Below are 54,513 nucleotides of genomic sequence, written 5' to 3'. Positions count from 1 at the left end.
GGCGAGATCTCGACGATCCGGTCCAGCCCGCTCAGGTCGAGCACGATGCTGCCCGCCCCGGCGACCGCACCGCCGGAGAGCCCGCTGCCCGCGCCGCGGACGACGACCGGGGTGCCGGTGGCGTTCGCGTGCGCCAGCACCGCGGCGACCTCGTCCACCGATCCGGCGACGACGACGGCATCCGGGTCCGAGCCGGGATCGAAACCGGACCGGTCGAGCCGGGCCGCGGCGCGGGCGGCCGGATCGGTGGTCCAACCGGGCAGTGCGGCGGGCGCGGTGAGGGTGCCGGTCACGAGGGCTCCGGCCCGGTGGCGGCCGGGCGGTCCGGGTCGTTCGACCAGGCCGACCAGGAGCCCGGGTAGAGCGCCGCGGACACGCCGATCGCGGCCAGCGCGGCGACCTGGTGTGCGGCGGTCACCCCGGAGCCGCAGTACACCCCGACCTCCTTGCCGTCCACGCCGAGCGCCGCGAACCGCTCCCGCAGCTCGGGCAGCGGCCGGAACCGGCCGTCCGGGCCGAGGTTGTCCCCGGTCGGTGCGCTGATCGCGCCCGGGATGTGCCCGGCCCGGGGATCGACGGGTTCGGCCTCGCCGCGGTAGCGCTCCCCGGCGCGGGCGTCGAGCAGCACCCCGGACCCGGCGAGCGTCGCCGCGCCGTCGGCGTCGAGTGCCGGCAGCCGGCCGCCGTCGAGCACCACGTCACCCGGTTCCGGTTCCGGCACCTCGCCCGACCGCACGTCGAACCCGGCCTCCTGCCAGGCCGCCGTCGAGCAGCCGGACGTCGTCGTGTCCGCCCCAGCGCAGCAGCCACCAGGCGCGCCCCGCGGCGAGACCGCCGGACGCGTCGTGGACCACCACCGGCCGGTCCGCGCGCACCCCCCAGCGCCGGGCCGCGGCCTGCAGATCGGCCGGATCGGGCAGTGGATGCCTGCCGTCGAGCGGGTCGCCGGTGTGCCCGGCCAGCTCGGACTCGAGATCGACGTAGACGGCGCCGGGCAGGTGCGCGGCCCGGTGCTGCTCCCGGCCGTGCGGGTCGCCGAGCGCCCACCGGACGTCGAGCAGCACCGGCGGTGTCGGCCCGGCCAGCTCGGCGGCGAGCGCCGCGGGATCGACCAGTACGCCGGTGTCGGGCAGCGTGGCCGTCAGGTCCGCCTCGTCGAGCCCGCCGGCCGGGACGCCGGCGGCGACGGCGCGGCGCACCCGGTCACGGATCGCGGCGTTCCGCGGCGCCGTCGTGCCGTGCAGCGCGGCGAGCAGCACGATCTCGCCGTTCAGGAAGTCGGTCTCCGGCGGCACCCCGCGGCGCAGGCTCTGCCAGGTGGACCGTCTCGACGGCGGCCGGCCCGGCAGCGGCCGGGTGACCAGCGACGAGCGGTCCAGTGTGGATTCCGCCGCGAGGTCCGCGGCGTCCACCCCGGCCGTCCGGTAGACCGCGACGGCCTCCGCACGCAACGCCGCGGCGGCCCGGTCGCGCGCCCGGCCCGGCGGGTACAGCGCGTCGAGGGCGTTGCCGATGATCATCAGCAGCTTGCCCGCCTTCCAGCGGGCCACGTCGTCGACGACCTGGGTGGGATGGCGGGCGGCGGTGAGGTCGGCGGCGATCTCGGTGAGCCGGGCGTCCGCGACACCGCCCGGGTGACGCCCGATCCAGACCAGCCCGGCCGACGGCGCGCCGGGCGACTCGACCTCGCCGGGGGTCAGGTAGCCCGCCGGGGAGGCGATCACGGCGCCGTACACCGTCGTGAACCGGCGCAGCGCGGCCCGTTCGGTGTCCAGACCGTTCTGCAGGGTCACCACCGGGAGCACCTCGGCCGCGGTCCGGCCCTCCGGGTCCGGTACCGGGCGGGTTGCCCAGTCGGCGAGCGCGGCGTCCGCGTCCTGGGTCTTGGTCGCCAGGACCAGGATGTCGTCGGTACGCAGCGACACCTCGGATGCGGCGGCGACCGGCAGCGCGATCCGGTGCTCCGCCTCCGGTCGCAGGTACCGCAGACCTCCGGCCAGCGCCGCGAGCTGGGCGCCGCGGGCGACCAGGACCACCTCGCGCCCGGCGCGGTGCAGCTCGGCAGCGACGGTCGCTCCGATCGCGCCCGCCCCGATCACGACGTAGCGGGTCACAGCGCGCCGCCGCGCAGCTCGGTGTGCGTGACGGGGCCCGCGCCGCCGCGCAGCCGCTCCAGGAACAGCACCACCGTCGCCGCCGCGGTGCGGTGGGTCTGGTCGTTGAGCGCGTCGTGCACGCCGCCGGTGATGCTCACCAGCTCGGCCTGGTGCAGCGCGGCGTACCAGCCCCGGACGCCGGCGGGCGGGCTGAGCGCGTCGGCTGCTCCGTGCAGGCCCAGTACCGGAACTCCGACGGCACCGGGCCGGGCACGGTCCGCCCAGCCCGCAGGCACCGGTCGCGCGAGCGAGCCGCGGCGAACGGCTCCGTCACCGTCGAGCCGGGCACGGTGGGTCGGGCACGACGTGCGCAGCGCGAGTTCGCCGTCCCAGTCCGGCGGCCCGGTCACGACGCCCGCGCCGGGCAGCCCGGCCAGGACGAGACCGTCGATCCCGGTGCCGTCCTCCGCCGCGAGGCCGGCCGCCCACAGCGCGCCGGTGTCCGAGCCGACCAGCACCCGCGGCGCCGGTCCGGCCTCCCCCGGCTCGTCGGACGGCGTGCGGTCGAGCAGGTCGCGGACCTGCGCGCAGGTCCGCTCCTCGTCGACGGCCGGGTCGGACACCGCCCACACCCGGTAGCCGTCGGCGGCGATCCGGCGGCCGAACCGTTCGTAGACCGCGGCGTGCTCGCCGCGGCCGGGCACCACGACGACGGTGCCGCGCGGCCGGATGCCCTCGGGCTCCGACCAGGACGCGACCACCGGGACCGCTCCGACAGCAGTCATGACAGACCTCACCTCGTGCTCCGTGTTTCGGGGAGTGCCCGGGCGGCGGGAGCCGGGGCACGGCAACGGGCCGGCGGCGGGGCGCGGGACCCGGGACTCGCTAGCGGTGACGCGGACAGCGCGCGGAGCACACGGTGCCGTGGTCGATCACCCGGCGCCGGGTCAGCTCACCCGCGACGGCCCCGGTTCGGGTCGGGAGCGTCGTACGGGCCACGGGGACCAGGAGACCCTGTGCGGGGCCGTCCCGTCCAACGACGAATGTTCATCACAATTGATCACGATTCGCAATCGGTGCTGGTAGCGTCCGGCCGTGCCCGCCGTCCTCGACATCACCGCGCTCCGCAGCATTGTCGCCGTCGCCGACCAGGGCGGCTTCCACCGGGCCGCCGAGTCGCTGATGCTGTCGCAGTCCGCGGTCAGCCAGCACGTACGCAGGCTGGAGAAGGCGGTCGGGCGGCCACTCGTCCGCAAGGACGGCCGGGCCAGCCGGTTCACCCCCGAGGGCGAGGCGCTGATCGGGGAAGCGCGCCGCATCCTCGCCGCGCACGACGACGCACTGCGCAGGCTCGGCGTCGGCGACCCGCGCGAGTCGCTGGTGCTGGGATCCACCGAGCACGCCGCCGACGAGCTGCTCCCCCGGGTCATGGCCCGGCTGCAGGAGGTCTTCCCCGGCGTCGCGGTCCGGTTCCGGCTCGACCGCTCTAGCCGCCTCAACGACGCCGTCGACCGGGGCACCCTCGATCTCGCCATGTACATCGGCGACCCCGCCGACGCGCCCGCCGGGCTCAGCGTGCACGCCGGGGCCATCCCGCTGACCTGGTACGCGGCGCCCGGCTGGCGCCGTCCGGTGGACGCGCCGATCCCACTGGTGGTGATCGACAGCCCGTGCACCATCCGGCGGCGCGCGCTGCGCATCCTGTCCGACAACGGGTTGCCCGCCACCGTCGTCGGGGAGGCTGCGTACCTGGCCGGGGTGCTCAACGCCGCCCGCGGCGGCCTGGGCGTCGCGCTCGTCGCCGGGCTCGGCGCAGCCCCCGAGGGGCTGGAGGTGTGCAGCGACCTGCCGCCGGTGCCGCCCGAGCGGCTGCACCTGCGGGTGCGCGCCGGATCGGACCAGCGGCTACTGGAGACGGCGGTCGGCGCACTGTCCCAGGTGCTGGTCGGCGAGGGAGCGGAACCACCCGGTGCGGGCTGACGGCCCCGGCGCACACGTCACAGCCGGACCCGGCGCACACGTCACAGCCGGACCCGGCGCGCACGTCACGGCCGGACCCGGTGGCACCGGGCGGCCCGGTCCAGCAGCCGCCGGTCCACCGGCCGGGCCAGCAGCTCCCGTGCCCCAGCGATGCCGACCCACCGGATCTGGTCGATCTCCCGCCCGGCCACGAACGGATCGTGGGCGGTGACCAGCATGAGCCAGTAGTGGGCGATCTTGGGCCGGTCGGCCTCGTCGTCGTAGCGCAGCGGCCCGAGGTAGTCGCGGAGCACGCAGCGCAGGCCGGTCTCCTCCCAGACCTCCCGTAACGCGGTGCCGCCGACGGTCTCTCCCGGATCCTGCTTGCCCTTCGGGAACGACCAGTCGTCGTAGCGGGGACGGTGCACCAGGACCACCTCGGGCCCGGTGGGTCCGCCGCCGCGCAGTACGACGCCGCCGGCGGCGATCACGGGAACGGGCATGACGTGAACTCCTTCGTGCGGCCCGCCCGTAGCGATCAGGGAGCGAGGATCCCCCGCTTCCCGTCGTGCTTCACCAGCTCGAAGCGGGTGACGGTGTCCGCGATGTCGACGACCTCCGGATGGGTGTTGCGGCCGGTCAGGACCGCGCTGACGCCGGGGGCCCGGTCGGACACGGCGCGCGCCACCTCGGCGGCGTCCAGCCACCCGTTGTCGATCGCATGGGTGATCTCGTCCAGCACGACCAGGGCGGGACCCCGGCCGGCAAGCGCCGCGACGGCCGCGGCCCATGCCCGCGCGCAGAGCTGTTCGGGATCGTGCGCCCAGGTGAGCCCGCGGGTGAGCACCGGCCAGCCGACACCCAGCCGATCGGCCATCGCGATCTCGGCCGCGTTCCAGCCGCCACCCTTGAGGAACTGCACGACGGTGGCGGGCCATCCGGCACCGCGCGCCCGGACCGCGTAACCCACGGCTGCGGCCGTCTTGCCCCAGCCCTCGCCGGTGAACAGCAGGACGAGATCATCGCGGGGCCGACGTGCGGGCCCCGGGCCCGGCTCCATCCGCGACCCCCTCCGTGTCGGGTGCGCTCGGGTGCGCACCGAAGACGACGACGCCGTCCCGGTCGACGTCCAGGTGCACGGTGTCGCCGACGGCGAGCCTAACCGGATGCTCGACGGTGACGGTGCCCGCGGCACCGATCCCCACCCGGGTGGAGTGACCGCGCCCGGTGAACACGCTGGACAGCACCCGCCCCGGCAGGTGGCCGGCGGGATCGATCCGGACCGCGGCCGGGTGCACCAGCGCGACGGACTCCCCGGCACCGTCACCGGGGCCGCCGTCGCGGCCGGTGATCCGGGCGCCACCGGTGCCGGGCAGGGTCCCGTCCACCACGCCCCGGCCGGCCGGGGCCACGCCGTCGACGACGAGCCGGGCGGTGTGCCCGGTCAGCGAGGCGACCCACGGCGTCCGCGGCCGTTCGAACACCTGCTGCGGTGTCCCGGACTGGACCGGCCGGCCGCGGTGGAGCACCAGGATCCGGTCGGCGACGGCGAGCGCCTCGACGATGTCGTGGGTGACGTAGAGCGCGGTGGTGCCGAGCTGGGTGAGCAACCCGGCCAGTTCGTCGCGGGTGTGCGCCCGCAGCTGGACGTCCAGGTTGGACAGCGGTTCGTCGAACAGCAGCAGCCGGGGCCGGGTGGCCAGCGCGCGGGCGATCGCCACCCGTTGGCGCTGCCCGCCGGAGATCTCCGCCGGGCGGCGCCCGCCGAGACCCTCCAGCCCGAGGAAGTCGATCAGCTCGTCCACCCGGGCCCGTCGCGCCGCCGCCGTCGTGCGGTGCCGCCCGTGCCGCAGCCCGTAGCCGATGTTGTCCCGCACGCTCAGGTGCGGCCACAACGCGTAGTCCTGGAAGACCATGTTCATCCCGCGCCGCTCGGGCGGGACCACCCGGCCCGGGGAGGACAGCACCTCGTCGCCGACGACGACCTCGCCGCGGTCGGGCGCCTCCAGTCCCGCGACCAGGCGCAGCAGTGTCGACTTGCCGCAACCCGACGGACCGAGGACCGCGAGCGTCGAACCGGCGGGCACCGCCACGTCGACCTCACCGACACCACCGCCACCGGGGTAGCTGCGGCCCAGACCGCGTAGCTGGACCGGTTCGCCACTCATCGGGTCTCCTCTCGGGCGGCGGCCTCCAGCCGCCGTCCCTGCCGGGCGGCGAGTGCCGCCAGGATCAGCACCAGCGCGGCGGACAACACCGCACCGGCCGTGGCGTAGCCGTAGCGGCCACGGTCGAACTCGGTCAGCACCACGACCGGCAGGGTCGGGAAACCGGGCGGGGCGAGCATCGTCGTGGTGGCGAGGTCGAACACCCCCATCGCGAGGACTGCGACGAACGCCGACACCACCGCCGAGCCCGCGAGCGGGACCAGCACCGTCCGGATCCGGGCGGCGAACCCGGCCCCGCTCAGCGCGGCGGCGGCGAGGAACCCGCCGGGTAGCCGGGCCAGCGCCCCGACCTGCAACCGGACCGACACCGGGAGCGCGGACGCCACCCCGGCCAGCACCAGCAGCACCGGGCTGCCGTAGAGCGCGAGCCCGGCCGAGGCCAGCACCGGCTGGTTCCAGACGAAGATGAAGCCGACGGCCAGCACGATCCCCGGCACCGCCAGCGACACCGTGCCCGCCAGGTCGACGAGCACCCGCGCCCGGAAGCCGGTCGAGGTCAGCACGACCGCGCACAGGAAGCCGAGCACCGTGGTGAGCACGGCGGCCGCGATGGCGACCAGGACCGAGTTGCGGGCGCCGATCAGCAGCTCACCCTCGGCGAACGCCGCGTGATAGTGCCCGAACGTCAGGTTCGACCAGGTGAGTCCGCCGGACACGTTGTGCGACAGGGAGACCAGCAACGACGATCCGAGCGGGACGACCAGTGTCAGGCCCACCACGGCGGCGGTCAGCACCGTCCACCGGGCCGGTCGGCGGGCCGGCGGGGGGTCGATGCGCGACGCCGTGCCGGTCAGCGCCCCGCGGGCCCCGCGCCGGACCGCCCACAGGTAGAGCAGCATGGCGGCGATCAGGATCACCACCAGGTAGAACGACAGCACACCGGCCGAGTCGAACCGGACCGGGCTCTGCCGGACCGACGCGTAGATCGCATACGGCAGCGTCGGGAAGGGATAGGCGGTGGACAGCGCCGCCGGGAGCCCGAAGTCGCCGAGCACGTCGACGAACACCAGCACCGCCCCGGACAGCACCGCGGGCCACAGCAGGGGCAGCCGGACGGTGCGCAACACGGTCCACGGCCCGGCGCCGGACAGCGCCGCGGCGTGCCGGTGCGACCGGTCGTCCCACCGCAGCGCCGCCGACACCGCCAGGTAGGCCAGCGGGTACTGGGTGAGACTCATGATCACGACCAGACCGCCGGGCGAGAGCACCAGCGCGGTCACCCAGTCCTGCCCGAACCCGGATGCGATCCCGCTCGGTGACGCCAGCAACACCCAGCCCTGCGCCAGCACGAACGACGGGCTGACCAGCAGGATCCAGGCGGTCGCGTCGAGCAGCCGGGCCCCCGGGAAGCTCACACCGGTCCGCAGCAGGGCCAGCCCGGTGCCCAACGCACCACCGAGCACCATCGCGCCCCCGGCGAGGACCAGCGAGTTGACCAGGCCCGTCCGCCACAGCGGCCGGTCACCGATCCCGGCGAGCAGCTCCGGCCGCCACACCGACCCACGGACCAGACCGAGGCCCGGCGCGACCCCCTGGAGCAGGACGAACAACAGCGGAAGCCCGACCAGCACCACGAGGACCGCCACCATCGCCCAGCCCAGCACGTCCTCCGCGGCCGGTGACGGCCGCCGGACCCGGCGTCCGGGAACCGTCACCGGGGCGGTCACCGGGCCAGCTCGTCGGCGAACCAGTCCTTGATGTCCGCCTCGTTGTCGGCGGCGAACCGGGCGTCGGTGATCAGCAGCGGGGTCTCGGCGGGCCGCTCGGGCGGCAGCGAGGACGTGTCGGTGCCCTCGACCAGCGGCGTGACCACGCCGTCGTCGCCACCCTCGGCCATCAGGTAGGTCATGGTCTCCGGGGTGAGGAGCCAGTCGAGGAACTTCTGCGACGCGCACGGCCGCGGGGTGTCCGCGCTGATCGCGGCCGCCCGCACGACACCGAGGGCGCCCTCCTCGGGCCAGACGATGTCGACCGGGTCGCCGGCCTGCATCAGCTGGTAGACGTGCTGCTCCTGCAGCGCCGCGACCGGCACCTCACCGGTGACCAGCGCCTGGCCGAGCGGCCCGTTCTTCGGGTACACCCGCATTCCCGAGTCGATCAGCTCGGAGAACCAGGCCTGGGCCGCCTCGGTCCCCATGTCCTGGAAGAACCAGGAGACGACCGGATAGGCCGGTGCCGCGACGGCCGGATCGGCGAATCCCACCGGCCCGGACAGCTCGCTCCAGCTCTGCGGGGCGTCCTCGGCCGGCACCAGGTCGGTGTTGTAGGCGATCAGACCGGCGGCGTGCTCGCTCACCGGCAGCCACGCGTTGTCCTCCGGGGCCATCTGGTCCGCCTCGGCGGTCAGGTTCGCCCGGGACTCCGACGTCCAGCCGGTGAGCAGCATGTCCTGGTCGGCGAGGGACTGCAGGCTGCCGTGGCCGTCCAGGAGGACGACGTCCCACTGGGGGTTGTTGGCCTCGGCGGCGATCCTGGCCAGGATCTCCCCGCCGCCGAGGTCGGCGATCTCGGTGGGGATGCCGGTGTCGGCGGTGAACCGCTCGCTCAGCGTCGCTCCCCACGGGTTGAGGTAGATCCGCAGCGGCCCGTCCTCGGCCGTGCAGGACGCGGCGAGCGTCTCGGATGGGTCGGCGGCGTCGCGGGCGGCGGCGGGCTGCCCGCCACACGCGGTCAGGGTGGCGACGACCGTGGCCAGCACGGTCGCGGTCGCCGCTCGGGTGGCGGATCTCAACGCGTCCTCCTCGTCGGTTCACCCGGGTGGGTCCCGGTACGACGACGACGCTAGGCAGGCGGCACGGGCGGCCCACGACGTCGTGACGGCGACGAGCGGAGGGTCCGGTGAAGCCTGTTGTTCACCTGCGCCGGCGACGGAGTGATCGTTCACCTTCCCGATGTCGTGATGTCACCTGCGGCGCTTCCCATCGCCATCCGCGTCGGGCAGGGCGTTCCGGTCGATCGCGGTGTGCTCACGCCGACCGGCACGTACTGCGAGGACGCCTGGCTGACCACCGCCACCCTGCTGCGCGAGACCCGCACCCTGCGCCACCTGGTCGCGTTCCGGCCCGGTGTGCTCTCGCCGACGCTGGCCGCCCAGATGGCGTCGACCTACCAGCGGCTCTCCGGCGGCCGGCTGATGCTCAACATCGTGACCGGCGGGGACGAGAACGAGCAGCGGCGGTTCGGCGACTGGGCGGCGCACGACGAGCGCTACGCCCGCACCGACGAGTTCCTCACCGTGCTGCGTGCGGCGTGGGGCTCCGAGCCCGCCGACTTCACCGGTGAGCACTACCGGATCGAGGGCGCGACGACGTTCGTGCCGCCCGACCCGGCCCCGCCGATCTACTTCGGAGGATCGGCGGACGCGGCACTACCGGTCACGGCCCGGCACGCCGATGTCTACCTGACCTGGGGCGAGCCGCCCGAGGCGGTGGCGGAGAAGATCGGCAGGGTGCGCACGCTCGCCGACGATCTCGCCGAACCTGTGGGCCGGCATCGGCCTGGTCCGCGGTGGTGCCGCCACCGCGCTGGTCGGCAGCCACACCGAGGTCGCCGACCGGATCGCCGAGTACCACGACCTCGGCATCGAGGAGTTCGTGCTGTCCGGGTACCCGCACCTGGAGGAGGCCTACCGGGTCGGCGAGGGAGTGCTCCCGGAGCTGCGCCGCCGCGGGCTGCTCGCGCCCGCGGTCCGGTCGTGACCGCCCGGCCGGTGCCCGACCTGCCCCTGTCGACGACGTCGTCGCCGGTCGACGGGCCACGGCGCGACCTCGGGTGGCCGGCCCGCGCGGCGCAGGTGACCTTCGTCGCCCGGACCGGGAGCCGCCGGGTCCCCGCTGTAGGTTGGGCGGCCGTGCCGACCGCCCCGCCGGCGCGGACCGCTCCCCCGGGTGCGACCGCAACGGTGGCCCGGTCCCCTCGGTGACGTCCCCGGAGCACCCGCTTCCGCTGCCGTCCCGGATCCGTACCGGCCGCGCCGGTACCCGGCCGCGACCCGGCCCCGGCACCCGACCCCGACGCACCGCCGCGCCGTTCCCGCCGACGTGATCCGTCCGCGGAACGGTGCCGAAAGGAACCCACGATGCGCCTGTTGCGCGTCCTGTCACTGCTGATCCCGGCCGCCGTCCTCGCCGCCGGGTGCGCGGCACCCGGCTCCGCCCCGTCCGGTGAGGGCGACGGGGACACCCGGACCGTCCGGATCGGTGTCGCCGACGGCGCCGAGCCCTACTGGAACGTGTTCACCGAGAAGGCGGCCGCCGAGGGCATCACCGTCGAGCTGGTGAACTTCACCGACTACAACCAGCCGAACCCGGCGCTGTCCCAGGGCCAGCTGGACCTCAACCAGTTCCAGCACCTCCAGTACCTCGCGAACTACAACGTGCAGAACGACGACACGCTCGTCCCGATCGGGGCGACCGCCGTCTACCCGCTGCCGCTGTACTCGACCCGGCACTCCGACCTCGCGCAGATCCCCGACGGCGGCCAGATCGTCATCCCGAACGACGCCGTCAACCAGGCCCGCGCGCTGAACGTGCTGCAGTCCGCCGGACTGCTCACCCTGACCGACGGCGGCACCACGACCTCCACCCCGGCCGACGTCGACCAGGCCGCCTCGAAGGTCACCGTCACACCGGTGGACGCAGCCCAGACCGCGGCGAACCTGCCGAGCGCGGACGGCGCGATCGTCAACAACAACTACGCGACCGCGGCGAACCTGACCGCCGACCAGGTGCTCTACCAGGAGGACCCGGACTCCGAGGCGGCGAAGCCCTACATCAACCTGTTCGTCGCCCGCGCCGACCGGGCCGACGACCCGGACCTCGCCACCCTGGTGCGGATCTACCACGACCAGGAGGTGCTCGACGCGGCCCGCGAGGACCTCGGTGAGGACGGCGTGTTCCGGGACAACACCCCCGAGGACCTGCAGCAGACCCTGGCCGGCATCGAGCAGCAGCTGCGGGCCGGCTGATGGATGCCCCGGTGATCTCGTTCGCGGGCGCCACCCGCACGTTCCCGGCCCGCCGCGGCCCCGGGGTCACCGCCGTGGACGACGTCGATCTCGACATCGCCGAGGGCGGGATCACCGGGGTGATCGGCTGGTCGGGGGCGGGCAAGTCGACGCTCGTCCGGATGATCAACGCGCTCGAGCTGCCGACCTCCGGAACGGTGACGGTGCGCGGCCGGGTCACCTCGGAGCTGTCGGAGAAGGGACTGCGGGAGCTGCGCGGAGAGGTCGGGATGATCTTCCAGCAGTTCGCGCTGCTGAACTCGCGCACCGTGGCCGGCAACGTCGGCTACCCGCTGAAGGTCGCGGGCTGGTCCCGGGAGGCGCGCCGGGAACGCGTCGCGGAGCTGCTCGCGTTCGTCGGTCTGGCCGATCTCGGCGGCCGCTACCCGGTCCGGCTCTCCGGCGGGCAGAAGCAGCGCGTCGGCATCGCCCGTGCGCTCGCCACCTCACCCGGGATCCTGCTCGCCGACGAGGCCACCAGCGCGCTCGACCCGGAGACGACCCGCGAGGTGCTCGCCCTGCTGCGCCGGGTCAACCGGGAGCTCGGCACCACCGTCGTCGTGATCACGCACGAGATGGAGGTGGTCGCCGCGATCTGCGACCGGGTCGTCGTGATGGAGGCCGGGAAGGTCATCGAGCACGGACCGGTGTACGACGTGTTCTCCGCGCCGGCACAGCCCGCGACGGCGCGGTTCGTGCACGGCGTCCTGCAGGACGTGCCGTCGGCCGAGACCGTCGGCAGGTTGCGGGCCCGCTTCCCGGGCCGCCTGGTGACGGTCGCGGTCGGCGGCCCGGGCGGTGGCGAGCACGCCCAGGAGGTCCTGGCCCGGGTGACCGCCGACCACGGGGTGCGCAGCACCGTCGTGCACGGCGGGATCCGGGAACTCTCCGAACGCCCCATCGGCAGCCTGACCCTGGAGCTGACCGGCGCCGACGACGCGGTCCGGGCCGTCGTCGACGAGCTGTCCCGGCACACCCGGGTCACGGAGGTGGCGGGATGAGCGACTGGGAGACGTTGCAGCCGGTGCTCTGGCTGTCCCTGCTGCAGACCGTCTACATGGTGTTCTGGACGATGCTGATCGCGGGCGCGCTGGGCCTGCTGCTCGGCGTCGCGCTGCACACCACCCGGGCCGGCGGGCTGTACGCGAACCGGGCCGTGTTCGGCGTGCTGAACGTGCTGGTGAACCTGGTCCGGCCGATACCGTTCATCATCTTCATCACCGCCGTCGGGCCGTTGACGCTGCTCGTGATGGGCACGACGATCGGCACCCGGTCGGTGCTCTTCCCGATGATCGCGATGGCGACCTTCTTCATCGGCCGGATCGTCGAGCAGAACCTCGTCTCGGTGGACCCGGCCGTGATCGAGGCGGCCCGGGCGATGGGCGCGAGCCGTTTCCGGATCGTGTGGAGCGTGCTGGTGCCCGAGGCGCTCGCCCCGCTGGTGCTCGGTTACACCTTCACCTTCATCGCCGTCGTCGACATGTCGGCGATGGCGGGCTACGTCGGCGGCGGCGGCCTGGGCGACTTCGCGATCGCGTACGGGTACCAGCAGTTCAACTGGCCGGTGACGCTGCTGACGGTCGCCGTCATCGTGGTCATCGTGCAGCTGGCGCAGCTGCTCGGGAACACCGTCGCGCGCCGGGTGTTGCACCGGTAGTAGCGCACCGGGCGTCGGGACATCCCAGGAGGCCAGCTCATGCCGGGCAAGCAGATCCATCTCGCCGCGCACTTCCCCGGCGTCAACAACACGACGGTGTGGAGCGACCCGGCGTCGGGCAGCCACATCGAGTTCGGGTCCTTCGCGCACTTCGCCCGGACCGCGGAGCGCGCGAAGTTCGACTTCCTGTTCCTCGCCGAGGGCCTGCGGCTGCGCGAGCACCGGGGCGAGATCTACGACCTCGACGTGATGGGCCGCCCGGACACCTTCACCGTGCTGCACGCACTGGCCGCCGTCACCGACCGGCTGGGGCTGGCCGGCACGATCAACTCCACGTTCACCGAGCCCTACGAGGTCGCCCGCCAGTTCGCCTCGCTGGACCACCTCTCCGGCGGCCGCGCGGCGTGGAACGTCGTCACCTCGTGGGACGCCTTCACCGGCGAGAACTTCCGGCGCGGCGGGTTCCTGCCCAAGGACAAGCGCTACTCCCGGGCGAAGGAGCAGCTCGCCGCCACCTCCGCGATCTGGGACTCGCGGAGCGGCCCGGACGATCGTTCCACGTTCTCCTACACCTCCGACCAGTTCGACATCCACGGCCGGTTCGCGCTGCCCCGCAGCCCGCAGGGGCGCCCGGTGATCCTGCAGGCCGGTGACTCCGAGGAGGGTCGGGAGTTCGCCGCCGCGTCCGCCGACGCGATCTTCTCCCGACACTCGGAACCGGTCGCGGGGCGGGCGTTCCTGGCCGACGTGAAGGGCAGGCTGGCCCGCTACGGCCGCGGGTGGGACGACCTGAAGATCATGCCGGCAGCGACGTTCGTGCTCGCCGACACCGACGCCGAGGCGGCCGAGCGCGCCGAGATGATCCGCCACCAGCAGGTCAGCCCGCAGACCGCGATCGTGTTCGCCGAGCAGCTGTGGAACACCGACCTGTCCGGCCGCGACCCCGACGGCCCGCTCCCCGAGTTCGACCCGGTCGAGGGCGAACTGGTCTCACAGGGACGCGCCAGCGTGCGCCAGTACCGCGACCCCAAGGCCGTCGCCGACGAGTGGCGGGCGATCGCCGCGGAGAAGCAGCTCTCGCTGCGCGAAACCGTGATCGAGGTGGCCGGGCGGCACACCTTCGTCGGCAGCCCGGCGACCGTCGCCGCCGCGATCGACGACGCCGTGCAGACCGACGCCGCCGACGGCTACGTGCTCGTCCCGCACGTCACCCCCGGCGGGCTCGACGAGTTCGCCGACCGCGTGGTGCCGCTGCTGCAGGAGCGAGGCTCGTTCCGCACCGAGTACACCGGCGCCACCCTGCGCGAGCACCTCGGCCTGCCGGAGATCGCGACGACCACCGACCCGACGGCGGCCGCGACCGCGGCACCCGACGCCCGCCGGTAACGCCCGGGGCGCTCAGAAGCGGCGGTCGTCGCCGTCGTGGCGGTGCTCGCCGCTCTCGCCCTGCACGCTCTGCGGCTTCGTCCGGGCAGCGATCATCGCCATCGCGAACGGGATGCCCAGCAGCAGGCCGAACGACAGGATCCCGGCGAGCCAGTCGGTCGGCACCAGGACCAGCACGATCACGGTGATCGCGACGGCCTGCAGGACGCGGTCGAGGGAGAACTGCTCATCGCGTGCCAGCGACGACATCTCCGAGTCCAGATCGGGGTCGGAGCGGCGCAGCTCGCTCTCCAGGTCGGCCAGGCAGCGCTGCTCGTCACGGTTGAGCGGCGACGCGGCGGGGCGCGGCTCGGGATCCGGTGCCGCACCGGCGGGGTCCGACGGCGGCGGTGGCGGCAGGGGTGGCGGTGTCGCTGGCATGGTTCCTCCTCGGTGCCGAGCTGCCGACGATCCGAGCTTTCCCGGTGGACCCCGTTCATCCTAGCGAAACGGACAAAGTTCCGCCCTCCCGTGCGCCGCGCCCGTTCGGCCGGACGGCAGGATCGGCGGCCATGGAGCGGCTGCACGACCTCGTACACCGGCACGACCCGGACGGAGTGCTCGACCTGTTGGACGGCCGGCCCGCGCACGAGGTGGCCGACGGGCTCGCCCGGCTGGATCCGGTGGACGCCGGATGGGCGTTCCGCCTGCTGGACAAGGACCGTGCGCTCGAGGTGTTCGAGGAGCTCGAACCGGTCGACCAGCAGGAGCTGCTCGCCGGGCTGCGCGACGACGCGGTCGTCGCGCTGGTCGAGGAGATGGACCCGGACGACCGCGCCCGGATGCTCGGCGAGGCCCCGGCGAAGGTCGCGACCCGGGTGCTCGCCGGCCTCTCCCCCGCCGAGCGCGCGATGACCGCGGCGCTGCTCGGTTACCCGGACGGTTCGGTCGGCCGGATGATGACCCCGGAGACGGTCGCGGTGCCGGTGCACAGCTCGGTCACCGAGGCACTCGCCGTGGTGCGCCGCAAGGGCGCCCACGCCGAGACCGTCTACACGCTGCCGGTCACCGACGCCGGACGACGGGTGCTGGGCACGGTCTCGCTGCGCGATCTGGTGCTGGCCCGGCCGGACACCGTCGTCGCCGATCTCGTCGACCGGGACGCCCCACGGGTGCGGGCCACCGACGACGGCGAGACCGCGGCCCGCCTGATGGGTGAGGCGAACCTGCTGGCGCTGCTCGTGGTCGACTCCGAGGACCGCCTGCTCGGCCTGCTGACGATCGACGACGCCGTCGAGATCCTGGAGGCCGCCGACACCGAGGACGCCGCCCGCCAGTCCGGCGCGACCCCGTGGTCCGGGCACTACATGTACGTCAAGGTCACCCGGCTGGCCCGTACCCGAGCGGTGTGGCTCGCGGTGCTCCTGCTCGCCGCCGTGCTCACCGTGAACGTGCTGCAGATCTTCGAGGAGTCCCTGGCGCAGGTCACCGCGCTGGCCCTGTTCATCCCGCTGCTGGTCGGGACCGGCGGCAACGCGGGCGCCCAGGCCGCGTCGGCGGCGGTGCGTGCGATCGCGGTCGGTGAGGTGCGGTTCGCCGACCTGCCCGCCGTCGTCTGGCGGGAGCTGCGGGTGGGTCTGCTGCTCGGCACCCTGCTCGGCGGGCTCGGACTGGTGGTCGCCTCGGCCCTGGTGGGTGTGCAGGTCGCCACAGTGGTCGCGGTGACCCTGGTGGCGATCTGCGGCTGGGCGGCGACGGTCGGGGCGACCATGCCGTTGCTCGCCCGCAGGCTGGGGATCGACCCGGCCGTGGTGTCGGCGCCGATGGTCACCACGCTGGTCGACGCCACCGGCCTGCTGATCTACTTCTCGGTCGCCCGCTTGCTGCTCGGGGTCTGAGCGAACTCGTCGGCCCCGTCCCCGGAGCCCGCATCCGTCCGCGGCTCGGTCGGCGCGTCACCCCCCGCTGCGGCGGCGCGCCGCCGCGACACGACCAGGCTGGCGATCGCGGCGACCGCGATCGTGCCCGAGATGAACAGCAGCGAGAGCCAGATCGGCACCTCGGGCACCGGCACCGGCTGCCCGCCGTTGATGAACGGCACGTTGTTCTCGTGCAGCGCGTGCAGGGTGAGCTTCACGCCGATGAAGGCCAGGATCACCGACAGACCGTGCGCGAGGAAGATCAGGCGCTCCAGCAGGCCGCCGATCAGGAAGTACAGCTGGCGCAGGCCGAGCAGCGCGAACGCGTTCGCGGTGAAGACCAGGTACGGCTCCTGGGTCAGGCCGAAGATCGCCGGGATCGAGTCGAAGGCGAACAGCAGGTCGGTGAGGCCGATCGCCACGATGACCAGCGCCATCGGGGTGAGCAGCCGCTTGCCGTCGATCTTCGTGGTCAGCTTCGCGCCGTCGTACTCGGTCGAGGTCGGCAGCACCCGGCGGACCATCCGGATCAGCCTGCTGTCGGCGGCGTCACCGTGGTCACCCTCGTCGGTCGACAGCGCCTCCTTGATCTGCGAATAGGCCAGCCAGAACAGGATGATCGCGAAGATGTAGAAGACGGCGGCGAAGCGCTCGATGATCACCGCGCCGACGGCGATGAAGGCGCCGCGCATGACGATCGCGATCGCGATGCCGATGAGCAGCACCTTCTGCTGGTGGATCCGCGGCACCGAGAACGCCGTCATGATCAGCAGGAAGACGAAGAGGTTGTCGACCGACAGCGCCTTCTCGGTCATCCAGCCGGCCATGTACTCGCCGCCGTACTGCCAGCCGGAGAACACGCCGACGCCGACGCCGAACAGCAGGGCGATCGCGACGTAGCCGGCCGACCAGACGGCGGACTCGCGCAACGTCGGTTCGTGGGGTGTGCGGACGTGCCCGACGAAGTCGAACACCAGCATGCCGACCACGAACGCACATGTGGCCAGCCATACCCAGAGGGGAACGTTCACTACAGGACCTCCAGCGCAGATCGGGGCGCTGAAGGTCTCCTCCGCCCGCAGATCGCGGACCGGCGCCACCGGGATCCAGCTCGTCCTGGTTCCGTGGTGACGGCGACGCCGTGTTCGGGAGTACTCCCCTTCTCCCCGAACGGTAGGGCACACGGTCCGGTCCCGGACAGGCGGCCCCTGCGCGACGTTGGTCACCGTCGTACGGTTCGCGCAGGTCAACGGTCGACGGGGCGACCGATCCGTTCACCCGGACGAGTGATGAGCACGGACGGACTCAGCCGGTGGGGAGCCGGGCCGGCGCCGGCTCCCGCACGATGTGCCGGGTGGGGCGAGGGGACGCCGGCACGCGTCCGGCCGGGGACGCCGGTCCGCGACGCGCCGGGCGACCCACCGGTGCGAGCGCGGGCCGCGCCGGCAGCTCGGGCAGGGCGGCCGGCGCACCGGCGGACGGTGAACGGACCGTCGGCGGCGCGTCCCGGAACGGCGTCGGCACCGGCGAGGGCCGGGCGTGCTCCCGCACCACACCGCCGACCGGCCCGGCGGCTCGCCCGCGCCGGATCCGGGAGGCCAGCCTCGTCACCGCACGCCGGGCCTCCCGGCAGCCGGCCAGCAACCGGCCGGCCCGGCCGGGCACGGAGAGCGTCCGGCCCCGGGCCAGGTCGGCCAGCGAATGCCGGACGACTGTCCGTGGATCGAACCGTCCCGACCGGAGGTCGACCGTCGTCACCGGGACGCCCGGTATCAGCGGCGGCCCCGCCCCGTCGTGGCCGACCAGCAGGATCCCGGTGCGCCCCGGATCCCTCGGGCGCCCGGCCGCCGCGCGGACCAGGCGTCGCACAGCGGTCTCGTGCGGATCGGCCCCGGCGGCCGGAACGGCCGATGCACGCCGGACGGCCAGTACCAGCACCCGCACCGGCAGATGCGGATCGGCGAGTCGTCGCTCGACGGCGGCCTGCCCGGCCGGCTCGGCCAGGTCGGCCACGATCGTGTCGACGATGGCGCCGGTCGCCCGGCCTATCCGCTCGGCCGCTGCGGCGAGCCGGTCGGCGTCGCGGGCGACGAGCACGACCGAGTACCCGCGTTCGGCGAGCTCGCGGGCGTAGGCCTCGCCCAGACCGCGGCTCGCACCGGTGATCAGTGCTGTCGGCATGCCGGGGACGGTAGATCGGGCCCGCTGTGGGGCCACTGAGAACGATCTTCCCCGGCCGGTGACCGAGATCATCCGCAGAGCGCCTGCGGCTCGGTGCGCACCGCGTTCGACGCATCGGGGGGGACCGCTCGCGGGCGCCGGCCGTTGCTCCGACCGTCCGGTTCCGGTTACGGTTCGGTCTCCGGTCGCACGATCAGCCGCTTCCGTCCTGGAGGTCGAGCGGCGACCGATTTCGGTGATCCGTTCAACCACGCAGCGGTGACCCCGCACCAGCCATCGGCGAACGCGAGGGACCCAGATGCGCACTGCAACGAGACCGAGTCCGACCCAGTCGACCGCCCGCGAGGGCCGCACCGGATACGACCATCTGATCCCCCACCTGGAACAGCTCGCCGAGGCGCCCGAGGGATCGTCCACCCGGCGCGATCTGCGCGACTACGTGATCCGGGAGCTCCAGCCGCTGGTCCGCAACCTGTCCCGGCGATTCGCCCCCGGCGGCCGCGGCATCGAGGACGTCGAGCAGGCCGGAATGCTCGGCCTGGTCAAGGCGGTCGACCGGTACGACCCGGCATCGGCCAGCGGCGGCCCGCTCGGCTTCTTCGTGCCCAGTGTCCGCGGCGAGATGAAGCGCTACCTGCGCGACCACTCGTGGTCGGTACGGGTGCCACGCGACCTGAAGGAACTCGCCGTCACAGTGCAGCGCACCGCCGACACCCTGGGCCAGGAGCTCGGCCGGGCGCCGCGCCCGTCCGAGCTGGCCCGGGAGCTGAACGTCGGGGTGGACCAGATCGTGGACGCGCTCGGCGCGCTCGACTCACACCGGGCCCGCTCGCTCGACGCCCCGGCCGGCGACGGCGCGGAGTCCGGCGACGGCATCCCGCTCGGCGAGCAGATGGGTGACGACGATCCCGATCTGGATCTCGCCGCGCACCGCGGGGAGATGAACGCGCTGATCCGCGAGCTGCCCGAACGGGAGCGGACGATCCTGATGATGCGGTTCTACGGCGACCGCACCCAGTCCTCGATCGCCACCGAGATGGGCATCTCGCAGATGCACGTGTCCCGGTTGCTGAGCCGGACCCTCGCCCGGCTGCGCGAGGGCCTGGCCGAGCAGGACTGACCGCGCTCAGCCCGGCATGGTCTCGCCGCCGACCGGAGCCAGCACCTCACCGGTGTAGTAGGAGGACAGCGCCGGGGCAGCGAAGAACACGTACGACGGGGCGATCTCGTCCGGGTCGGCGGGACGCCCCATCGGGGTCTGCTCGCCGAATCCCTCGACCTTCTCCGGCGGCATCGTCGCCGGGATCAGCGGCGTCCACACCGGCCCCGGCGCGACGCAGTTGACCCGGATCCGGCGTTCGGCCAGCGACTGCGCCAGCGAGTAGGTCAGCGACTGCACAGCTCCCTTCGTCGCGGAGTAGTCGATGAGCGACTTGTTGCCGCGCAACCCGTTCACCGACCCGGTGTTGATGATCGCGCCGCCGTCGGGCAGGTGCTCCAGCGCCGCGGCGGTGACCCGGAAGAAGCTGTGCACGTTCACCTCGAAGGTGCGCAGCCACTGCTCCTCGGTGATGTCGGTCAGTGAGTCGTAGGGCTGCTGGGTGGCGACGTTGTTGACGAGGGTGTCCAGCCGCCCCAGCTCGTCCACGGTCCGTCGCACGATCTCCGCGCAGTGCGCCGCGTCGCCGAGGTCGCCGGGAAGCAGCAGACAGCGCCGGCCCTCGGCGCGGACCAGCGCGGCGGTGTGTTCGGCGTCGTCGTCCTCGGACAGGTAGGCGAGCGCGACGTCGGCGCCCTCCTTGGCGAACGCGACACCCACCGCGCGGCCGATCCCGGAGTCCCCGCCGGTCACCAGCGCGACCGTGCCGTCGAGCAGATCGCGGCCGCGGTAGCCGCGCATCTCGTCGCGGGGTCCCGGCTTCATCGCACCGGTGTCCCCGGGCGGGCTCTGCTGCTGGGCGGGTGGGCTGTCGGACACGGGCTGCCTCCATCGCTTCGGCGGTCGGGATCGCGCCCACGCGTCGCGGGGCGCGTCCGGGGCTCGTATCGGCCCCGGCCGCGGATACCCGTGGCCGGGTGCCGCAAACGGGCGCGGAGGCCCTCCGGGGGTGTGCCGGGCCGGGCCCCGGGTAGCCCTCCGGGAGACCCCGGCCGGACGGCCGGACGCACCACCGAGAGGAGATCCGATGGAGCCGGAGCGGGCACGGGCCCTGCTGCAGGACGAGCTGGACCGCCTGGACGCCGACGTCACGACCGAACGACCGGCGCCCGGCGCGGACCGCAGCGCCGAGGGCATGGACTTCGGCGACGCCGGCGCCCGCGCGACCGGCTCGATGGACCACGATCTGGCGCTCGGCACGCGGGACAACCGCCGTAGGCAGGTCCGTGCGGCGCTGGAGCGACTGGACCGCGGCGAGTACGGCCGGTGCACGGTCTGCGGCGCCGGGATCGACGACGAACGTCTCGAGGTCCGGCCGGAGACCGACCGGTGCCGCGAGCACCCCGACGACGGCCGCGGCCTGCCCGGCCCGGTCGAGGGCTGAGCGGCCCGGTCAAGGGCTGAGCGGCCCGGTCAAGGCTGAGCCGCCCGGTCGAAGGCCGGGCGGCCCGTGGACGACGTTGGCAGCCCGGGGCGACACAGCCCGGGGACTCGGGCCCCCGGACACAGCCCGGGGACCCGGGCCCCTCGGACACAGCCCGGGACGGCGCAGCCCCGGGGACTCGGGCACTGGGCACAGCCCTGAGACTCAGGTCCCGGTACGGCGGCGGGCCCGGAACCCGGCCGGGTTCCGGGCCCGTTCCGGTGCGCCGGGCTCAGGCGGTCGCACCCGCCGGGTGCACCGGGTGGCGGCCCTCCGCGAACTCCTCGACCAGCTTCGCGCAGAACGCGTCCAGGTCACCGGGGTTGCGGCTGGTGACCAGGCCCTCGTCGCAGACGACCTCCTCGTCGACGACGGTGGCCCCGGCGTTGCGCAGGTCGGTGCGGATGCTCGGGTACGAGGTGAGCGTGCGACCGCGGACCACGTCGGCCTCGATGAGCGTCCACGGGCCGTGGCAGATCGCACCGACCGGCTTGCCGGCGGTGAAGAACGCCTGCACGAACGCGACCGCGTCCGGGTCGGCGCGCAGGTTGTCCGGGTTGATCGTGCCGCCCGGCAGCACCAGCGCGTCGTAGTCGTCGGCGGACACGTCCGCGACCGCCCGGTCGACCTCGACCATGTCGGCGGGCTCGATGTCGCCGTTCATCGATCGGATCGGGTCGGTGGACAGCGACACCAGGTCCACCCGCGCCCCGGCCCGGCGCAGCTCGTCGCGGGGCTGCACGAGCTCGACCAGCTCCACGCCGTCGGTGGCCAGGATCGCGACCGTCCGGCCGTCGAGTTCGTTCGTCACGATGGGTTCCTCCTCGTTCGCGTCGTGGTGTGCGCACTCCCCGGCTTCCCGTTGCGGGACGGGTCAATCACCCGATGCCGGTCCGGTCCACCCGGGTGTGGACGGCGCCGTCGCGGGTACCCGGGTCGTCAGTCACGAGGGAGGGGGCCATCGATGACCGACGACCGGACGCGCTACCGCCGCGGACTGCCCGACCACCACGACCCGACGGCCGGGATCGGCGGCGCACCCCCGGCGCGCAGCGCGCTCACGCTGCGGGCGCTGCTCGCGGGCTTCGGTCTCGTCGTGTCCGCGGGCGGCACCGTGCTGGCGGTGGCCGCCGGCCTCCGCTGGTTCGGCGTCGTGCTCGCGGTGGTCGCGGTGATCGCCCTGCTGGACCTGCTCTGGATCGGCTACCGCAAGGGCCGCGGCGAGCCGGGCTGAATCCCGTCCTCTTCTCCGGCGGCGCGACGGGGGCTACTGTCCGATCTGAGTAGCTCGTAGATACCCAGGAGCCGGGATGAGCCAGGCCTGCTCGGTGGCGCGCACGGTGGCGCTGCTGTCCGATCCGTGGATGGTGCTGGTCGTGCGGGACCTGGGCCGCGGCATCCACCGGTTCGACGACCTGGCCCGCAGCCTCGGCGTCGCCCGCACCGTGCTCAGCCGGCGGTTGTCCACACTGGTCGGTGCCGGGATCGTCGAGCGGTCGGAGTACCGCGAGCCCGGTTCGCGGGCCCGCCCGGAGTACCACCTGACCCGGCGCGGCCGGGATCTCGGCGTCGTGCTCGCCGCGATGATGGACTTCGGTGACCGCCACCTCGCCGGCCCGGAGGGGCCGCCGGTGGTGCGCACGCACGCCGGCTGCGGTGCCGCGGTGAGGCTGGTCGGCGTCTGCGCCGACGGCCACCGGCTCGGCGCGGACGATCGCGTGCTGCTCGAACCCGGTCCCGGCGCCACGCCGGGCTCCCCCGCACCCGATCCGGAGGAACCATGACCACCGAGGCCGCCGACACCGCCGCGAGCCCCACCCGGCGGCGCGAACACGAGTGGGCCGACCCGGCGACGCCGGCCGCCGCCGCCACCGAGCTCGACGGCCTGGAGTTCCTGCGCCGCATCGCCGACGGCCGGCTGCCCGGCGCCCCGATCGGAAGCCTGGTCGGGTTCCGGCCGGTGTCCGCCGAACCGGGCCGGGTGGTCTTCGAGTTCGAGCCCGCCGAGCACCAATACAACCCGATCGGCTCGGTGCACGGCGGCGTCTACGCCACCCTGCTCGACTCGGCGTGCGGCTGCGCGGTGCACTCCACGCTGCCCGCCGGGACCGGTTACACCAGCCTCGACCTGTCGGTGCGCTTCCTGCGCCGGATCACCGTCGACACCGGAACCGTGACCTGCACCGGGCACGTCGTGCACGCAGGGCGGCGCACGGCGCTCGCCAGGGCCGAGCTGACCGATGCCGGGGGGAAGCTGCTGGGCGAAGCCACGTCGAGCGGCATGATCCTGCCCGGGCGCTGACCGGGCAGCGACCCGACGGCGGCTCAGCGGCTCTACAGCTCGGCGGCTCAGCGACCGTCCGTGCCGACGCCGCCGACCGGCAGGGCGGGCCCCTGCTCCGTCGCCACCCCGCGGGCCTCGGCCCGCAGGGCCGCCTCGACGCAGGTGGCGACCCGGACCACCCCGGGCGTCTCGGCGTCCACCCCGTAGAGCCCCGGACCGGGCAGGTCCGGCGAGAGGCTGCGGGCGTCGTCGGTGACGGCGGCGAATCCCTGCCCGCCGTAGACCCACACGGCCCGGTCGCCGTCGCGCTCGACGAGGCCCTCACCGTCCACCGGGGCGGACAGGAACAGCAGCGGTTCCTCGGTCACGGCGAAACGGTGCTCCCCCGGGACGGCTCCCGGCGTCAGCGCAGCGGCGAGGGCGTCGAAGTCGGTGCCACGTGCGGGGGTGCACGCGCGCAGTGCCGCAGCGGGATCGTCCGCGGCGAGCCGGGTGAACTCCTGCAACGCGGTGTCCGGGTCGTCGTCCGAGCGCGCCTCCTCCGGACCGACCAGCGCACCGACACCGACGGCGAGCGCGACGAGCAGCCCGGCACCGGCCAGCAGCACACCCGTGCACCAGGCCACGGTCCTCAGGACCAGCGACCCGGTTCCACCCATGGCCTGCACGTTAATCGCTCCCAGGGCCTCCGGCGGCACGGAAGGCAAACGGTTACCTGGCGGTGACACCGCAGGGGTGATTCGTGCACCCGGTCGGGGGTGAGACCGTGCCACCCTGCGTCGCACCGGCTAAGGAGCATGCCGGACGCCGTGCCCCTGACCGTGATCGTGACCGGCCGGGCGGTCCGCGAGCCGGGTCGCGCGGGCGCGGACGTCGTCGGTGCCGATCCGCCCGGCACCGACGAGCACGTCCTCCAGCGCGGCCAGCCAGCTCGCATAGTAGGGCCACCGCGGGTCCTCGGCGATCCGGGCCACCAGCCGGTCGCGGAAGCCGTCCCAGCTGATCAGCCCGCTCTCGGCGAGCGTCACCGCCATCCCGAAGGCACGGCCCTCCCACGGCTCGGCGAACACCAGCTCGCCGTTGGTCCTCGGCGGCGCGGCCGGACCGCTGATGTCCGGTGCGGTCCCGGTCCCGGCGCTCCCGATGCGGCCGTCCCGGCCGGTCACGATGCGACCGGGCCGACCGGGCCGACTTCGGCGACCCCGACCATGGCGTCCCGGGTGACCAGCGCCGCCAGCTCGTCCTCGGTCATGTCCGCGGTGCCCGCCGGGCGCCGCGGCAGCGTCAGGTACCGGACCTCCGCCGACGAGTCCCACACCTCGATCCGGCGCTCGGCGGGGACGTCGAGCCCCATCTCGGCGAGCACCGTGCGCGGCTCGCGGACCACCCGGGCCCGGTAGGCCGGATCCTTGTACCAGCTCGGCGGCAGGCCGAGCACCGGCCAGGGGTAGCAGGAGCACAGCGTGCAGACCACCACGTGGTGCACCTGCCCGGTCTGTTCCAGCACCACCATGTGCTCGCCCTGCGGCCCGGTGAACCCGAGCGAGGCGATGGCCGCGGTGCCCTCACGCAGCAGCCACGCCCGGTACTCCGGGTCGGTCCAGGCGCGGGCGACGACGCGGGCGCCGTTGAGCGGACCGACGTCGTTCTCGTAGGTCCGGACGAACCCGTCCATCACGGCCGGTTCGACCAGCCCGCGCTCGACGAGCAGCTCCTCGAGGGCCTCGGCCCGCAGCGAGGGCGGGATCCGGTCGTCGGTCATCGCGGCTCCAGGTGGATCTCGAACAGGTCGGCGTGCACGGTGGCCTCCTCCGCACCGGGCCCCCACAGCTCGGCGGAGGTGAACCCGACGGTGTGCACGTACTGCGGGTGCTCCCCGGCGAACACGGCGTGCGTGTCCGGGAGCACGTGCGGCGGCCGTACAGCGACGACGGTCCCGGCCCGGCCGCGCAGGTAGCCGGGCACCTTGAACGGCCCGGTGCCGCCGCAGGGCCGCCGGGTCAGCACCCGGACCGGGTGGCCGGGGCCGAACCGGGGCGGCCGGTCCAGCGTGCGCAGCGACCCGGGGGCGGTGGGCGTGTAGTCCGGCCGCGCCGGCTCCGGCACCGGGGGCTCGGTGACGTCCTCGCCGCGGCGTCGGCGGGCCCGCGCGTCCACCGCCCCGGGGGCGAGCACCCCCGAGTCGGTGAGCATCAGCTCGGCGGCGTGGAGCCAGCGACCGTAGTAACCGTCGTCGAAGTAGGACGCCCGGTCCAGCCGGGACAACGCGTACCGGAACGCGTCGAGATTGCGCCCGGAGACCCGGCCCATCGTGAGCACGGTCAGCGCGAACGCCCGGCCCTCCCAGGGCCGGGTGAACGGCGGCTCCGGTTCCACCCGCGACGGCGGCACCACCGGCCCGAGGCCGGGCCTGCCGCCGAGATCGGACGGATCCACTCAGGACCCCAGCGCCAGGACGTTGCAGACGTCCCCGCGGCCGCCGGTGGTGACCAGTCCGCGCTGTGAGCTGATCCGCTCGGCGAGGTAGGCGGCGTCCCGTCCGACGCCGGAGAACCGGCCCGAACCCCACGTCCACTGCCAGGGCAGCCCGAGGAAGAACAGGCCGGGCACGGAGGTGACGCCGCGGGTGTGCACGGGCGCCCCGCGGCCGGTGAACACCGGCACGTCGACCCATCCGAAGTCCTGCCGGAACCCGACGCACCAGATCACCGAGGTGATCCCGCTGCCGTCCAGCGCGAGCTCGGTGATCTCCTGCTCCGGGCTCCAGACCGGGGTGTAGCGCTCCCCCGGCGGCGCGTCGATGCCGTTCCGCCTGATGTAGGCGTCGATCGTGTCCTTGATGGACTCGCAGACCTCGTCGGCGTGGTCGAGCGCGGCCGCCAGGTCCGGCCGGAAGCGCAGCGTGCCACCGGCGTGATCGGACAGCGAGCCGTACAGCCGCATGCCCTCGACGGCGAACCGGCGCAGGTCGATGTCGCGGCCACCGTCGCGGCCGGTGACGTAGTGGTTCGCCTGGGCCCGGACGGCCTCCCGACGCGGATGCTCGGTGACCGGCATCCGGTAGTAGCCCATCTCGTCGAGCCAGTCGGTCACGTCCCGGCCCCGGTAGAAGCGCGCGACCCGCGGTGCGCCACCGACCGCCAGGTGCACCACCCTGCCCTCCAGGTGCAGGTCCTCGGCGATCTGCGCGCCGGACTGCCCCGATCCGACGACGAGCACCTCACCGGGCGGCAGCTGCGCCCCGCTGCGGTAGTCCTGGGACTGCACCTGGGTGATGCCCGGCGGCAGCGGCTCGGTCAGCGACGGGACGACCGGCGTGTGATAGCCGCCGGTGGCGACGACGACCTGGTCGGCGGTACAGGTCCCGGCGGTGGTCTCCAGGGTGAAGGTGCCGCGCTCGTCGCGGGTCAGCCGGGTGACCGTGACGCCCTCGCGCAGCGGTGGGTCGACGAACTCCCGGTACGCCTCCAGATAGCCGATGATCTCCTCGCGCACCATGAACCCGTGCGGGTCGTCGCCGGTGTACGGGAAGTCCGGCAGGTCACACTGCCAGTTCGGGGTGACCAGGCAGAACGTGTCCCAGCGGTGCCGTTTCCAGGACGAGGCGACGACGTCGCGCTCCAGCACGAGATGGTCGATGCCGCGCACGCCCAGGCAGCGGCTCATCGCCAACCCGGCCTGACCGCCGCCGACGATCACGACCGGCCGGTGCTCACCGTCCAGATCGGACGGCGGCGCCGGTCGCGCGTCCCTGTGCACCACCGCGGTCATCGGCACTCCCTCGCTCACGTCGTCGCATTACTGCAGGGGACACCACGGTCGGCCCGTTCCGTTGCCGAATCGTGTCGGCCGGACTACCGCGATATTTCCTGTTGTTACGCAACGCGACCGTCACACGTCCCCGATCCGGAATTGCCGACGTAGTCCGCCGACAACATTTCCGAAACGCGACACTGGTGTCGTTGTCGGCGCCGGAACCGGAATCCCTTCTCCCGGCGATCCCGCGACACGTACGGAAGACCCGTCACATCATCGAGGAGCCGAGAACATGACCAGCGCCGAGCTGTCCGACGTCGAGAAGAAGAGCCTCGAGGAGATCCCGCACCCCTCGCTGCCCGAGGGCTCCAGCATCTACGGCAGCACCAAGGTCTTCCCCGACCTGCAGGCCGAGGACGGCGAGACCTACTTCACCCTGGTGCACGGCATCGCACACGAGTCGTCGGTGAGCTTCGTGGCCGTGCTGCAGGCGACCCGCGCACTGCGCAAGGGATTCGAGTCCGCCATGTACTTCTACGGGCCGGGTTCGCTGAACTGCCTGGCGACCCGCGGTTTCCCGACCACCGGCACGTCCGCGTTCCCCGGCGAGCACAACATCAACGACCAGCTGAAGACGTTCCTCGCCGAGGGCGGCAAGGTCTACTGCTGCCGGTTCGGGCTCTCGTTGCACGGCGCCCGCGAGGAGGACCTCATCGAGGGGGTCATTCCGACCCACCCGCTCGACGTCCAGGACGCGCTCATCTACTACGCCCGCAAGGGCGCGATCATCAACTCGACCTACCAGCTCTGAGGATCGCGGGCGGTTGTCGCGGCCGACGGGCCGCGACAACCGCTCCCGAGTGCACACCGCCCGCCCCTGGAGGTCCGCCGCATGTCCGCACCGTCGTCCCACGACACGACTGCACCGTCGTGCCACGACATGTCTGCACCGTCGTCCCACGACACCGATCTCGGCCTGCGGGCCCGCGCCGAGCTGGCCGTCCGCGGGATCGCGATCGATCCCGGCCCGGCACCCGCCGCACGTCCGGGAGCCACCGACCTCGGGTCGTCGATCCCGCTGCGCAGGCCGGCCGGCGCCGGCCCGTCGGCCGACGGGCACGTGCTCCTCGACGGCGTGCGGACCACCGCCCCGATCGTCGCGGACTCGCCCTTCCGGCTGCGCGGGGGCAGGCTCGTCCGCAGTGATCCCGGAGGCGGCGTCACCGACATGGGCGTCGCCGTCGAGACCGTCGACCGGCCCGCGTTCTACGACCTGCGGACCGCCGACGGCGTCTCCTACGAGCAGATCGCCCGGCTGCACGGCAACGACGTGCTCGCTTCCACCGTCGTCCAGACCTGCGTGCGCTACGGCGAGGCCGACCGCTGCCGGTTCTGCGCCATCGAGCAGTCGCTGCGCTCCGGCGCCACCACCGCTGTCAAGACCCCCGAGCAGCTCGCCGAGGTCGCCGAGGCCGCCGTCCGGCTCGACGGTGTCCGGCAGATGGTGCTCACCACCGGCACCTCCAACGGTCGCGACCGCGGCGCCCGGCACCTGGTGCGCTGCGTGCGCGCCATCAAGGCGGTGGTGCCCGCGCTCCCGGTGCAGGTGCAGTGCGAGCCACCCGCCCCCGACGATCTCGGCGTGATCACAGCCCTGCACGAGGCCGGGGCGGACGCGATCGGGATCCACGTCGAGTCCCTCGACGACGACGTGCGGCGCCGCTGGATGCCCGGCAAGGCCACGGTCCCGCTGTCGCAGTACCGGCTCGCCTGGGACGAGGCGGTACGGGTGTTCGGCCCGAACGCCGTCTCCACCTATCTGATCGTCGGGCTCGGCGAGGACCCGGACGAGCTGGTCGCCGGTGCGGCCGGCCTGGTCTCCAGAGGGGTGTACCCGTTCGTCGTCCCCTACCGTCCCATCCCCGGCACCCTCGCGTTCGACGACGGGGTGCCCGGCCCCGATCCGGCGCTGCTCGCCGAGGTCACCGCCCGGGTCGCCGCCGAGCTGCAGCGCTGCGGGATGCGCGGTTCCGACCAGGCCGCCGGCTGCGCCGCCTGCGGGGCGTGCAGCGCGCTGTCCGCGGCGGGGGGCTGAACCATGGACACCCACCTCACCCGCACCTCGCGCTGGGTCGCCGACGAGCTGCTCGGCGGTCGCCCGGCGAGCCGGGCCGGCGCCCCCGACCTGCACGTCACCGAGGCGCGCGCCACCGACGGCGACGACCGGCTCCTCGCCGCGTACCGGCAGCTGCGCCGCGCGGTGTTCTGCCGCGAGCAGGGGTTGTTCGCCGACTCGGTCACCGCCGATCTCGACGACCACGACGCCGATCCGCGGACCGTCGTCCTGCTCGCCCACGACGGCGCCGGCCGGCTGCTCGGCGGCGTCCGGCTCGGGCCGGCCGTCCCGGACAGCCCGGACGTCGGCTGGTGGACCGGTAGCCGGCTGGTCGTCGCACCGGGCGCGCGGAGCCGCGCCGGGGTCCGGGTGGGCGCCGCGCTCGTCCGCGCCGCCTGCGCCCGCGCCGAGACCGCAGGCGCCCTGCGGTTCGACGCCGACGTGCAGGTCCGCAACGCCGCCCTGTTCACCCGCCTCGGCTGGGAGCAGGTGCGGCACACCGAGATCGCCGGCGTCGCACACCTGCGGATGCGCTGGCCGATCACCCGGGTCCGGGCGCTCGCGACCGCCACCAAGGCCCCGCTCGGGGCGCTGCTCGGCCCGCTCGGCCCGAACGGGTTCATCGGCGACGACGGCGCCCCGGTGCCCGGCTCCGACCTGGTCGCCTGCTGTGACGCGATCGTCCCGGCGATGGTCGAGCGCGACCCGGAGTGGGCGGGCTGGGCCGGTGTGCTGGTCAACGTCAACGATCTCGCCGCGATGGGCGCCGCCCCGATCGGGCTGCTCGACGCGCTCGGCGCCCGGGACGCCTCGTTCGCGCACCGGGTGCTCTCCGGGGTGCGGGCCGCCGCCGACGCCTACGGCGTCCCGCTGCTCGGCGGGCACACCCAGCTCGACGTGCCGGCCGCACTGTCACTGACCGCGCTCGGCCGCACCGCGCACCCGGTCCCCGGCGGCGGCGGACGCCCCGGGCACCGGATCCGGTTGACCACCGATCTCGGCGGCGGCTGGCGCCCCGGCTACGGCGGCCGGCAGTGGGACTCCACGACGACCCGGTCCCGGGCCGAGCTGTCCGCGATGGTCGGGGCGATCGGCCCCGCCGCGGCGCACCGCCCGGCCGCGGCGAAGGACGTCTCGATGGCCGGCATCGCCGGCACCCTCGGCATGCTCGCCGAGGCTTCCGGCACCGGTGCGGTGCTCGACGTCGCCGCCGTTCCCCGCCCGGACGACGCGAGCGTCGGTGACTGGTTCACCTGCTTCCCCGGGTTCGGCCTGCTCACCGCGGACGCCCCGGGCGCCCCCGCGCCGCAGGCCGGCCCGGCCGTGTCCGCCGTGTGCGGTGAGCTGGTCGACGGCACCGGGGTCCGGTTGCGCTGGCCGGACGGTGAGCTGACCGAGGCCGCACCCGGCCCGGTCACCGGGATGGGGCAGGCGGGGGTGGCCCGGTGACCGCGACGACGTTCGCCGCCGCCGCCCAGGGCTTCGTGCGCGACCTGGAGGAGGACTTCGCCCGGGTCGCCGCCGCCGTCGCCGAGGCACGGTCGCGGGGCGCGCAGCTACTCGCCCTGCCGGAGGCCGCGCTCGGCGGGTACCTGTCGTCGCTGCACGGCGAGGCCACCGACGGCCCGCCCCGGCTCGACCCGGACGGGCCGGAGATCCGGCGGCTCGCCGCGCTCGCCGGGGACATGGTCGTCACCGCCGGGTACTGCGAGGCCGGGGACACCGGGTCCGGCGGGCTGCCGTACAACAGCTGCGTCGCCGTCACCGGCGACGGCGTGCTGGGCAGGCACCGCAAGGTGCACCAGCCGCTGAACGAGAACGCCTCGTACGCAGCCGGTGACCGGTTCGCGGCGTTCGACACACCGGTCGGCCGGATCGGCATGATGATCTGCTACGACAAGGCGTTCCCGGAGGCGGCCCGGGCGCTCGCCGTGGACGGTGCCCGCATCGTCGTGTGCATGTCGGCCTGGCCGGCGTCGCGCACCGACCGGGCGCCGGTGCTCGCCGAGGACCGCTGGGCGCGCCGGTTCGACCTGCACGACCGGGCCCGCGCACTGGAGAACCAGATCGTCTGGGTCTCGGCGAACCAGGCCGGTACGTTCGGTGACATGCAGCTCGTCGGCGCGGCGAAGGTCGTCGACCCGGGTGGCGAGATCCTCGCCACGACCGGCCCGGAGGCCGGGCTGGCCGTCGCCTCGGTCGACGTCGACGCGGCCGTCGACGCCGCCCGCCGCTACATGAGTCACCTGCGCGACCGCCGGCCGGACGCCTACGGCCCCCGGCCCGTCGCCGCGGGGGTGTGAGCGGTGCGGGTCGCCGCGGCCGCCGCGAACTTCACCCGGGACGTCGCGTTCGATCTCGAACGGATCGGGGTGATCATCGCGCATGCCCGGGAGGCGGGGGTCTCGGTGCTGGCGCTGCCCGACGGGGCGCTCGGTGGCTACCTGGACGACCTGCGCGTCCCCGACCCGGCCCGGGCCGACGGCACCGCACTGCCGCCCGCGCTCGACCCGGACGGCCCTGAGGTGGGCGCGGTCGTGGAGCTGGCCGGGGACATGGTCGTGTGCCTCGGGTTCTGCGAGGCCGGCCCGGACGGCGAGCGCTACAACGCAGCCGTCTGCCTGACCGGCGACGGCGTGCTCGGCCGGCACCGCAAGGTGCACCATCCGGCGGGCGTCGCCGCGCTGTTCACCCCCGGTGACGGCTTCACGGCGTTCGACACCCCGGCGGGCCGGATGGGCATGCTGATCGACCACGACAAGACGTTCCCGGAGTCGGCCCGCTCGCTGGCCCTGGACGGCGCCGAGCTGATCGCCTGCCTGTCCGCGTGGCCGACGTCGCTGACCAACCGCGCCCCGCGGATGGCGCAGGACCGGCAGGCCCGGTTGTTCGACCTCTACGACCAGGCGCGGGCCGCGGAGAACCAGGTGCTGCTGTTGTCGGCGAACCAGAGCGGGCGCAACGGCTCGCTGCACTTCCTCGGCCGGGCGAAGGTGGTCGGGCCGGGCGGGGAGATCCTGGCCAGGACCTGGTCGAAGGGCGGTCTGGCGGTCGCCGACGTCGACCCGGAGGGCATGATCGGTGCGGCCAGGGCGGTGCTGCACCACCTCAAGGAACGTCGGCCGGACCTCTACCGTGGCTGACCGGCTGCGGATCCGGCTCTCGACGTACTCGACGAAGCCGCGCGGCGGGGTCGTGCACACCCTGGCGCTGGCCGAGGCGCTGGCCTGTGCCGGGCACGACGTCGCGGTGTACTCGCTCGCCCGCGGCGGCGACACCGGCTTCTTCCGGCCGGTCGACCCCCGGGTGCGGGTACACCTCGTCCCGGTGCCCGATCTCGACGGCGAGACGGTCGGCGCCCGCATCCTCCGCTCGATCGACCTCCTCGCCGAGGCGCTCTCGCGTGCTCCCGGCACCGAGATCCGGCACGCGCAGGACTGCCTGTCCGCCAACGCCGAGGGTCGCGCGTTCGGCTACCGGTCGCTGCTGCGGACCGTGCACCACGTCGACGACTTCAGCACCCCCGAGCTCGTCGCCTGCCACGAGCGCGCGATCGCCTCCCCGGCCGCGCTGGTGTGCGTGTCCCGGGCGGTCGCCGCTGAGGTCCGGGCCGGTTGGGGCCGGGACGCCACGGTGATCGGCAACGGTGTCGACGCGGCCCGCTTCGCCGGCGCCGACGGCACCCCGTGGCGGGAGCGGCTCGGCCGCTACGTGCTCTCGGTCGGCGGGATCGAGCCGCGCAAGGGCACCGCCGACCTGGTCGAGGCGATGGCCCTGGTGCCCCGGCTCCGGCTGGTCGTCGGCGGCGGCGAGACGCTGTTCGACTACCGCGACTACCGGGCGTCGGTGCTGGCCAGGGCGGACGAGCTGGGTGTCACGCCGGAGATCCTCGGCCCGGTCGCCGACGACGACCTGCCCGGCCTGGTGGCGGGCGCCGCCGCGTTCGCGTTCCCGTCGGTCAAGGAGGGCTTCGGCCTCGCCGCGATGGAGGCGCTCGCCGCCGGGGTGCCGCTGGTGGCCCGCGACCTGCCGGTACTGCGCGAGGTGTTCGGCCCGGCCGCCCGGTTCGCCACCGATCCCGCCGGTTTCGCGGCCGAGCTCACCGCGGCGGTCTCCCGACCGGACCCGGTCCGCGAGCGGGCCGGCCGGGAGCTGGCCGCCCGGCACTCGTGGTCGGCAGCGGCCGAGGGGCACGTCCGGCTGTACCGGGAGTTCGCCGCTACCGGATCTGCTTGTTCGAGCGGCCCGTGATCGCGCCGTAGGCCAGCGTCCCGAGGAAGGCGATCCCGGCGAGCACGGTCAGCCACACCAGTCCTTCGATGATCACGCCGAGCACGGCGAAGACCAGGTAGACGGCGATGAGGGCTCCGACGATCTTCCACATACCGGACAACGGTACGCCGGTCGGCGCCCTATCCGGGTCCCCGCAGCACCACCCGCCCGAGCATCCGGCAGGCCAGCAGCGCCACCTCCACGTCCACCCGCCCCTGGGTGAGCGGCAGGCCCCGCACCTCCTCGGCCCGCCGCAACCGGTACTGCACGGAGTTGCGGTGCAGGTGCAGCTCCGTGGCGGCACCGGCGAGGCTCCCGCCCGAGCGCAGGTAGGCGTCGACGGTGTCACGGAGCCGTTCGTGCGCCTCGTCGTCGAGCGCGAGATCGCCCAGCACCTCCTGCACCCACGACGCGAGCAGCTCGACGTCACCGCCGAGCAGCACCAGCGGCCCGAGCGCGGCGGCGGTGGTCACCGGACGGCGGTCCGCGGGCGCGGCGGCCGTCGCGACGGCCTGCGCCTGCCGGGCCCTGCGGTGCGAGCGGCGGAACCCGTCGAGACCGTGCTCCGGGGTGCCGAGCGCGACGAACACCTCGCCCAGGTCCGGGGCGGCGACGGCGGTGGGGTCCGGCGCTCCCGGGTACCACGCCCACAGGGTCGCCCCGTCGGGGGCGACCACCAGGGGGGCCCGCCCGCACCCGAGCGCATCGCCGACGACCACGACCGCCCGCTCCAGCGTCCGGCCCGGATCGGCCGCGTCCGACCAGAAGACCGCCGCGAGGTGCTCGCCGGTGACCGGATGCCCGAGGACGCGCTCCACCTCCGCCGCCGCCCCGCCCCGCCCGGCGAGCACCGCGTCGACCATGGCCAGGCGGGCGGTGTCCCGACGCCGCACCCAGCCGTCGCGTTCGGCCTCGTGCACCGCGACCATCGCCTCGGAGATCCGGTCGACGTAACCGAACGCCACCGTCGACAGTTCCCCGACGGCGGCCGCGACGTCGGCGGCACCGAGACCGGCGGCCTCGACCCGGGAGATCAGCACCCGCTGGAACGCGGCCTGCCCGAGCCGGTAGGCGCGCAGCACCACGGTGACCGGCACGCCCTGCTGGGCCAGCCGGCGGGCGAACTCGGTGGCGGCAGGCGGGACCGGGGCGTCGTCCGGGTCGCCACCGCCGGCGAGCACCGCGAGCGCCCCCTCCAGGGAGCCCTCGATCGTGCCGACGAGCAGCTCCCGCGAGCGCGGGTCCCGGCCCAGGTCGGGCAGACCGGCGTCGATCTCGGCGAGGACGTGCGCGGCGAGCACGCCGACGTCGTCCCGGACGGTGTCCGCGAGCCGGGCGAGGGTGTCGGTGACCGGTGTCACGGGCGGCACCGTAGCGCGGCGGCGCCCGCCGGTCGGCGGGCGCCGTCGTCGGTGTCGCAGGTCGGACGGTCAGTCCTGCAGGCGCAGCGCCCGGGCCGGGCAGGCGGCCACCGCGGCGTGCACGTGCTCGCGGTCGGCCTCCGGCGGGTGCTCGTCGTGCACCACGACGACGTCGTCGGCCCCGATCTCGAAGTAGTCGTCGGCCATGGCCTCGCACATCCCGTAGCCCTCGCAGGAGCCGATGTCGGCGACGATCCGCATCTCAGACCCCCTCCCGGTCCAGCGCGACGAAGTCGACCTTGTCCCGGACCCCGCAGTCGGGGCAGGTCCAGTCGTCGGGGATCTCCGACCAGGCGGTGCCCGCCGGGAACCCCTCCGCCTCGTTGCCCGCGGCGACCTCGTAGGTGTAGCCGCAACCGGGGCAGCGGGCGGCGGTGACGCCGTCGAGCTGTGTGCGCCGGGCGGCGTCCGCCCGCTCCTGCTCGATCTCGTCGGCGGGCGGCGGGTACGCGGCGAGCAGCTTCTCCCGCTTCGCCGGGTGCAGGTTCGCCAGCCGCAGGTCACCGTCGTAGTGCGCGAGCACCAGCGGGTCCATCACCCGGCGGAACACCGGCGGCACGACCGCGGCCAGCATCATCCCGGTGTATCCGGTGGGCAGCACCGGGGCCTCCGGGAAGTCGCGCAGCGTCTGGAAGCGGCGGGTCGGGTTCGCGTGGTGGTCGGAGTGCCGCTGCAGGTGGTAGAGCAGCACGTTGGTCGCGACGTTGTTGGAGTTCCAGGAGTGTGCCGGGGTGACCCGCTCGTAGCGGCGGCGGTCCGGCGGACCGACCTTCTGGCGCAGCATCCCGTAGTGCTCCATGTAGTTGACCAGCTCCAGCAGGGTCAGCCCGAACACCGCCTGGATCAGCAGGTAGGGCAGCACACCCCAGCCGAACAGCGCGATCAGCGCACCCCACAGCACCAGCGACATCAGCCAGGCGTTGAGCACGTCGTTCCCCATCCGGAACGGGTGCCGGTCGCGGCGGGCGTAGCGCTTGCGCTCCAGCCGCCAGGCGCTGGCCAGCGAACCGAGCACGGTGCGCGGCCAGAACCGGTAGAAGCTCTCGCCCATCCGGGCCGAGGCCGGGTCCTCCGGGGTGGAGACCCGCACGTGGTGGCCGCGGTTGTGCTCGACGTAGAAGTGGCCGTAGAAGCACGGCGCGAGCGCGACCTTCGCCGCCCAGCGCTCGACGTCCTCGCGCTTGTGGCCCAGCTCGTGCGCGGTGTTGATCGCCACCCCGGAGACCGTGCCCAGGGTGATCGCCAGCCCGATGTTGCCGATGGTCGGCGCCCCGGCCGAGGCGATGTACCAGATGCCGGTGAACAGGCCCGCGTACTGGATCGGCAGGTAGGCGTAGGTGACCCAGCGGTAGTACCGGTCCTCCTCCAGCTCGGCCATGATCTCGTCCGGCGGGTTCGTCGGGTCCTTCCCCGCGAACAGGTCGATCACCGGGACGATCACCAGGACGACGACCGGGCCGAGCCAGAGCATCACCGACAGCCCGGTGAGCTGGTGCAGCCCGATCGCGAGGAACGGCAGGACGGGGACGACCAGGCCCAGCAGCCAGGCGTAGCGCTTGCCGTCCTGCCAGGTGTCGCTCCCGTCCACCGGTTCTGCCAGCGGGTAGGTCTTCACGGCTGCTCTCCCTCGCGTCGGCTCTGACGGACGTCGACGACGGTAGGGAGATCGCGATCACGTTCCTTCGGTCCCGGGGACGAAGCTGCGAGCCGGGTTCGGTCCCGGTGCACAAAATGCGCGGGTCCGGCCGTCCCCCTCGTGACGGCCGGACCCGGATCCCGCTCGCCCCGCTCACCCCCAGCGGAACCAGCGGGCCGCCCCGGCCGCGGCGACGAGCGCGGTGACCGCGAGCCCGAGCACCGAGCCGAGCTCCGGGGGCACTCCCCGCCAGGCGGCTCCCAGCACCTGCACCGTCGCGCCGAACGGCAGCACCTTCCCGATCTCGGCGAGCGGGCCGGGCAACGCGGACGGGTCACCGAACATCCCGCCCACCGCGCCGGTACCCAGGAAGATCACCAGCCCGATCGCGAGCACCGAGTTCGTGGTCGGGGCCAGCGCGGCGACCAGCGCGCCGAGCGCGAAGAACGCGGCCGTCGCCAGCAGCAGCCCCCCGGCGGCCACCCACGGCGACGTCGGCATCCCGGCGCCGAAACCGAGCACGGCGACCCCCAGCGCCAGCCCGATCCCGGCCAGCGCCTGGGCCAGCCCGACGACCGTCTGGGCGACCAGCACCGGCACCGCCCCGGCCGGGGTGACACCGAGCCTGCGCAGCACCCCGGTGCGCCGGTAGGCCGCCAGGAAGCTCGGCACGTTGACCACACCGATCAGGCCCAGCACCGTCGCCGCGGCGATCGGGATGCCGGCGACCTCCAGCGGGGTCCGCCCGTCGAGCGCCTCCGGCCCGACGTCCGGCATGGTCAGCCCGACCATCGTCAGGATCAGCAGCGGCAGGGCGAACGGGACGATCAGTCCGGCGGTGTCCCGGGCCACCATCCGCGCCTCGGCGCCGACCAGTGCGAGCCACCCGGCGAGCGGCGTCCCGGTCGCCCGGTTCCCGTGGGTCGTGGTCACACCAGCACCTCCGTGTCCCGGCCGGTCTCCAGCCGGCGTCCGGTCAGTTCCAGGAACGCGTCGTCGAGGCTCGGGCGCTCCTCGCGCAGTCCGGTGGCGACGACGCCCTGGCGCACCAGCTCGGCCCCGACCGGCCCGAGCAGGTCCCCCGTCCCGGAGACGGTGATCTCCTCCCCCACCCGCTGCACCTCACCGACACCGGGCAGGTGCAGCAGCGCCGTCCGGTCGTACCCCCCGGACGTCCGGAACCGCACCCGCTGCGCCAGGCCGGCCTGCTCGACCAGCCCGGCCGGTGTCGAGTCGGCGACCACCCGGCCGGCGTCGAGCAGCAGCACCCGGTCGCAGAGCCGCTCGATCTCGTCGGTCCGGTGGGTCACCAGCAGCACCGTGACGCCGTCGGCGGCGAGCTCCCGCACCACCTCCAGGATCGCGTCCCGCGAGCGCGGGTCGAGCCCCGTGGTCAGCTCGTCGAGGATCACCACCCGCGGCGCCCCGACCAGGGCCAGCGCCACCGACAGCCGCTGCTGCTGGCCGCCGGAGAGCCGGTCGAACCGGGTCCGGGCCTGCTCGGTCAACCCGACCGCGTCGAGCAGGTCGGCGGGGTCGCGGCCGCTGCGGTGCAGCGAACGGTGCAACCGGACCAGCTCGACCGCGGTGAGCATGTCGTGCAGCGCCGCCTCCTGCAGCTGCACGCCGAGCACCGCCCGCACCGCACGCCGGTCCCGCCACGGATCGAGCCCGAGCACCCGGACGGTGCCGCGGTCCGGGCGCCGCAGGCCGGCGACGCACTCGACGGTGGTGGTCTTCCCGGCCCCGTTCGGGCCGAGCACGCCGGTCACCGATCCGGCCCGGACGGTGAATCCGACGCCGTCGACCGCCACCCGGTCCCCGTAGCGTTTGTGCAGGTCGTGCACCTCGATCGCGTCCATGGCACCCACCATGCGACGTGCCCGGGGTCCGTCGTGAGTGCCGGACGTCGTGACCGGCGGCCATGACTTCCGGCACTCGGGAGCGCCCGGCACGCCGGTCTACTGTGCCCGGTATGCGCAGGATCGACCCGAACGTCGTCGCCGGGATGATCATGACCGCGCTCTGCCTCATCCTGGCCGTGCCGATGGCGCTCGAGCAGCTCGCCCCGGACGGCGGCCGGCCGCTGGGACCGCCGTGGCTGTGGTGGTCGATCTACGCGGTCTTCCTGGCCGCGCTGATCCTCGGCGGCTGGCTGGACGAATGGGTCGGACCGGTCGCGAGCCGCTGGCTGCTGGCGCTCATGGTCGCGGCGGCCGCCACCCTGGTGCTGCTCGCACCGGCCTTCGGGTGGCTGCCGATCCTGCTGGTGTTCACCGCCGCGCTGTCGGTCTACCACGTGCCGTTCCGGGTGACCGGGGCGATCGTGCTGCTGAACTGCGCCGTCGTCGTGGCCGTCGGGATGCTGGGCGGCGACCAGAGCCTCGCCGGCTCGCTGACCGCCGGTGCGATCTACCTGATGCTGCAGCTGTCGTCGGTGCTGCTGCTGGTGGGTCTGCACCGGGAGGAGCGGTCCCGGGCACAGCTGGCCGAGGCGCACGCCGAGCTGGCCGCGGCCGGCGCCGCGCTCGCCGAGACCAGCCGGGCCGAGGAACGGCTGCGGATCTCCCGCGAGCTGCACGATCTCGTCGGGCACCAGCTCACCGCGCTCACCCTGGAGCTGGAGATCGCCACCCACCGCGAGGACAACGCCGAGCACGTCGACCGGGCCCGCGGCATCGCCAGGGACCTGCTCGCCGACGTCCGCTCGACCGTCGGCGAGCTGCGCAGACGGGCCCCCGACCTGACCGGGACGCTGCAGCGGATCACCGCGGAGCTGCCCCGGCCGCGGGTGCACCTGAGCGTCCCCGAGGACCTCGAGACCGACGAGGAGCACACCGTGGCCGTGATCCGCTGCGTGCAGGAGATCCTCACCAACGCGATCCGGCACGCCGACGCGGCGAACGTGTGGATCGAGATCGACCCGGCGCCGACGGGTGGACTGCGGTTGCACGCCCGCGACGACGGTCGCGGCACGCGCGGCGAGGTCGTCCCGGGCAACGGCCTGCGGGGGCTCGCCGAGCGGACCGGTGCGTTCGGCGGGACCGTCGACTTCGGCCCGGCCGCACCGCGCGGCTTCGCGGTGACGGCGGTGCTGCCATGAGCATCCGGGTCTGTCTGGTCGACGACCAGACGCTCGTCCGGCACGGGATCCGCGGACTGCTCGACATCCCCGGTGACATCGAGGTCGTCGCCGAGGCGTCCGACGGCGCGGAAGGAGTCGCCGCGGTCGCCGAGCACGCACCGGACGTCGTCCTGCTGGACCTGCGGATGCCCCGCCACGACGGCCTCTGGGCGCTCGACGAGCTGCGCACCCGCGGGCTCGACGTCCCGGTGCTGGTCCTCACCACCTTCGACGACGACGAGCTGGTGCTGCGGGCGCTGCGCGCCGGTGCTCGCGGCTACCTGCTCAAGGACGTCACCCTGGAGCAGTTGGTCGGCGCGGTCCGCACGCTCGCCGACGGCGGCACGTTGATCAGCCCGGCGATCACCGAGCGGTTGCTGCGCGCGGTCCGCGAGAGCCCTGCCCCGCCCGACGACGACGTGCCGATCCAGCAGCTCTCCGAGCGCGAGCTGGAGGTGCTGCGGCTGCTCGCGGGCGGATACGCGAACCGGGAGATCGCGCAGGTGCTGTTCCTCGCCGAGGGCACCGTCAAGAACCACGTCTCCAGCGTGCTGGGAAAGCTCGGTACCCGGGACCGCACCCGGGCCGTGCTGCGCGCGCTGCACCACGGCCTGCTCGATCCACCACACGGACCGGAGGACACCCGGTGAGCTCACCCAGGATGGTCGCACCCGACCTGGCACGCGGCGCGATGCTGCTGCTGATCGTGCTCGCGCACGCCCCCCTCTACCTGACCGGCACCCCGCCGGCCCCCTCGCTCGCGGACACGGTGGTCGCGGTCGGGTCGACACTGCTGGTGGACAGCCGGGCCTACCCGATGTTCGCCGCGCTGCTCGGCTACGGGCTGGTGCTCAGCGTGACCCGGTTGCGGGCGTCCGGGGTGTCCGAGCGGGACGCGCGCCGCTCGATCCGGCGTCGCGGACGCTGGCTGCTGGTGTTCGGGCTGGTGCACGCGCTGCTGGTCGCGCCGATCGAGATCCTCGGTGCGTACGGGCTGGCGCTGCTGCTGGTCGCCGGGCTGGTGTTCCGCCCGGACGCGGCGATCCGCCGGGCCGGGTACCTGCTGCTCGCGTTCAACAGCGTCGCGATCGTGCTGTTCGCCCTCGGCGGGGTGGACGACGGCGCGAGCGGGCCCTACGCACCCGGCATGCTGGGGCACGACGTCGAGGGGCTGGTCGTCCGGCTGGTCGTGTGGCTGGTGGCGGTGGTGTCCAACGTCGTGGTGTGGCCGGTGCTGGTCGCGTTGCTGATCGGGGTGCTCGCCGGGCGGCACCGAATCCTGGAGGACGCCGGCCGGTACGCCGGGTTGCTGCGCCGGACGGCGTGGATCGGCATCCCGATGGCGGTGCTGGCCGCGGTGCCGCTGGTGCTGGTGGAGCAGGACCTACTGCCCGCCGGCTTCGCACCGGCCGCGACGCTGCTGCAGATCCTCTCCGGTCTGGGGGGTGGACTGGGCTACGCGGCCGCGTTCGGCCTGCTCGGCGCGCGGCTGCGCAACGGCAGCCTGCCGCCGCCGCTGCGCCCGCTCGCCGCCGCCGGGCGGCGTTCCCTCACCTGCTACCTGCTGCAGTCGTTCCTGCTGGTCGGGCTGCTGTCACAGGCGTTCCTCGGGTTCGGTGCCGGGACCGGTGAGGCAGGGGCCGCGTTGGCCGCGGTTCTCGCCTGGTCGGTGTCGGTGCTGGTGGCGACCGGGCTGGAGCGGTTCGACCGGCCCGGTCCGGTGGACGCCCTGCTGCGCAGGCTGGTCCGCCGGGGGCTGCCCGGGCCCGCGGTCCCCGCGCGCGGTTGAATCACCGCCTCGCGGGCCCGCGCACAGGGTTCGGCAGAGTCCCGGTGACCGGGCGCTGAGCTGCGACGACACGCGGCGTAGGTATGGCCGCTCGGCCACAGCAGCCGATCCCGTCGCGGTTCAGGGGGGCTCAGGCGGAGGGGGTGGCGGCGCTCAGAGCGGTCATGAAGATGCCGAAGTTGCCGGTCATCCACAGGGGTGTCAGCTTCACCCTCGCGATGCGCCAGCCGTCCGCGGTTCGTTCGAAGCGGTTGGTGTAGTAGCCGTAGACGGTCTGGTCGCTGTCACCGGTGGGATTGGGCAGGTGGTGGCTGGCTCGGACATAGGCGACGCAGGTCGCCCGGTCGTCGCCGGCGAAGGTGATGACGTGGTTGGTGATCATGTGCTGGGTGGCGGTGAAGGACTCCATCCGCGGAGCGGTGCTCATCACCCACTCGTCGGCCGAGAGGTGGACGACGGGCTGCCCGAAGCCGTCGCTGAAGTCGATCTCGACCTGCTCGGTGAAGCAGCTGCGGAACAGGTCCCAGTCGTGGAAGTCGGTGCCGGTCGCGTAGCGGGTCTGGACCTCGCTGATCTCGGCCCGGTCCAGCAGGCGCCCCAGGGCCGCGGCGTCGACCCGAATTTCGTGTGACTGTGTCATACGAGCTACTGTCCCCGTCTCATGTGACTATGTCAACTAGAATGGCCGATATGGTGAGCCGAGCCGAAACAGCCGCAGCGACCCGTCGCTCCCTGATCCGTGCCGCGTCGGAGCTGCTCGACGAGGGAGGGCCCGACGCAGTGACACTGCGGGCGGTGGGTGCCCGCGCCGGTGTGTCGCGCGGGGCGCCCTACGGGCACTTCCCGAGCAAGGAGCACCTACTCACCCAGCTCGCCGTCGACGCGTGGAGCTCGCTGGCCGACGCGGCGGAACGACTACGGGCGGACGACACCCTCTCCGTGGACACCCGGCTCGAGCGTGCGGTCCTGACGCTGATCGAGGTCTGCCGCAGGCAACCGCACCTGTACGCGCTGATGTTCAGCACACCGGCGAGCACTCCGGACGCCGCCGAGGCGGCCAGCCGGGTGGAGGACCTGTTCCTCGCCGTCGTCGCCGACGTGGTCGGCCGCTCGAGCGCCCCCCGCTACGCCGCGCTGTTGATGGCGAGTGCGCACGGCATCGCCGGCATGGAGAACAGCGGGCATCTGCCCAAGGAGAGCTGGCAGGTCGGTGTGGACCAACTCGTGCGCATGCTGGTCGAGTCGATTCGACCGCGTACCGGCGACGCCGGTACCGGCTCACCGTCCGACCCGCCGGAGTGATCCACTGAGCCTCGATACCTGCCACCCCGGCCACCTGGTCGGCGACGGCAGCGATCGACGACGGTGCTGAGGCAGGTACCGCCCTCCGACACCTGCGACCGCGTGTCGACGCGGTTCAGCACTTGCGCACCGCGCCTGTGCCGACCCGCTGGCCCGTGCATGATCCGCCGCGATCCGGGTATCCCGGTCCGCGGGGATCTTCGGACGGGCGGAGGCGGCGATGCGGGCGGTCGGGCGGTTCGCGGGAGCAGGTGGCGGGTTCAGCCGGCGGGACGCCGATCGGCGCCGACGGTGAATCCGGACCTCGCCCGTGCCACCGACGCGATCACCCGGCTGCTGACCGAGCTGGGGCCCGGCACCTGTCCGGAGGCCGTCGCCGCGGCCGTTCGCGAGGCGTGCGAGGACCTTCGGGGCAGCCCGGTGGGTGCGCTGCCCGAGCTCGTCGAGCGGCTGGCCAGAGCGCGGCTGACGGCGGACGCCCGGGACGACCGTCCGGTCGCAGATCCGGACGGACCGGTGTCACAGCAGGCATGCCGGGCCGCCGGTACGGGTACGCCGGCAACGTGACATCGCACGAGGACCCGCGCGACGGCGCACACACCCCGGTCGATCCGGTGCGTGCCCTGGACGAGCTCGAGGAACGCGTCCTGGGCCGGAACACCGATCACGACCGGCGCGACGAGCACCGCACCGAGGATTCGCAGGCCGAGCCCGGACCGGTCGACGGCGAGTCCGGCACCGGTGTCGACGCGGAGCCCACGGACTGACCCGGCTTGTCCGTTCCGGCCCGGCCCCTCCATGCTGAGCGGGTGAGCGCCGGGGCGAGGACCGACACCAGCGACACCGACCGATCGGCCACCGGTCGTCTCGCGGCGGCGGCGCTGGTCTCCGTCTCCGCGGTGGCCCTGTTCGGCTTCGAACACCGCCCGGCCGGCTACCTGCTGATCCTCGCAGGGCTGGGGCTGGCCGCCGCCCTCGACCGGTTGCTGCTGCGCCACCTCGCGCTGATCGCCACCGGCCTGGTGATCATCAGCACGATGTCGCTGAAGGCCGACCTCAGCGATGCCGGGATGCTCCGGTTCACCGTGGTGCTCTCGCTGGCCGTGCTGGTACCGCTGCTGGTCTCGCGTCTCTGGTTCGGCGAGGACATCATCCGCTTCCCGGTGATGACCGGGAAGCGCTGGAGCGGCTTCGAGTACGGCTACCTGGCACTGGTCGTCGTGGCCGGGTACCTGATCCTGCCGGTGTACTTCCTCGGCACCGGCGCGTACCAGAACTGGCCGGAGATCAGCACGACGAACGAGATCGTCCGGCTGTTCGTCGGGGTCAACGCGGTCGGGCTGTGGGACGAGCTGTTCTTCATCTGCACGGTGTTCGCGCTGCTCCGCCGCCACTTCCCGTTCTGGCAGGCGAACCTGTTGCAGGCGACCGTGTTCGTGGCGTTCCTCTGGGAGCTGGGCTATCGCGGCTGGGGACCGGTGCTCACGATCCCGTTCGCGCTGCTGCAGGGCTACATCTTCCAGCGCACCCGCTCGTTCACCTACGTGCTGACCGTGCACCTGACCTTCGACATCGTCATCTTCGCGATCCTGGTGCACGCCTACAACCCGGCGCTGTTCGACGTGTTCGTCACCAGCCCCCGGTGACCGGACGCAGCGGTCAGGACCGGCCGAGCCGGTGCAGGCGGAGCGCGAGCTGCAGTTCCAGTGACCGCTCCGGCTCCTGCCAGCCCTCCCCCAGCAACCGGCCGATCCGGTCCAGGCGCTGCGCCACCGTGTTGACGTGCACGTGCAGCGCGCCGGCGGCGCGGGTGGGGCTGGCACCGGCCGCGTAGTAGGCCTCCAGGGTCCGCAGCAGGTCGCTGCCCCGGCGCTCGTCGTGCTCGGCGACCGGGCCGAGGATCCCGCTCACGTACCCGGCGACGTCCGGGCGTTCGCCGAGCAGCAGGCCGGCGAATCCCAGCTCCGCGGCCGCCGCCGACTCCCCCGCCCGGTCCAGCGCGAGCAGCGCCTCCGCCGACCGGCGGGCCTCGGCCAGTGCCGGGCCGGCGCCGTCGGCGGGGCGGAGCGGGCCGGCCGCGCCCACGGTCACGGCGGCGTCCGGGTCCTGTTCCGACGCCGGACGGGCCAGCCGGGCCCCGGCCGCGGCCGGGTCCTCACCGGGCAGCAGCACGACGACCGCCCCGTCCTGCTCCCCCACCAGCCCGGACCGTCCACCGAGGCCCGCCGCCTCCCGGGCCAGCGCCCGCCGGCGGGCCGGTGCGGTCCGGCAGACCAGCAGGACGTGCGGGCGGCGGGGCGACACCCCCAGCGCGGCGAGCCGGTCGAGCGTCGCCGGGAGCGGTTCCACGGCGGCGAGGAGCTCGGCCATCGCGTCGGCGCGGTCGATCCGGTCGGACTCGTCGGCGCGCTGGGTGAGCAGCAGCACGAGCGCGGTGACCATCGCGGCACGCTCGACGATCCGCACCTGCCCGGGGCTCAGCACCCGTTCGGGGGGCGGCGGCCGACCGGACTGCTCGGCGAGCCCGCCGAGCAGCAGGGTGCCCAGTCGCTGCCCACCGGCGATCACCGGGGTCACCCAGGCACCACCGGCGCACGGAACGGCCACCGGACGGCCGGAGGTGTCCCCGGCCCGGCGCAGCACCGCTGCGGTGTCCAGGCCGGCGGGCACCGGTCCGTAGCGGGCGGTCGGCGCTCCGTCCGGGTCCAGCACGGTCACCCAGCAGCCGAGCAACTTGCCGAGTGCCTCGGCGATGTCGTCGACGTCGCCGCCCTCCAGCACGACGCCCGCGAACCGGTCGTGCGCATCGGCCGCCTCGGCGATCGCGGCGTGTGCTCCGCGCAGGGCCTCCAGCGCGGTGGCGGTGTCGGTGAGCCGGCGAGCCTGCACCAGCGAGACGGCGGCCAGCGCGGCCAGCGACCCGAGCAGCGCGGCGTCGTCGGCACCGAACGGGCGGGCCGAGCGGTTGGCCGCGAAGAGTACGCCGACGAACTCGTCGTCGACCAGCAACGGGGTGCCGCAGATCGCGACGATGCCCTCCTCCCGGACGGCCCTGTCGATCTCGTCGGTGTGCCGGTATCGGTCGTCGCCCGCGTAGTGCCCGGTCCAGTGCGGGGTGCGGCTGGCCGCGACGAGACCACCGAGGCCTGCGCCCAGCGGGAGCCGCAGGGTCTGGAACCGGCGGGACACCGATCCCGAGGTGACTCGCATGTAGGTGTCACCGCGGCCGGCGTCGTAGAGCGTCAGGTAGGCGACGTCGGTGCCGAGCAGTGTCCGTGCCGCCCGGACGATGGTGTCGAGCACCGACCCGGTGTCGGACTCGGACGCGAGGTCCCTGGCGATCCCGACGAGTGCGGCCAGCTCGGACTCGCGGCGGCGACCCGCGTCCATCGCGGCCCGGACCCGCAGGGCGAGCGCGCCGGCCTCCGGAGCGGAGCCCGACAGCTCGGCCGCGACCCGCGCCAGCTCCTCGGCGGGCGCGGCGCCGTCGGCCCGGTCGGCGAGCAGCCGGAGCAGGTCCAGGACGGTGCGCACCCGGTCATCCTGCCCGCGCGTGGGCGAACCGCCGAGCCCCGGCCTCCCGCGCAGGTCCGGCAGGTCGAGCAGGTGGCGTGTGCGCGTACCCCTCTCGGCGCTCAGCTGCGCCAGCGGCGCTCGTAGCGCTCCCGTGCCGCGGCCCGGCCGTCCTCGTCGGCAGCGGCGCGCACGGCGGCGGCGTGACCGATCGGGTAACCGGCCTTCGCCACCCGGTGCTCGGCCGACTCGTACATGTAGGCGACCGAGTAGAAGTAGCCGAGCAGCGCCCCGGCCAGTACCGACAGCGCCTTGACGTAGACCGGGCCCGGGATCAGCAGGAACAACGCGACACCGATCGGCAGCAGCTGCACGGTGACCCGGGCGAGGTGGCGCAGCTGCCAGGTCGGGGCGGTCACGTCGCGGAGCACCCAGCTGTGGTGCCGGGCCGGGAGCGCGGCACCGAAGGCGTAGAGCAGCCAGCGCAGCGGACCGGGCCGGATCGGCTCATCCACGGTTGGACCCCCAATTCTTGGTGCCCCAACAATGTACGATGTCGGACGTGGCGAGCGCATCCACGGGTGAGGCGGACGACCTGCTCCGGCTGGACCGGCAGGTCTGCTTCGCGCTCGCGGTCGCCGCGCGCAACGTGATCGCGCTGTACCGGCCGCTGCTCGAACCGATGGGCCTGACGCACCCGCAGTACCTGGTGCTGCTGGCGCTGTGGGAGCGCTCACCGCGCTCGGTCGGCGAGCTGGCCGAGGAGCTCGCCCTCGACCCGGGCACGCTGTCACCGCTGCTCAAGCGACTGGAGGCGGCCGGCCTGGTCGACCGGCGCCGGGTCCCCGGCAACGAGCGGGCCCTCGCGGTCACGCTCACCGCCGCCGGGCAGGCGCTGCGGGCGCGGGCCGAGCAGATCCCGCCCGCGATCGTCGAACGACTGGGGATGCCGCTGTCCGAACTGGAGGACCTGCGCACCGTGCTGGACCGGGTGATCCGCGCCTCTCGGCGCCGGGCGCCCTAGGGCCGGGGCATCCCGACGGTGTAGGCGGTCATCGACAGCGAACCGTAGGCGTAGCCGTCCACCAGCACCTCGGGCCGCTCACCGCGGTCGGCCGACGCCACCCCGGCCAGGTACAGCGCCGGGATGAAGTGGTCCGGGGTCGGCACCGCGAACCGGTAGTCGCGGTGCGCGTCGAGCGTCGCGAACTCCGCCGGGCGGTCGAGCATCAGCTCCTGCGCCGCCTCGTCGAACCGGCGGGCCCAGTCGAAGCCGGAGTCCGGTCGCGTCCGGTCGACCCCGCCGAGGTTGTGCACCACGTTGCCGCTGGCGACGATCAGCACCCCGGTCTCGCGCAACCGGGCCAGCTTCGCGCCGAGCTCCAGGTGGTAGTCGAGCGGCTCGTTCGCGTTGATCGAGAGCTGGACCACCGGGACGGACGCGTCGGGGAAGGCGTGCACCAGCACCGACCAGGTCCCGTGGTCGATGCCCCAGCTGTCGGCGTCCGCCCCCACCCAGGTGGGCCGCACGATCTCGGCGATCTCGTCGTACAGCTCGGGGGAACCGGGCGCCGGGTACCGGACCGCGAACAGCTCGGGCGGGAAGCCGAAGAAGTCGTGGATGGTGCGCGGCCGTGGCATGACCGTGACCGCGGTGGCCTGGACGTACCAGTGCGCGGAGACCACCAGGATGGCCCGTGGGCGCGGCACCGCGGCGCCGAACGCCTTCCAGGCCTCGGTGTAGCGGTTGGTCGCCAGCGCGTTCATCGGGGTGCCGTGCCCGAAGAACGCGGCCGGCATCAGGGCGTGGGTCACACCTCGACTCTACGGCCGCTACCGTCTCCGGTGTGTTGATGACCGCCGGCACCGCCGTCCTGCTCCTGGTCGATCTCCAGCAGCGGCTGGCCCCCGCGATCCACCAGGGCGACCGGGTGATCGACCGGACCGCCCGGATCGCCGAGGCCGCGTCGCTGCTCGGTGTGCCGGTGCTGGCCACCGAGCAGGTCCCGGACAAGCTCGGCCCGACCGTCGACCGGCTGGCCGGCTACCCGCACCTGGTTACGCACAAGTCGTCGTTCGGCGCGGATCCGGGCGGGCTGGTGCCGCCCGGCCGCTCCGAGGTCGTGGTGACCGGGATGGAGGCGCACATCTGCGTCCTGCAGACGAGCTTGCGCCTGCTGGCCGACGGGCACCGGGTACTGCTGGCCGCCGACGCCGTCGGCTCCCGGGACCCGGAGGACCGGGCCGCCGCCCTGGACCGGGCGCGGGCCGCCGGCGCCGAGGTCGTCACCTCGGAGATGGTGCTGTTCGAGTGGCTGCGCGACGCGACCCACCCACGGTTCCGCGAGGTCCAGAAGCTCCTGAAGTGACCGCGCGCCGTCAGCCGCGCAGGCTTCCCAGCAGCGCGGCCGCCTCCGCCCGGAACCGCTCGACGTTGCCCAGCTTCACGTCCTCGTAGCCGCGCACCAGACCGGCGGTCTCCGCGACGGCGACCACGGTGTCGACGGTGCCGGTCCCGGCGTCGCCCCTCGTGCCGACGCCGGCGCTGTCGGCCGGGCCGCCGAGTGCCTCCAGCGCGGTGCGCACCAGCGACTGGTACTCGCCGATCAGGTCGCGCTCGACCCGGCGGACCCCGGCGTACCCGAAGACGTCCAGCGCGGTCCCGCGCAGCCGCCGCACCGCGCGCAGTGCCCGGAACACCGGCCCCGCCACCCGGGCGTCGAGCCGGATCTTGCGGTTCATCCCCATCGCACGCAGCACCGGGGGGTGCAGCATGACCGACACCCGGGCGTCCGGGCCGTACGCCTCCTCCCGGCGGGCCACCTCGACCGGGTCCAGGTGCAGCCGGGCGACCTCGTACTCGTCCTTGTAGGCCATCAGCGTGTGCAGCCCGCGGGCGTAGGCCCGTGCGATCCGGCAGCCGGCGGCCTCGCCCGCGCGGGCGGTCGCGATCGCGGCGACCCGGCGGACCTCCTCGGCGTAGCGGCCCGCGTACCGGGCGTCCTGGTAGCCGGTGAGGTCGGCGATCCGGGTGGCGAGCTCGTCCTCGAGGTCCGCCCCGGCGGCGACCGATGCGGCGAGCGCCGCGGAGTCCGCGTCGACGGCCACGGCGGCCCGCTGCGGCCCGGCCAGCGCGGCCCGCACCGCCGCGGGGTCGATCGCAGCGGCGCGGCCCCAGCGGAACGCGGTCAGCGTCCGCTCGACGGCGGCTCCGTTCACCCGGATCGCTGCCTCCAGGGCCTTCTCCGACACCGGCAGCACGCCGTGCTGGTAGGCGGCACCGAGCAGCAGCATGTTGGCCGGGAGGTGGTCGTCGAACAGCGCCTCGGAGATCGCCTGGGCGTCGACGGTCAGCAGGTCGCGGGTGCTCCGCGCGATCTTGTCGACGGCGTCGTCGGTGGACCCGGGCAGCACGACCCGGCCGGTGACCATCGCCGCGGTCGGCACCAGCGAGGTGTTGACGACGGCGACGGTGTGCCCGGGGCGGGCGACCGCCAGGTTGGCGTCGGTGGCCGTGCCCACCAGGTCCATCCCGATCAGCACGTCGGCGGTGCCCCGCGAGGCACGCAGGATCCCGTCGACCGGCTCCTTGGAGATCCGGACGTCGGACACGACCGGGCCGCCCTTCTGGGCGAGTCCGACCTGTTCCAGCCCGGCCGCGCACAACCCGTCGAGGTGCGCGGCCATCTGCAGCACCGCCGAGGCGGTGACGACGCCGGTACCGCCGATCCCGGGCATCCGGATCAGCGTGGAGCCGGCCGTGGATCCGGCCGTGGAGTCGGCACCTACCCGCAGCTGCGGATCGGTCAGGGCGACCGGCAGCTCCGGGATCTCCCGCCGGCGCGGTGTCCCCGGCTCCACCATGAGGAACGACGGGCAGTCGCCCTTCAGGCAGGACAGATCGGAGTTGCACGACGGCTGGTGGATCCGGGTCTTGCGACCGAACTCGGTGTCCACCGGCAGCACCGACAGGCAGGTGGACTTGTCGCCGCAGTCGCCGCAGCCCTCGCAGACCCGCTCGTTGATGACGACCTTCTCCGCCGGGGTCGGGAGCTTCCCGCGCTTGCGCAACCTGCGCTCCTCGGCCGCGCACCGGTCGTCGTGGATCAGGACGGTGACGCCGTCGACGGCAGCCAGCTCCGCCTCGGCGGCGGGCAGGTCGTCGCGATGCCGCACGGTCGCGATGGGGTCGAGGGTGATGCCGCGGTAGCGGGCCGGCTCGTCGGTGGTGACGACGATCCGCTGCACGCCCTCCAGCGCGAGCGATCGGGTGATCGCCGGGACGTCCATCCGCCCCTCCGCCCGTTGCCCGCCGGTCATCGCGACGGCGTCGTTGTAGAGCAGCTTGTAGGTCATCGTCACCCCGGAGGCGACGGCCGCCCGGATCGCCAGTGAGCCGGAGTGGTGGAAGGTCCCGTCCCCGAGGTTCTGCACCAGGGTGCGGTCGTCGGTGAAGGGCGCCAGCCCGAACCACTGGGCGCCCTCGCCGCCCATCTGGGTCAGGCCGATCTGGCGCCCGCGGTGCCCGCCGTCGAGCGCGATCATCGCGTGGCAGCCGATGCCGACTCCGACCAGCGTGTCGTCGCTGGTCCGGGTCGAGGTGTTGTGCGGGCATCCGGAGCAGAAGTACGGCGTCCGGGCTCCCAGGTCACCGGCCTTGGCCAGGCCCAGCTCGATCCGCGACGGACGCGGCGGTGCGAGCGCGTCGAGGTGGGCGCGGGCGCGGTCGGGCAGCTCCGCGCCGCGCGCGGTGAGCCGGGCGGCGAGGGCCCGGGCGACGTCCTCGGCCGACAGCTGGCCGCGGGCGGTGAGCAGCGGCCGCTGCCGGTCGTCACGGCGGCCGGTGATCACCGGCTGCTCGGCGCGGCCGTAGAGGGCGTCGCGCAGGTGGCCCTCCAGGAACGGGACCTTGTCCTCGACGACGAGGACCTCGGTGAGCCCGGTGGTCAGCTCCGCGAGGGCGTCGCGGTCGATCGGGAACGGCATCGCGAGGCGGATCAGCCGGATGCCGAGCGCGTCGAGGTCCCCCTCGCCGAGCCCGAGGTCGTCCAGCGCGCGGAGCACGGTGGCGTATCCGGTCCCGGAGGCGAGGACCCCCAGCCGGGGGGACCGGGCGTCGAAGGTGATGCGGTTCAGGCCGGTCTCGCGGGCGTACTGGCGGGCCAGGTCGAGCCGGCGGGTGAGCAGGTCGTGCTCGGCGTCCACGGCGGCCGGTCCGACCAGCGCGCCGGCCTGGGCCCGGTCGGTGGCGGGCGGGTGCGGGATCCCGAGCAGCTCGGGCCGCAGCGCACCGAGGTCGACGGTGGACGACGCGTCGGCGACATCGGCGATGATCTTCAGGCCGGTCCAGAGACCGGTGGCCCGCGACAGTGCGACGGCGTGCAGCCCGAGCTCGACGACCTCGGACACCGAACCGGGGGCGAGGAGCGGCAGGCACAGGCTCTGCGCGATCGGCTCGCAGGAGCTGGGCACGGTGGACGACTTGCACGAAGGGTCGTCACCGATGATCGCGACCGCGCCACCGAGGCGCGCGGTACCGGCCAGGTTGCCGTGCCGGACGGCGTCCGCGGCCCGGTCCAGCCCGGGGTTCTTGCCGTACCAGTAGCCGACGACGCCGTCGTGCCGGCGTCCCGGTACGGCGTCGAGCATCTGGGTGCCGGCGACGGCGGTCGCGGCCAGCTCCTCGTTGAGCCCCGGCCGGAACACGATCCGGGCCGGCTCGAGGTGCCGGGCGGCACGGCCGAGCTCGGCGTCGAGGGTGCCCAGCGGGGACCCCTGGTACCCGGAGACGAAGGATGCGGTGTCCAGCCCGCGTGCCGCGTCCAGCCGGGCCTGCTCCAGGGTGAGCCGGACGAGGGCCTGGACCCCGGTCATGGGGGCACGGCCACGGTCGGAGACGTACTTGTCGTCGAGCACGGTGGTGGTGGCGGTGCGGGCGTCGTTCGGGCCGTTCATGGACGCGGCTCCTCGGTGAGTCGGGGTGCGGCAACGACCAGGACAACGTGACAGCGACCACCGCGCAATGAGCGGCGGCAAAGTCGCGCCTCATACGCAACAGCTATGCTCCTGCCGACTGATCTGCGGTGTTTTGTTGCGTGGAGGCGGCATGCAGGAACTCGACGAGATCGACCACTCGCTGCTGCGGCTGCTGCACGAGGACGGCCGTCGGACCTTCGCCGACATGGCCATCACGGTCGGGCTGTCCACTGCAGCGGTGAAGCGCCGGGTGGACCGGATGCGTGAGTCCGGGGTGATCACCGGGTTCACCGTGCAGGTCGACCACAAGAAGCTCGGCTGGGCCGTCGAGGCGTTCAGCGAGATCCGCTACGCCGGTACCGCGAGCATCTCCGACATCGTCGAGTCGGCCGCCCGCCAGCCGGAGGTCCAGGCCGTGTACACCCTCGCCGGGGACCTGGACGCGCTGGTGCAGGTCCGGGTGCGCGATCTCACGCACCTGCAGGAGGTGATCGACCGGATCCGGCGCAGTGGCACCGTCACCGGTACCCGGACCCTCATGGTGCTGGGCCGCTGGACCCGGGGCTGAGCCGCGTCGTTCAGCCTGCCCGCACGGCCGCCGCGCGGGGGCCCGCCGCGACCACGATCCAGGTCCACGTCACGAACAGGACGCCGACCGCGAGCGCCGTCACCACCAGGCCCGGGCCGATGTCGGCTCCGGCCGCCGTCTGCCGGGACCAGACCGCCCACAGCCCGGACAGCGCCGCGATCCCGCAGGCGGTGGCCGCGGCCCAGGCGAGAGGCCAGAAACGGGTGAACAACGCGAGCGCGGAGGCGACGAGCCCGGCCACCACGACGACCGTGAACAGCCGCGGCAGCGGCCCCATGTCGACATGGCCGGTGAGGATCTGCCAGCCGTCGGCGCGGACCGACCACGGCATCAGCAGCGACGCCGACACCGCCGCGACCGCAGCGCCCACGACGACCGCCGCCGGCCCCGGGTCGATCCAGCGCTCGACCCGCCACGCGATCCGGGTCAGCTCGTCGGACAGCTCCGGGGCCACGACGGTGCGGGAGGTGCGCCGCTCGCTCATCCGGTCCTCTCCTGTACTCCGCCGGGCTGTTGTGCGGGGAGCCTACCGACACCTCCGCTCTCCGCCGCAGGCGAGCGGGGGACGCGCTGCCCCGGGGCACCCGGGGTACCAGCACACGTCCGACGTCCCGGCGCGAGTGTCCGCCCGATCAGGCCGCGCGGGTGCCGCACCGGCACGCGGCCCCCTCCTGGCAACCGCAGGCGCAGGTGGCCGCGCATCCGCAGGCCGAGCGCGGCCCCGCCGCGGCCGGTGGCGGTGGCGCGCAGCAGCCGCCGCTGTGGCAGGTCAGCTCCGGGGCGACCGGCACGGCACGCTCCGGGGGATCCGGCAGCGCGATGCCCAGGGAGGTGAGCAGCGGGGTCACGACGTCCGGCATGTCCGCGGCCGGGCGCACCCGGGCCAGCCGGGTCACCCGCTCGGCGCCGGCGGCGTAACGACGGCATTCCTCGCACCCGTTCAGATGTGCATCCGCGTCGGCCTGCTCCTGTGCGGTGGCCTCGTCGTCCAACGACGCGGACACCACGTCGCGGCACTGCTGACAGTCCATACCATCACTGTCGTTCATGAGACCCGTCCGGTTCCACCCGACCCCCGTCCGGCGTAGGCCTCCGCGGACCCGACACCCACCGCGAGATCCGCCCGCGAGCCACGACCGGCCGTGCCTGCCGTCGCCGGTGACGTCGCTGCCGGGCTACGTCGCGAAGATCTGGGACTCGTCGGCGAACGCCTTGAACTCCAGGTTGTTGCCCGCCGGGTCGGTCAGGAACATCGTCCACTGCTCCCCCGGTTCGCCGGCGAACCGCTGGTACGGCTCGATGACGAACCGGATCCCGGCGCCGCGCAGACGCTCCGCCAGCCCGTGGAACTCCGGGACCGGCAGCACGAGACCGAAGTGCGGAACCGGAACGTCGTGTCCGTCCACCGGGTTGTGCATCGGCGACGCCGACGACGGCGCGAGATGTGTGACGACCTGATGACCGTGGAAGTTCCAGTCGATCCATTTCTGCGACGAGCGCCCCTCGGACAGGCCGAGCACCTCACCGTAGAAGCGGCGGGCGGCGGCCAGATCGTCCACCGGGACGGCGAGGTGGAAGCACGGACGGGCCGGGACGCTCATGTGGACCTCTCACGACGACGGTTCGAAAATCATACAGACGGTGTTCTGTCTGCGCGTCGTGCGGACCCCGGAACGCAGGAATGCCCCGAACCGAAAGGTTCGGGGCATCCCCATACACGTTGAATGTCGGCAGCGACCTACT

The 54,513-nt window shown here is 73.9% G+C and carries 60 protein-coding genes and 1 pseudogene (1 of these 61 only partly in view); 28 read left to right on the top strand and 33 right to left on the bottom strand.

Features of this window, described 5'->3' with window-relative positions; translation table 11 throughout:
• The 4 genes in view from AB0J24_RS09860 to AB0J24_RS09845 are tightly spaced (each overlapping or abutting the next) and all read right to left on the bottom strand, a layout consistent with a single transcriptional unit that may run on beyond the window.
• Nucleotides 1-293, bottom strand: the start of a protein-coding gene (locus AB0J24_RS09860; protein ID WP_358678243.1) for an FAD-linked oxidase C-terminal domain-containing protein. 1,060 nt of this gene lie to the left of the window's left edge; the window shows 293 of its 1,353 coding nt (coding positions 1-293); its start codon is at nt 291-293; its stop codon lies beyond the left edge, outside the window.
• Nucleotides 290-721, bottom strand: a complete 432-nt coding sequence (locus AB0J24_RS09855; RefSeq protein ID WP_358678240.1) for a rhodanese-like domain-containing protein — start codon at nt 719-721, stop codon at nt 290-292. The genes AB0J24_RS09860 and AB0J24_RS09855 overlap by 4 nt, the downstream gene beginning before the upstream one ends.
• Complete coding sequence (locus AB0J24_RS09850) at nt 699-2,114, bottom strand: 2-dehydropantoate 2-reductase N-terminal domain-containing protein (protein ID WP_358678237.1); 1,416 nt, start codon at nt 2,112-2,114, stop codon at nt 699-701. The genes AB0J24_RS09855 and AB0J24_RS09850 overlap by 23 nt, the downstream gene beginning before the upstream one ends.
• Nucleotides 2,111-2,881 (bottom strand): lysophospholipase, encoded by a 771-nt coding sequence (locus tag AB0J24_RS09845; RefSeq protein WP_358678235.1) that lies wholly within the window; start codon nt 2,879-2,881, stop codon nt 2,111-2,113. The genes AB0J24_RS09850 and AB0J24_RS09845 overlap by 4 nt, the downstream gene beginning before the upstream one ends.
• Nucleotides 2,882-3,191: 310 nt before the next feature.
• Here AB0J24_RS09845 and AB0J24_RS09840 point away from each other — a divergent pair, with 310 nt between their 5' ends.
• Entirely contained in the window at nt 3,192-4,076 is an 885-nt protein-coding gene (locus tag AB0J24_RS09840) for a LysR substrate-binding domain-containing protein (RefSeq protein WP_358678232.1), read from the top strand.
• 65 nt (nt 4,077-4,141) lie between these two features.
• Here AB0J24_RS09840 and AB0J24_RS09835 read toward each other — a convergent pair whose 3' ends face one another.
• From AB0J24_RS09835 to AB0J24_RS09815, 5 genes are read right to left on the bottom strand one after another with little or no spacing between them, the layout of a single operon-like run.
• Entirely contained in the window at nt 4,142-4,558 is a 417-nt protein-coding gene (locus tag AB0J24_RS09835; RefSeq protein ID WP_358678229.1) for an NUDIX hydrolase, read from the bottom strand.
• 35 nt (nt 4,559-4,593) lie between these two features.
• Nucleotides 4,594-5,115, bottom strand: a complete 522-nt coding sequence (locus tag AB0J24_RS09830) for a cob(I)yrinic acid a,c-diamide adenosyltransferase (protein ID WP_358678226.1) — start codon at nt 5,113-5,115, stop codon at nt 4,594-4,596.
• The gene (locus tag AB0J24_RS09825; RefSeq protein WP_358678223.1) at nt 5,075-6,223 is read right to left on the bottom strand and encodes an ABC transporter ATP-binding protein; all 1,149 of its coding nucleotides are present in this window, start codon (nt 6,221-6,223) and stop codon (nt 5,075-5,077) included. Before AB0J24_RS09825 ends, AB0J24_RS09830 begins: the two co-directional genes overlap by 41 nt.
• A complete protein-coding gene (locus tag AB0J24_RS09820; protein WP_358678220.1) occupies nt 6,220-7,950 on the bottom strand; it encodes an iron ABC transporter permease in 1,731 nt (576 codons plus the stop codon). Before AB0J24_RS09820 ends, AB0J24_RS09825 begins: the two co-directional genes overlap by 4 nt.
• Complete coding sequence (locus tag AB0J24_RS09815) at nt 7,947-9,014, bottom strand: extracellular solute-binding protein (protein WP_358678218.1); 1,068 nt, start codon at nt 9,012-9,014, stop codon at nt 7,947-7,949. Before AB0J24_RS09815 ends, AB0J24_RS09820 begins: the two co-directional genes overlap by 4 nt.
• A gap of 228 nt (nt 9,015-9,242) precedes the next feature.
• Between AB0J24_RS09815 and AB0J24_RS09810 the strand changes: the two are divergent.
• From AB0J24_RS09810 to AB0J24_RS09790, 5 genes and pseudogenes are all read left to right on the top strand, one after another.
• Nucleotides 9,243-9,981: pseudogene (locus tag AB0J24_RS09810) on the top strand (LLM class flavin-dependent oxidoreductase); the annotation flags it as partial.
• 380 nt (nt 9,982-10,361) lie between these two features.
• Nucleotides 10,362-11,249, top strand: a complete 888-nt coding sequence (locus tag AB0J24_RS09805) for a MetQ/NlpA family ABC transporter substrate-binding protein (protein WP_358678215.1) — start codon at nt 10,362-10,364, stop codon at nt 11,247-11,249.
• An 11-nt stretch (nt 11,250-11,260) separates the two neighbouring features.
• A complete protein-coding gene (locus AB0J24_RS09800) occupies nt 11,261-12,289 on the top strand; it encodes a methionine ABC transporter ATP-binding protein (RefSeq protein ID WP_358678212.1) in 1,029 nt (342 codons plus the stop codon).
• Complete coding sequence (locus AB0J24_RS09795; protein WP_358678209.1) at nt 12,286-12,945, top strand: methionine ABC transporter permease; 660 nt, start codon at nt 12,286-12,288, stop codon at nt 12,943-12,945. The genes AB0J24_RS09800 and AB0J24_RS09795 overlap by 4 nt, the downstream gene beginning before the upstream one ends.
• 39 nt (nt 12,946-12,984) lie before the next feature.
• A complete protein-coding gene (locus AB0J24_RS09790) occupies nt 12,985-14,331 on the top strand; it encodes an NtaA/DmoA family FMN-dependent monooxygenase (protein ID WP_358678206.1) in 1,347 nt (448 codons plus the stop codon).
• Between the two features lie 12 nt (nt 14,332-14,343).
• Here the strand turns inward: AB0J24_RS09790 and AB0J24_RS09785 are convergent, their stop codons facing one another.
• Complete coding sequence (locus tag AB0J24_RS09785) at nt 14,344-14,751, bottom strand: DUF3040 domain-containing protein (protein ID WP_358678204.1); 408 nt, start codon at nt 14,749-14,751, stop codon at nt 14,344-14,346.
• A gap of 131 nt (nt 14,752-14,882) precedes the next feature.
• Here AB0J24_RS09785 and mgtE point away from each other — a divergent pair, with 131 nt between their 5' ends.
• Nucleotides 14,883-16,208, top strand: coding sequence for a magnesium transporter (gene mgtE / locus AB0J24_RS09780; RefSeq protein WP_358678201.1), 1,326 nt, complete (start codon nt 14,883-14,885; stop codon nt 16,206-16,208).
• Here mgtE and AB0J24_RS09775 read toward each other — a convergent pair.
• Nucleotides 16,172-17,260 carry a TerC family protein gene (locus AB0J24_RS09775; protein ID WP_358678198.1) on the bottom strand — a complete coding sequence of 363 codons (1,089 nt, stop codon included), beginning with the start codon at nt 17,258-17,260 and terminating at the stop codon, nt 16,172-16,174. The two genes, mgtE and AB0J24_RS09775, sit on opposite strands and share 37 nt — an antisense overlap.
• A gap of 274 nt (nt 17,261-17,534) precedes the next feature.
• Nucleotides 17,535-18,410: an SDR family NAD(P)-dependent oxidoreductase gene (locus tag AB0J24_RS09770; RefSeq protein ID WP_358678195.1), complete on the bottom strand. Its 876-nt coding sequence runs from the start codon at nt 18,408-18,410 to the stop codon at nt 17,535-17,537.
• A 298-nt stretch (nt 18,411-18,708) separates the two neighbouring features.
• Here AB0J24_RS09770 and AB0J24_RS09765 point away from each other — a divergent pair, with 298 nt between their 5' ends.
• Entirely contained in the window at nt 18,709-19,530 is an 822-nt protein-coding gene (locus AB0J24_RS09765; RefSeq protein ID WP_358678192.1) for a sigma-70 family RNA polymerase sigma factor, read from the top strand.
• A gap of 6 nt (nt 19,531-19,536) precedes the next feature.
• Here AB0J24_RS09765 and AB0J24_RS09760 read toward each other — a convergent pair whose 3' ends face one another.
• Nucleotides 19,537-20,334 carry an SDR family oxidoreductase gene (locus tag AB0J24_RS09760; protein WP_358678752.1) on the bottom strand — a complete coding sequence of 266 codons (798 nt, stop codon included), beginning with the start codon at nt 20,332-20,334 and terminating at the stop codon, nt 19,537-19,539.
• A gap of 262 nt (nt 20,335-20,596) precedes the next feature.
• Between AB0J24_RS09760 and AB0J24_RS09755 the strand changes: the two genes are divergently transcribed.
• Nucleotides 20,597-20,953: a TraR/DksA C4-type zinc finger protein gene (locus AB0J24_RS09755; RefSeq protein ID WP_358678189.1), complete on the top strand. Its 357-nt coding sequence runs from the start codon at nt 20,597-20,599 to the stop codon at nt 20,951-20,953.
• A 271-nt stretch (nt 20,954-21,224) separates the two neighbouring features.
• Here AB0J24_RS09755 and AB0J24_RS09750 read toward each other — a convergent pair whose 3' ends face one another.
• A complete protein-coding gene (locus tag AB0J24_RS09750) occupies nt 21,225-21,803 on the bottom strand; it encodes a type 1 glutamine amidotransferase domain-containing protein (protein WP_358678186.1) in 579 nt (192 codons plus the stop codon).
• Between the two features lie 153 nt (nt 21,804-21,956).
• On the opposite strand from AB0J24_RS09750, the gene AB0J24_RS09745 reads away from it, so the two are divergent.
• From AB0J24_RS09745 to AB0J24_RS09735, 3 genes are all read left to right on the top strand, one after another.
• Entirely contained in the window at nt 21,957-22,226 is a 270-nt protein-coding gene (locus AB0J24_RS09745; RefSeq protein WP_358678183.1) for a DUF6343 family protein, read from the top strand.
• 76 nt (nt 22,227-22,302) lie between these two features.
• Nucleotides 22,303-22,776, top strand: a complete 474-nt coding sequence (locus AB0J24_RS09740) for a helix-turn-helix domain-containing protein (RefSeq protein WP_358678180.1) — start codon at nt 22,303-22,305, stop codon at nt 22,774-22,776.
• On the top strand, nt 22,773-23,294 hold the full coding sequence (locus AB0J24_RS09735) for a PaaI family thioesterase (RefSeq protein ID WP_358678177.1): 522 nt from the start codon (nt 22,773-22,775) through the stop codon (nt 23,292-23,294). The genes AB0J24_RS09740 and AB0J24_RS09735 overlap by 4 nt, the downstream gene beginning before the upstream one ends.
• Nucleotides 23,295-23,341: 47 nt before the next feature.
• Here AB0J24_RS09735 and AB0J24_RS09730 read toward each other — a convergent pair whose 3' ends face one another.
• The 5 genes from AB0J24_RS09730 to AB0J24_RS09710 all read right to left on the bottom strand — a co-directional run bounded on the left by AB0J24_RS09730 (nt 23,342) and on the right by AB0J24_RS09710 (nt 27,047).
• Entirely contained in the window at nt 23,342-23,935 is a 594-nt protein-coding gene (locus AB0J24_RS09730) for a hypothetical protein (RefSeq protein ID WP_358678174.1), read from the bottom strand.
• Nucleotides 23,936-24,064: 129 nt separating this feature from the next.
• Entirely contained in the window at nt 24,065-24,442 is a 378-nt protein-coding gene (locus AB0J24_RS09725; RefSeq protein WP_358678171.1) for a nitrile hydratase accessory protein, read from the bottom strand.
• Complete coding sequence (nthA, locus tag AB0J24_RS09720) at nt 24,439-25,038, bottom strand: nitrile hydratase subunit alpha (RefSeq protein ID WP_358678168.1); 600 nt, start codon at nt 25,036-25,038, stop codon at nt 24,439-24,441. Before nthA ends, AB0J24_RS09725 begins: the two co-directional genes overlap by 4 nt.
• Complete coding sequence (locus AB0J24_RS09715; protein WP_358678165.1) at nt 25,035-25,712, bottom strand: SH3-like domain-containing protein; 678 nt, start codon at nt 25,710-25,712, stop codon at nt 25,035-25,037. Before AB0J24_RS09715 ends, nthA begins: the two co-directional genes overlap by 4 nt.
• Nucleotides 25,713-27,047: an MSMEG_0569 family flavin-dependent oxidoreductase gene (locus AB0J24_RS09710; RefSeq protein ID WP_358678162.1), complete on the bottom strand. Its 1,335-nt coding sequence runs from the start codon at nt 27,045-27,047 to the stop codon at nt 25,713-25,715.
• Between the two features lie 277 nt (nt 27,048-27,324).
• Between AB0J24_RS09710 and AB0J24_RS09705 the strand changes: the two genes are divergently transcribed.
• The 6 genes from AB0J24_RS09705 (at nt 27,325) to AB0J24_RS09680 (ending at nt 33,399) form a co-directional block, all read left to right on the top strand.
• Entirely contained in the window at nt 27,325-27,843 is a 519-nt protein-coding gene (locus tag AB0J24_RS09705; protein ID WP_358678159.1) for an MSMEG_0572/Sll0783 family nitrogen starvation response protein, read from the top strand.
• A gap of 129 nt (nt 27,844-27,972) precedes the next feature.
• Nucleotides 27,973-29,127: an MSMEG_0568 family radical SAM protein gene (locus AB0J24_RS09700; protein ID WP_358678156.1), complete on the top strand. Its 1,155-nt coding sequence runs from the start codon at nt 27,973-27,975 to the stop codon at nt 29,125-29,127.
• A gap of 3 nt (nt 29,128-29,130) precedes the next feature.
• The gene (locus AB0J24_RS09695; protein WP_358678153.1) at nt 29,131-30,597 is read left to right on the top strand and encodes an MSMEG_0567/sll0787 family protein; all 1,467 of its coding nucleotides are present in this window, start codon (nt 29,131-29,133) and stop codon (nt 30,595-30,597) included.
• On the top strand, nt 30,594-31,451 hold the full coding sequence (locus AB0J24_RS09690; protein ID WP_358678150.1) for a carbon-nitrogen hydrolase family protein: 858 nt from the start codon (nt 30,594-30,596) through the stop codon (nt 31,449-31,451). Before AB0J24_RS09695 ends, AB0J24_RS09690 begins: the two co-directional genes overlap by 4 nt.
• Before the next feature lie 3 nt (nt 31,452-31,454).
• A complete protein-coding gene (locus AB0J24_RS09685; protein ID WP_358678147.1) occupies nt 31,455-32,291 on the top strand; it encodes a carbon-nitrogen hydrolase family protein in 837 nt (278 codons plus the stop codon).
• Nucleotides 32,284-33,399 carry an MSMEG_0565 family glycosyltransferase gene (locus AB0J24_RS09680; protein WP_358678144.1) on the top strand — a complete coding sequence of 372 codons (1,116 nt, stop codon included), beginning with the start codon at nt 32,284-32,286 and terminating at the stop codon, nt 33,397-33,399. The genes AB0J24_RS09685 and AB0J24_RS09680 overlap by 8 nt, the downstream gene beginning before the upstream one ends.
• Here AB0J24_RS09680 and AB0J24_RS09675 read toward each other — a convergent pair.
• The 6 genes from AB0J24_RS09675 to AB0J24_RS09650 all read right to left on the bottom strand — a co-directional run bounded on the left by AB0J24_RS09675 (nt 33,368) and on the right by AB0J24_RS09650 (nt 38,339).
• Nucleotides 33,368-33,532 (bottom strand): hypothetical protein, encoded by a 165-nt coding sequence (locus tag AB0J24_RS09675; protein ID WP_358678141.1) that lies wholly within the window; start codon nt 33,530-33,532, stop codon nt 33,368-33,370. The genes AB0J24_RS09680 and AB0J24_RS09675 overlap by 32 nt on opposite strands.
• 28 nt (nt 33,533-33,560) lie before the next feature.
• Nucleotides 33,561-34,781: a helix-turn-helix domain-containing protein gene (locus tag AB0J24_RS09670; protein ID WP_358678138.1), complete on the bottom strand. Its 1,221-nt coding sequence runs from the start codon at nt 34,779-34,781 to the stop codon at nt 33,561-33,563.
• Nucleotides 34,782-34,850: 69 nt separating this feature from the next.
• The gene (locus tag AB0J24_RS09665; RefSeq protein ID WP_358678135.1) at nt 34,851-35,042 is read right to left on the bottom strand and encodes a ferredoxin; all 192 of its coding nucleotides are present in this window, start codon (nt 35,040-35,042) and stop codon (nt 34,851-34,853) included.
• A gap of 1 nt (nt 35,043) precedes the next feature.
• A complete protein-coding gene (locus tag AB0J24_RS09660) occupies nt 35,044-36,456 on the bottom strand; it encodes a fatty acid desaturase (protein WP_358678132.1) in 1,413 nt (470 codons plus the stop codon).
• A 174-nt stretch (nt 36,457-36,630) separates the two neighbouring features.
• Nucleotides 36,631-37,410 carry an ABC transporter permease gene (locus AB0J24_RS09655; RefSeq protein ID WP_358678129.1) on the bottom strand — a complete coding sequence of 260 codons (780 nt, stop codon included), beginning with the start codon at nt 37,408-37,410 and terminating at the stop codon, nt 36,631-36,633.
• A complete protein-coding gene (locus tag AB0J24_RS09650; protein WP_358678127.1) occupies nt 37,407-38,339 on the bottom strand; it encodes an ABC transporter ATP-binding protein in 933 nt (310 codons plus the stop codon). Before AB0J24_RS09650 ends, AB0J24_RS09655 begins: the two co-directional genes overlap by 4 nt.
• 113 nt (nt 38,340-38,452) lie before the next feature.
• Here AB0J24_RS09650 and AB0J24_RS09645 point away from each other — a divergent pair, with 113 nt between their 5' ends.
• From AB0J24_RS09645 to AB0J24_RS09635, 3 genes are read left to right on the top strand one after another with little or no spacing between them, the layout of a single operon-like run.
• Entirely contained in the window at nt 38,453-39,580 is a 1,128-nt protein-coding gene (locus tag AB0J24_RS09645; protein WP_358678124.1) for a histidine kinase, read from the top strand.
• Nucleotides 39,577-40,251: a response regulator transcription factor gene (locus AB0J24_RS09640; protein WP_358678121.1), complete on the top strand. Its 675-nt coding sequence runs from the start codon at nt 39,577-39,579 to the stop codon at nt 40,249-40,251. Before AB0J24_RS09645 ends, AB0J24_RS09640 begins: the two co-directional genes overlap by 4 nt.
• Entirely contained in the window at nt 40,248-41,390 is a 1,143-nt protein-coding gene (locus AB0J24_RS09635; protein ID WP_358678118.1) for a DUF418 domain-containing protein, read from the top strand. The genes AB0J24_RS09640 and AB0J24_RS09635 overlap by 4 nt, the downstream gene beginning before the upstream one ends.
• A gap of 130 nt (nt 41,391-41,520) precedes the next feature.
• On the opposite strand, the gene AB0J24_RS09630 is transcribed toward AB0J24_RS09635, so the two are convergent.
• Nucleotides 41,521-42,030: a nuclear transport factor 2 family protein gene (locus AB0J24_RS09630; protein ID WP_358678115.1), complete on the bottom strand. Its 510-nt coding sequence runs from the start codon at nt 42,028-42,030 to the stop codon at nt 41,521-41,523.
• A gap of 50 nt (nt 42,031-42,080) precedes the next feature.
• Between AB0J24_RS09630 and AB0J24_RS09625 the strand changes: the two genes are divergently transcribed.
• The 4 genes from AB0J24_RS09625 (at nt 42,081) to AB0J24_RS09610 (ending at nt 44,338) form a co-directional block, all read left to right on the top strand.
• Nucleotides 42,081-42,692 (top strand): TetR/AcrR family transcriptional regulator, encoded by a 612-nt coding sequence (locus AB0J24_RS09625; protein WP_358678112.1) that lies wholly within the window; start codon nt 42,081-42,083, stop codon nt 42,690-42,692.
• Between the two features lie 291 nt (nt 42,693-42,983).
• Complete coding sequence (locus AB0J24_RS09620) at nt 42,984-43,259, top strand: three-helix bundle dimerization domain-containing protein (protein ID WP_358678109.1); 276 nt, start codon at nt 42,984-42,986, stop codon at nt 43,257-43,259.
• Nucleotides 43,256-43,459: a hypothetical protein gene (locus tag AB0J24_RS09615; RefSeq protein ID WP_358678106.1), complete on the top strand. Its 204-nt coding sequence runs from the start codon at nt 43,256-43,258 to the stop codon at nt 43,457-43,459. Before AB0J24_RS09620 ends, AB0J24_RS09615 begins: the two co-directional genes overlap by 4 nt.
• Before the next feature lie 42 nt (nt 43,460-43,501).
• The gene (locus AB0J24_RS09610) at nt 43,502-44,338 is read left to right on the top strand and encodes a CPBP family intramembrane glutamic endopeptidase (RefSeq protein ID WP_358678103.1); all 837 of its coding nucleotides are present in this window, start codon (nt 43,502-43,504) and stop codon (nt 44,336-44,338) included.
• 13 nt (nt 44,339-44,351) lie between these two features.
• Here the strand turns inward: AB0J24_RS09610 and AB0J24_RS09605 are convergent, their stop codons facing one another.
• Nucleotides 44,352-46,226, bottom strand: coding sequence for a helix-turn-helix domain-containing protein (locus AB0J24_RS09605; RefSeq protein WP_358678100.1), 1,875 nt, complete (start codon nt 46,224-46,226; stop codon nt 44,352-44,354).
• A gap of 101 nt (nt 46,227-46,327) precedes the next feature.
• The gene (locus AB0J24_RS09600; protein ID WP_358678098.1) at nt 46,328-46,720 is read right to left on the bottom strand and encodes a DUF5313 family protein; all 393 of its coding nucleotides are present in this window, start codon (nt 46,718-46,720) and stop codon (nt 46,328-46,330) included.
• Between the two features lie 38 nt (nt 46,721-46,758).
• Between AB0J24_RS09600 and AB0J24_RS09595 the strand changes: the two genes are divergently transcribed.
• Entirely contained in the window at nt 46,759-47,229 is a 471-nt protein-coding gene (locus AB0J24_RS09595) for a MarR family transcriptional regulator (RefSeq protein WP_358678095.1), read from the top strand.
• On the opposite strand, the gene ygiD is transcribed toward AB0J24_RS09595, so the two are convergent.
• Nucleotides 47,226-48,020, bottom strand: coding sequence for a 4,5-DOPA dioxygenase extradiol (ygiD, locus tag AB0J24_RS09590; protein ID WP_358678092.1), 795 nt, complete (start codon nt 48,018-48,020; stop codon nt 47,226-47,228). The two genes, AB0J24_RS09595 and ygiD, sit on opposite strands and share 4 nt — an antisense overlap.
• Before the next feature lie 38 nt (nt 48,021-48,058).
• Between ygiD and AB0J24_RS09585 the strand changes: the two genes are divergently transcribed.
• Nucleotides 48,059-48,574: an isochorismatase family protein gene (locus AB0J24_RS09585; protein ID WP_358678749.1), complete on the top strand. Its 516-nt coding sequence runs from the start codon at nt 48,059-48,061 to the stop codon at nt 48,572-48,574.
• 10 nt (nt 48,575-48,584) lie between these two features.
• On the opposite strand, the gene AB0J24_RS09580 is transcribed toward AB0J24_RS09585, so the two are convergent.
• Nucleotides 48,585-52,160, bottom strand: coding sequence for an indolepyruvate ferredoxin oxidoreductase family protein (locus tag AB0J24_RS09580; RefSeq protein WP_358678089.1), 3,576 nt, complete (start codon nt 52,158-52,160; stop codon nt 48,585-48,587).
• Nucleotides 52,161-52,311: 151 nt separating this feature from the next.
• Between AB0J24_RS09580 and AB0J24_RS09575 the strand changes: the two genes are divergently transcribed.
• The gene (locus AB0J24_RS09575; RefSeq protein WP_358678086.1) at nt 52,312-52,749 is read left to right on the top strand and encodes an Lrp/AsnC family transcriptional regulator; all 438 of its coding nucleotides are present in this window, start codon (nt 52,312-52,314) and stop codon (nt 52,747-52,749) included.
• Nucleotides 52,750-52,759: 10 nt separating this feature from the next.
• Here AB0J24_RS09575 and AB0J24_RS09570 read toward each other — a convergent pair whose 3' ends face one another.
• The 3 genes from AB0J24_RS09570 to AB0J24_RS09560 all read right to left on the bottom strand — a co-directional run bounded on the left by AB0J24_RS09570 (nt 52,760) and on the right by AB0J24_RS09560 (nt 54,371).
• Nucleotides 52,760-53,254: a hypothetical protein gene (locus AB0J24_RS09570; protein WP_358678083.1), complete on the bottom strand. Its 495-nt coding sequence runs from the start codon at nt 53,252-53,254 to the stop codon at nt 52,760-52,762.
• A 148-nt stretch (nt 53,255-53,402) separates the two neighbouring features.
• Complete coding sequence (locus tag AB0J24_RS09565) at nt 53,403-53,819, bottom strand: zf-HC2 domain-containing protein (RefSeq protein ID WP_358678080.1); 417 nt, start codon at nt 53,817-53,819, stop codon at nt 53,403-53,405.
• Nucleotides 53,820-53,945: 126 nt separating this feature from the next.
• Nucleotides 53,946-54,371: a VOC family protein gene (locus AB0J24_RS09560; RefSeq protein WP_358678077.1), complete on the bottom strand. Its 426-nt coding sequence runs from the start codon at nt 54,369-54,371 to the stop codon at nt 53,946-53,948.
• Between the last annotated feature and the right edge of the window lie 142 nt (nt 54,372-54,513).

This window comes from Pseudonocardia sp. NPDC049635 (genome assembly GCF_040659795.1).
Lineage (GTDB): Bacteria > Actinomycetota > Actinomycetes > Mycobacteriales > Pseudonocardiaceae > Pseudonocardia.
This window is presented reverse-complemented; position numbering and strand designations above follow the sequence as displayed.

Bases quoted from the DNA above. Each gene is read 5' to 3' on its own strand.
- AB0J24_RS09595 (WP_358678095.1), top strand. From the start codon at position 46,759: ATGTCGGACGTGGCGAGCGCATCCACGGGTGAGGCGGACGACCTGCTC.
- AB0J24_RS09640 (WP_358678121.1), top strand. From the start codon at position 39,577: ATGAGCATCCGGGTCTGTCTGGTCGACGACCAGACGCTCGTCCGGCAC.
- AB0J24_RS09740 (WP_358678180.1), top strand. From the start codon at position 22,303: ATGAGCCAGGCCTGCTCGGTGGCGCGCACGGTGGCGCTGCTGTCCGAT.
- mgtE (WP_358678201.1), top strand. From the start codon at position 14,883: ATGGAGCGGCTGCACGACCTCGTACACCGGCACGACCCGGACGGAGTG.
- AB0J24_RS09705 (WP_358678159.1), top strand. From the start codon at position 27,325: ATGACCAGCGCCGAGCTGTCCGACGTCGAGAAGAAGAGCCTCGAGGAG.
- AB0J24_RS09785 (WP_358678204.1), bottom strand. From the start codon at position 14,751: ATGCCAGCGACACCGCCACCCCTGCCGCCACCGCCGCCGTCGGACCCC.
- AB0J24_RS09625 (WP_358678112.1), top strand. From the start codon at position 42,081: ATGGTGAGCCGAGCCGAAACAGCCGCAGCGACCCGTCGCTCCCTGATC.
- AB0J24_RS09695 (WP_358678153.1), top strand. From the start codon at position 29,131: ATGGACACCCACCTCACCCGCACCTCGCGCTGGGTCGCCGACGAGCTG.
- AB0J24_RS09755 (WP_358678189.1), top strand. From the start codon at position 20,597: ATGGAGCCGGAGCGGGCACGGGCCCTGCTGCAGGACGAGCTGGACCGC.
- AB0J24_RS09700 (WP_358678156.1), top strand. From the start codon at position 27,973: ATGTCTGCACCGTCGTCCCACGACACCGATCTCGGCCTGCGGGCCCGC.
- AB0J24_RS09675 (WP_358678141.1), bottom strand. From the start codon at position 33,532: ATGTGGAAGATCGTCGGAGCCCTCATCGCCGTCTACCTGGTCTTCGCC.
- AB0J24_RS09565 (WP_358678080.1), bottom strand. From the start codon at position 53,819: ATGAACGACAGTGATGGTATGGACTGTCAGCAGTGCCGCGACGTGGTG.
- AB0J24_RS09580 (WP_358678089.1), bottom strand. From the start codon at position 52,160: ATGAACGGCCCGAACGACGCCCGCACCGCCACCACCACCGTGCTCGAC.
- AB0J24_RS09630 (WP_358678115.1), bottom strand. From the start codon at position 42,030: ATGACACAGTCACACGAAATTCGGGTCGACGCCGCGGCCCTGGGGCGC.
- AB0J24_RS09770 (WP_358678195.1), bottom strand. From the start codon at position 18,410: ATGCCGACAGCACTGATCACCGGTGCGAGCCGCGGTCTGGGCGAGGCC.
- AB0J24_RS09585 (WP_358678749.1), top strand. From the start codon at position 48,059: ATGACCGCCGGCACCGCCGTCCTGCTCCTGGTCGATCTCCAGCAGCGG.
- AB0J24_RS09835 (WP_358678229.1), bottom strand. From the start codon at position 4,558: ATGCCCGTTCCCGTGATCGCCGCCGGCGGCGTCGTACTGCGCGGCGGC.
- AB0J24_RS09805 (WP_358678215.1), top strand. From the start codon at position 10,362: ATGCGCCTGTTGCGCGTCCTGTCACTGCTGATCCCGGCCGCCGTCCTC.
- AB0J24_RS09575 (WP_358678086.1), top strand. From the start codon at position 52,312: ATGCAGGAACTCGACGAGATCGACCACTCGCTGCTGCGGCTGCTGCAC.
- AB0J24_RS09710 (WP_358678162.1), bottom strand. From the start codon at position 27,047: ATGACCGCGGTGGTGCACAGGGACGCGCGACCGGCGCCGCCGTCCGAT.
- AB0J24_RS09665 (WP_358678135.1), bottom strand. From the start codon at position 35,042: ATGCGGATCGTCGCCGACATCGGCTCCTGCGAGGGCTACGGGATGTGC.
- AB0J24_RS09650 (WP_358678127.1), bottom strand. From the start codon at position 38,339: ATGGACGCGATCGAGGTGCACGACCTGCACAAACGCTACGGGGACCGG.
- AB0J24_RS09795 (WP_358678209.1), top strand. From the start codon at position 12,286: ATGAGCGACTGGGAGACGTTGCAGCCGGTGCTCTGGCTGTCCCTGCTG.
- AB0J24_RS09560 (WP_358678077.1), bottom strand. From the start codon at position 54,371: ATGAGCGTCCCGGCCCGTCCGTGCTTCCACCTCGCCGTCCCGGTGGAC.
- AB0J24_RS09735 (WP_358678177.1), top strand. From the start codon at position 22,773: ATGACCACCGAGGCCGCCGACACCGCCGCGAGCCCCACCCGGCGGCGC.
- AB0J24_RS09745 (WP_358678183.1), top strand. From the start codon at position 21,957: ATGACCGACGACCGGACGCGCTACCGCCGCGGACTGCCCGACCACCAC.
- AB0J24_RS09730 (WP_358678174.1), bottom strand. From the start codon at position 23,935: ATGGGTGGAACCGGGTCGCTGGTCCTGAGGACCGTGGCCTGGTGCACG.
- AB0J24_RS09845 (WP_358678235.1), bottom strand. From the start codon at position 2,881: ATGACTGCTGTCGGAGCGGTCCCGGTGGTCGCGTCCTGGTCGGAGCCC.
- AB0J24_RS09825 (WP_358678223.1), bottom strand. From the start codon at position 6,223: ATGAGTGGCGAACCGGTCCAGCTACGCGGTCTGGGCCGCAGCTACCCC.
- AB0J24_RS09760 (WP_358678752.1), bottom strand. From the start codon at position 20,334: ATGAAGCCGGGACCCCGCGACGAGATGCGCGGCTACCGCGGCCGCGAT.
- AB0J24_RS09830 (WP_358678226.1), bottom strand. From the start codon at position 5,115: ATGGAGCCGGGCCCGGGGCCCGCACGTCGGCCCCGCGATGATCTCGTC.
- nthA (WP_358678168.1), bottom strand. From the start codon at position 25,038: ATGACCGACGACCGGATCCCGCCCTCGCTGCGGGCCGAGGCCCTCGAG.
- AB0J24_RS09570 (WP_358678083.1), bottom strand. From the start codon at position 53,254: ATGAGCGAGCGGCGCACCTCCCGCACCGTCGTGGCCCCGGAGCTGTCC.
- AB0J24_RS09790 (WP_358678206.1), top strand. From the start codon at position 12,985: ATGCCGGGCAAGCAGATCCATCTCGCCGCGCACTTCCCCGGCGTCAAC.
- AB0J24_RS09645 (WP_358678124.1), top strand. From the start codon at position 38,453: ATGCGCAGGATCGACCCGAACGTCGTCGCCGGGATGATCATGACCGCG.
- AB0J24_RS09765 (WP_358678192.1), top strand. From the start codon at position 18,709: ATGCGCACTGCAACGAGACCGAGTCCGACCCAGTCGACCGCCCGCGAG.